The organism is Thermomicrobium sp. 4228-Ro, assembly GCF_026241205.1.
GTDB lineage: Bacteria > Chloroflexota > Chloroflexia > Thermomicrobiales > Thermomicrobiaceae > Thermomicrobium.
Genome location: NZ_JAPFQM010000001.1, coordinates 224,344 through 282,014 on the forward strand (window position 1 = coordinate 224,344; position 57,671 = coordinate 282,014).

General features: G+C 62.6%; 52 protein-coding genes, 4 tRNA genes and 1 other RNA gene (2 of these 57 only partly in view). 26 read left to right on the top strand and 31 right to left on the bottom strand.

Translation table 11 applies throughout. The features are described from left to right. The 6 genes from OO015_RS01245 to OO015_RS01270 all read right to left on the bottom strand — a co-directional run. A protein-coding gene (locus OO015_RS01245; RefSeq protein WP_265939010.1) for a peptide ABC transporter substrate-binding protein crosses the window boundary here: on the bottom strand, positions 1-1,194 show its 5' portion. Its footprint begins 471 nt before the window's first position; 1,194 of the gene's 1,665 nt are visible here — the first part of the coding sequence; it begins with the start codon at positions 1,192-1,194; its stop codon lies off the left edge, out of view. Between the two features lie 92 nt (positions 1,195-1,286). Further along, positions 1,287-1,508: a preprotein translocase subunit SecG gene (gene secG, locus OO015_RS01250; RefSeq protein ID WP_265939012.1), complete on the bottom strand. Its 222-nt coding sequence runs from the start codon at positions 1,506-1,508 to the stop codon at positions 1,287-1,289. Positions 1,509-1,514: 6 nt separating this feature from the next. After that, complete coding sequence (tpiA, locus tag OO015_RS01255) at positions 1,515-2,306, bottom strand: triose-phosphate isomerase (protein WP_265939014.1); 792 nt, start codon at positions 2,304-2,306, stop codon at positions 1,515-1,517. Next, on the bottom strand, positions 2,303-3,496 hold the full coding sequence (locus OO015_RS01260; protein WP_265939016.1) for a phosphoglycerate kinase: 1,194 nt from the start codon (positions 3,494-3,496) through the stop codon (positions 2,303-2,305). The genes tpiA and OO015_RS01260 overlap by 4 nt, the downstream gene beginning before the upstream one ends. Positions 3,497-3,538: 42 nt before the next feature. After that, a complete protein-coding gene (gene gap / locus OO015_RS01265; protein WP_265939018.1) occupies positions 3,539-4,561 on the bottom strand; it encodes a type I glyceraldehyde-3-phosphate dehydrogenase in 1,023 nt (340 codons plus the stop codon). Positions 4,562-4,630: 69 nt separating this feature from the next. Next, the gene (locus OO015_RS01270; RefSeq protein WP_265939020.1) at positions 4,631-5,989 is read right to left on the bottom strand and encodes a gluconeogenesis factor YvcK family protein; all 1,359 of its coding nucleotides are present in this window, start codon (positions 5,987-5,989) and stop codon (positions 4,631-4,633) included. 326 nt (positions 5,990-6,315) lie between these two features. On the opposite strand from OO015_RS01270, the gene nusA reads away from it, so the two are divergent. From nusA to tyrS, 8 genes are read left to right on the top strand one after another with little or no spacing between them, the layout of a single operon-like run. Beyond that, the gene (gene nusA / locus OO015_RS01275; protein ID WP_265939023.1) at positions 6,316-7,635 is read left to right on the top strand and encodes a transcription termination factor NusA; all 1,320 of its coding nucleotides are present in this window, start codon (positions 6,316-6,318) and stop codon (positions 7,633-7,635) included. 26 nt (positions 7,636-7,661) lie between these two features. After that, positions 7,662-8,021, top strand: coding sequence for an RNase P modulator RnpM (rnpM, locus tag OO015_RS01280; protein WP_265939025.1), 360 nt, complete (start codon positions 7,662-7,664; stop codon positions 8,019-8,021). Further along, a complete protein-coding gene (gene infB / locus OO015_RS01285) occupies positions 8,018-9,874 on the top strand; it encodes a translation initiation factor IF-2 (protein WP_265939027.1) in 1,857 nt (618 codons plus the stop codon). The genes rnpM and infB overlap by 4 nt, the downstream gene beginning before the upstream one ends. A 46-nt stretch (positions 9,875-9,920) precedes the next feature. After that, positions 9,921-10,310: a 30S ribosome-binding factor RbfA gene (gene rbfA, locus OO015_RS01290; protein ID WP_265939029.1), complete on the top strand. Its 390-nt coding sequence runs from the start codon at positions 9,921-9,923 to the stop codon at positions 10,308-10,310. Further along, the gene (locus OO015_RS01295; RefSeq protein ID WP_265939031.1) at positions 10,294-11,328 is read left to right on the top strand and encodes a DHH family phosphoesterase; all 1,035 of its coding nucleotides are present in this window, start codon (positions 10,294-10,296) and stop codon (positions 11,326-11,328) included. Before rbfA ends, OO015_RS01295 begins: the two co-directional genes overlap by 17 nt. Positions 11,329-11,335: 7 nt before the next feature. Beyond that, complete coding sequence (gene truB, locus OO015_RS01300; protein ID WP_265939033.1) at positions 11,336-12,229, top strand: tRNA pseudouridine(55) synthase TruB; 894 nt, start codon at positions 11,336-11,338, stop codon at positions 12,227-12,229. A gap of 20 nt (positions 12,230-12,249) precedes the next feature. Then, positions 12,250-13,260 (top strand): riboflavin biosynthesis protein RibF, encoded by a 1,011-nt coding sequence (ribF, locus tag OO015_RS01305; protein WP_265939035.1) that lies wholly within the window; start codon positions 12,250-12,252, stop codon positions 13,258-13,260. Beyond that, complete coding sequence (gene tyrS, locus OO015_RS01310; protein ID WP_265939037.1) at positions 13,238-14,455, top strand: tyrosine--tRNA ligase; 1,218 nt, start codon at positions 13,238-13,240, stop codon at positions 14,453-14,455. The genes ribF and tyrS overlap by 23 nt, the downstream gene beginning before the upstream one ends. Here the strand turns inward: tyrS and OO015_RS01315 are convergent, their stop codons facing one another. The 4 genes from OO015_RS01315 to OO015_RS01330 all read right to left on the bottom strand — a co-directional run bounded on the left by OO015_RS01315 (position 14,456) and on the right by OO015_RS01330 (position 17,361). After that, entirely contained in the window at positions 14,456-15,565 is a 1,110-nt protein-coding gene (locus OO015_RS01315) for a Zn-dependent alcohol dehydrogenase (RefSeq protein ID WP_265939040.1), read from the bottom strand. Between the two features lie 704 nt (positions 15,566-16,269). Then, positions 16,270-16,342, bottom strand: a tRNA-Gly gene (locus tag OO015_RS01320). Between the two features lie 10 nt (positions 16,343-16,352). After that, positions 16,353-16,425 (bottom strand) — tRNA-Pro (locus OO015_RS01325). A 72-nt stretch (positions 16,426-16,497) separates the two neighbouring features. Continuing rightward, complete coding sequence (locus tag OO015_RS01330) at positions 16,498-17,361, bottom strand: SDH family Clp fold serine proteinase (protein WP_265939042.1); 864 nt, start codon at positions 17,359-17,361, stop codon at positions 16,498-16,500. 109 nt (positions 17,362-17,470) lie between these two features. Here OO015_RS01330 and OO015_RS01335 point away from each other — a divergent pair, with 109 nt between their 5' ends. Together OO015_RS01335 and pspAA are read left to right on the top strand one after the other, a co-directional pair. Beyond that, positions 17,471-18,211, top strand: a complete 741-nt coding sequence (locus OO015_RS01335) for a PspA/IM30 family protein (RefSeq protein ID WP_265939043.1) — start codon at positions 17,471-17,473, stop codon at positions 18,209-18,211. Next, positions 18,208-18,486, top strand: coding sequence for a PspA-associated protein PspAA (gene pspAA, locus OO015_RS01340; protein WP_265939045.1), 279 nt, complete (start codon positions 18,208-18,210; stop codon positions 18,484-18,486). The genes OO015_RS01335 and pspAA overlap by 4 nt, the downstream gene beginning before the upstream one ends. A 1-nt stretch (position 18,487) precedes the next feature. Here pspAA and pspAB read toward each other — a convergent pair whose 3' ends face one another. Together pspAB and htpX are read right to left on the bottom strand one after the other, a co-directional pair. Beyond that, on the bottom strand, positions 18,488-19,063 hold the full coding sequence (pspAB, locus tag OO015_RS01345) for a PspA-associated protein PspAB (RefSeq protein WP_265939047.1): 576 nt from the start codon (positions 19,061-19,063) through the stop codon (positions 18,488-18,490). After that, complete coding sequence (gene htpX, locus OO015_RS01350; protein ID WP_265939050.1) at positions 19,060-19,956, bottom strand: zinc metalloprotease HtpX; 897 nt, start codon at positions 19,954-19,956, stop codon at positions 19,060-19,062. Before htpX ends, pspAB begins: the two co-directional genes overlap by 4 nt. Positions 19,957-20,072: 116 nt before the next feature. On the opposite strand from htpX, the gene OO015_RS01355 reads away from it, so the two are divergent. Next, positions 20,073-21,743: an ABC1 kinase family protein gene (locus OO015_RS01355; protein WP_265939052.1), complete on the top strand. Its 1,671-nt coding sequence runs from the start codon at positions 20,073-20,075 to the stop codon at positions 21,741-21,743. On the opposite strand, the gene OO015_RS01360 is transcribed toward OO015_RS01355, so the two are convergent. From OO015_RS01360 to purB, 13 genes are all read right to left on the bottom strand, one after another. Beyond that, a complete protein-coding gene (locus OO015_RS01360) occupies positions 21,740-22,198 on the bottom strand; it encodes an FmdB family zinc ribbon protein (RefSeq protein ID WP_265939054.1) in 459 nt (152 codons plus the stop codon). The genes OO015_RS01355 and OO015_RS01360 overlap by 4 nt on opposite strands. A 33-nt stretch (positions 22,199-22,231) precedes the next feature. Next, positions 22,232-23,338, bottom strand: coding sequence for an MraY family glycosyltransferase (locus tag OO015_RS01365; RefSeq protein WP_265939056.1), 1,107 nt, complete (start codon positions 23,336-23,338; stop codon positions 22,232-22,234). Between the two features lie 36 nt (positions 23,339-23,374). Continuing rightward, entirely contained in the window at positions 23,375-24,637 is a 1,263-nt protein-coding gene (glyA, locus tag OO015_RS01370; RefSeq protein WP_265939058.1) for a serine hydroxymethyltransferase, read from the bottom strand. Between the two features lie 34 nt (positions 24,638-24,671). Further along, a complete protein-coding gene (der, locus tag OO015_RS01375) occupies positions 24,672-26,042 on the bottom strand; it encodes a ribosome biogenesis GTPase Der (protein ID WP_265939060.1) in 1,371 nt (456 codons plus the stop codon). Between the two features lie 87 nt (positions 26,043-26,129). Continuing rightward, entirely contained in the window at positions 26,130-27,476 is a 1,347-nt protein-coding gene (gene gcvPA, locus OO015_RS01380; protein ID WP_265939062.1) for an aminomethyl-transferring glycine dehydrogenase subunit GcvPA, read from the bottom strand. Positions 27,477-27,493: 17 nt separating this feature from the next. Beyond that, entirely contained in the window at positions 27,494-27,892 is a 399-nt protein-coding gene (gcvH, locus tag OO015_RS01385; RefSeq protein WP_265939063.1) for a glycine cleavage system protein GcvH, read from the bottom strand. Between the two features lie 34 nt (positions 27,893-27,926). Beyond that, entirely contained in the window at positions 27,927-29,057 is a 1,131-nt protein-coding gene (gene gcvT, locus OO015_RS01390) for a glycine cleavage system aminomethyltransferase GcvT (RefSeq protein WP_265939065.1), read from the bottom strand. A gap of 94 nt (positions 29,058-29,151) precedes the next feature. After that, positions 29,152-30,573: an amidophosphoribosyltransferase gene (gene purF / locus OO015_RS01395; RefSeq protein WP_265939067.1), complete on the bottom strand. Its 1,422-nt coding sequence runs from the start codon at positions 30,571-30,573 to the stop codon at positions 29,152-29,154. A gap of 82 nt (positions 30,574-30,655) precedes the next feature. Further along, positions 30,656-32,851: a phosphoribosylformylglycinamidine synthase subunit PurL gene (purL, locus tag OO015_RS01400; protein ID WP_265941002.1), complete on the bottom strand. Its 2,196-nt coding sequence runs from the start codon at positions 32,849-32,851 to the stop codon at positions 30,656-30,658. A gap of 33 nt (positions 32,852-32,884) precedes the next feature. Continuing rightward, complete coding sequence (gene purQ, locus OO015_RS01405; RefSeq protein WP_265939070.1) at positions 32,885-33,598, bottom strand: phosphoribosylformylglycinamidine synthase subunit PurQ; 714 nt, start codon at positions 33,596-33,598, stop codon at positions 32,885-32,887. Positions 33,599-33,618: 20 nt separating this feature from the next. Then, positions 33,619-33,882, bottom strand: a complete 264-nt coding sequence (purS, locus tag OO015_RS01410) for a phosphoribosylformylglycinamidine synthase subunit PurS (RefSeq protein WP_265939072.1) — start codon at positions 33,880-33,882, stop codon at positions 33,619-33,621. Between the two features lie 11 nt (positions 33,883-33,893). Continuing rightward, entirely contained in the window at positions 33,894-34,793 is a 900-nt protein-coding gene (locus OO015_RS01415) for a phosphoribosylaminoimidazolesuccinocarboxamide synthase (protein WP_265939074.1), read from the bottom strand. After that, the gene (purB, locus tag OO015_RS01420) at positions 34,790-36,115 is read right to left on the bottom strand and encodes an adenylosuccinate lyase (protein WP_265939077.1); all 1,326 of its coding nucleotides are present in this window, start codon (positions 36,113-36,115) and stop codon (positions 34,790-34,792) included. The genes OO015_RS01415 and purB overlap by 4 nt, the downstream gene beginning before the upstream one ends. Before the next feature lie 522 nt (positions 36,116-36,637). On the opposite strand from purB, the gene glmS reads away from it, so the two are divergent. Genes glmS through OO015_RS01440 form a run of 4 tightly spaced genes read left to right on the top strand, consistent with a single transcriptional unit; the run spans position 36,638 to position 41,239 of the window. Continuing rightward, positions 36,638-38,455 carry a glutamine--fructose-6-phosphate transaminase (isomerizing) gene (glmS, locus tag OO015_RS01425; protein WP_265939079.1) on the top strand — a complete coding sequence of 606 codons (1,818 nt, stop codon included), beginning with the start codon at positions 36,638-36,640 and terminating at the stop codon, positions 38,453-38,455. A 3-nt stretch (positions 38,456-38,458) separates the two neighbouring features. Next, the gene (locus OO015_RS01430) at positions 38,459-39,298 is read left to right on the top strand and encodes a TatD family hydrolase (protein ID WP_265939081.1); all 840 of its coding nucleotides are present in this window, start codon (positions 38,459-38,461) and stop codon (positions 39,296-39,298) included. Further along, the gene (rdgB, locus tag OO015_RS01435; protein ID WP_265939084.1) at positions 39,295-39,957 is read left to right on the top strand and encodes an RdgB/HAM1 family non-canonical purine NTP pyrophosphatase; all 663 of its coding nucleotides are present in this window, start codon (positions 39,295-39,297) and stop codon (positions 39,955-39,957) included. The genes OO015_RS01430 and rdgB overlap by 4 nt, the downstream gene beginning before the upstream one ends. Further along, a complete protein-coding gene (locus tag OO015_RS01440) occupies positions 39,923-41,239 on the top strand; it encodes a Mur ligase family protein (protein ID WP_265939085.1) in 1,317 nt (438 codons plus the stop codon). The genes rdgB and OO015_RS01440 overlap by 35 nt, the downstream gene beginning before the upstream one ends. Before the next feature lie 8 nt (positions 41,240-41,247). Here the strand turns inward: OO015_RS01440 and OO015_RS01445 are convergent, their stop codons facing one another. Both OO015_RS01445 and OO015_RS01450 read right to left on the bottom strand, forming a co-directional pair. After that, positions 41,248-44,751: a DNA polymerase III subunit alpha gene (locus tag OO015_RS01445; protein WP_265939086.1), complete on the bottom strand. Its 3,504-nt coding sequence runs from the start codon at positions 44,749-44,751 to the stop codon at positions 41,248-41,250. Positions 44,752-44,837: 86 nt separating this feature from the next. Then, positions 44,838-45,308 (bottom strand): helix-turn-helix domain-containing protein, encoded by a 471-nt coding sequence (locus OO015_RS01450; RefSeq protein ID WP_265939088.1) that lies wholly within the window; start codon positions 45,306-45,308, stop codon positions 44,838-44,840. Positions 45,309-45,575: 267 nt separating this feature from the next. Here OO015_RS01450 and OO015_RS01455 point away from each other — a divergent pair, with 267 nt between their 5' ends. From OO015_RS01455 to OO015_RS01465, 3 genes are all read left to right on the top strand, one after another. Then, positions 45,576-46,145, top strand: coding sequence for a cyclodeaminase/cyclohydrolase family protein (locus tag OO015_RS01455; RefSeq protein WP_265939090.1), 570 nt, complete (start codon positions 45,576-45,578; stop codon positions 46,143-46,145). 78 nt (positions 46,146-46,223) lie between these two features. Next, on the top strand, positions 46,224-47,078 hold the full coding sequence (locus OO015_RS01460; protein WP_265939091.1) for a bifunctional 5,10-methylenetetrahydrofolate dehydrogenase/5,10-methenyltetrahydrofolate cyclohydrolase: 855 nt from the start codon (positions 46,224-46,226) through the stop codon (positions 47,076-47,078). 143 nt (positions 47,079-47,221) lie between these two features. Then, the gene (locus OO015_RS01465) at positions 47,222-47,560 is read left to right on the top strand and encodes a hypothetical protein (RefSeq protein ID WP_265939093.1); all 339 of its coding nucleotides are present in this window, start codon (positions 47,222-47,224) and stop codon (positions 47,558-47,560) included. Between the two features lie 10 nt (positions 47,561-47,570). Here the strand turns inward: OO015_RS01465 and OO015_RS01470 are convergent, their stop codons facing one another. From OO015_RS01470 to alaS, 4 genes are all read right to left on the bottom strand, one after another. Next, positions 47,571-47,858, bottom strand: a complete 288-nt coding sequence (locus OO015_RS01470) for a cyclic-di-AMP receptor (protein ID WP_265941003.1) — start codon at positions 47,856-47,858, stop codon at positions 47,571-47,573. A gap of 192 nt (positions 47,859-48,050) precedes the next feature. Beyond that, positions 48,051-48,506, bottom strand: coding sequence for a Holliday junction resolvase RuvX (gene ruvX / locus OO015_RS01475; protein WP_265939095.1), 456 nt, complete (start codon positions 48,504-48,506; stop codon positions 48,051-48,053). After that, on the bottom strand, positions 48,490-50,043 hold the full coding sequence (locus OO015_RS01480; protein ID WP_265941031.1) for a hypothetical protein: 1,554 nt from the start codon (positions 50,041-50,043) through the stop codon (positions 48,490-48,492). The genes ruvX and OO015_RS01480 overlap by 17 nt, the downstream gene beginning before the upstream one ends. Then, on the bottom strand, positions 49,952-52,591 hold the full coding sequence (gene alaS / locus OO015_RS01485) for an alanine--tRNA ligase (protein WP_265939097.1): 2,640 nt from the start codon (positions 52,589-52,591) through the stop codon (positions 49,952-49,954). The genes OO015_RS01480 and alaS overlap by 92 nt, the downstream gene beginning before the upstream one ends. A gap of 399 nt (positions 52,592-52,990) precedes the next feature. Here alaS and OO015_RS01490 point away from each other — a divergent pair, with 399 nt between their 5' ends. From OO015_RS01490 to queA, 8 genes are all read left to right on the top strand, one after another. Continuing rightward, the gene (locus OO015_RS01490; RefSeq protein WP_265939099.1) at positions 52,991-54,712 is read left to right on the top strand and encodes a cation:proton antiporter; all 1,722 of its coding nucleotides are present in this window, start codon (positions 52,991-52,993) and stop codon (positions 54,710-54,712) included. Positions 54,713-54,812: 100 nt separating this feature from the next. After that, a tRNA-Leu gene (locus OO015_RS01495) sits at positions 54,813-54,896 on the top strand. Between the two features lie 35 nt (positions 54,897-54,931). Beyond that, positions 54,932-55,290: RNase P RNA component class A (rnpB, locus tag OO015_RS01500), an RNA gene on the top strand. Between the two features lie 21 nt (positions 55,291-55,311). Then, positions 55,312-55,384, top strand: a tRNA-His gene (locus OO015_RS01505). A gap of 58 nt (positions 55,385-55,442) precedes the next feature. Continuing rightward, entirely contained in the window at positions 55,443-55,991 is a 549-nt protein-coding gene (locus tag OO015_RS01510) for a tetratricopeptide repeat protein (protein ID WP_265939101.1), read from the top strand. A gap of 39 nt (positions 55,992-56,030) precedes the next feature. After that, a complete protein-coding gene (locus tag OO015_RS01515; RefSeq protein WP_265939103.1) occupies positions 56,031-56,222 on the top strand; it encodes a Trm112 family protein in 192 nt (63 codons plus the stop codon). Between the two features lie 64 nt (positions 56,223-56,286). Next, entirely contained in the window at positions 56,287-57,345 is a 1,059-nt protein-coding gene (ruvB, locus tag OO015_RS01520; RefSeq protein WP_265939105.1) for a Holliday junction branch migration DNA helicase RuvB, read from the top strand. 2 nt (positions 57,346-57,347) lie between these two features. Further along, positions 57,348-57,671, top strand: partial view of a tRNA preQ1(34) S-adenosylmethionine ribosyltransferase-isomerase QueA gene (gene queA / locus OO015_RS01525; protein WP_265941004.1) — the 5' portion only. It continues 738 nt past the right edge of the window; only the first 324 of its 1,062 coding nucleotides appear in the window; its start codon is at positions 57,348-57,350; the stop codon falls past the right edge of the window.

The window sequence follows — 57,671 nt, forward strand, 5'->3', positions numbered from 1 at the left end:
GACATTCACCAGCAGCGTGAAGCGAAAATTGAGTCCACCTTGCTCGAGGATGCCGTCCCCGTTTCGGTCTTCCCACCCAGCATCGTGCAAGAGCTGTCGCGCCATCCCCGGATCGTATCGATACTCCTGTTCTTGGAAAGCCCAGGAAGTTGGCGGGATCGGACCGTTTCCTGGCTCGCCTTCCCCCCCGAGAACATCACGGACCAGTGCCACGCGGTCGATCGCCGCTGCGATCGCCTGACGTACCCGTACATCTGCGAAGAGCTGCGCCTGATTGTTCAGAAATAGCGCCGTGTATCCCGCCAATAAGGGTGCGTACACTCTTGCGCGATCCCCCACGAGCCGCGGATCCCGAACGGCGGGCCACGGTACGAGGTCCAGCGCGTCGATTTCACCGTGACGAAATGCAGCCAGTGCCTCCTCGGAATTTTCGTAAAGCTGGACGACGACTCGATCGAACATCGGCACCGGTCGGTCGAAGTGCGGCGACCGGACGAGCTCGATCGATCCCTTCTCGAGATCGATCGTGTCGACCATGAACGGACCAGTTCCGATCGGCCGGGTGGAGAAAGCGTTTTTCGACAGATCCGCAGCCAAGGTTCCCGCCAGTACGTGCTCCGGAAGGATCGGCAACGTTAGATGGGTCAGGAACGGTGCATAGGGCTCGATCAGACGAAAGCGCACGGTATAGGCGTCGACCACTTCTACCTCGACGCTGCGCCAGAACATCGCCAAAGACGCATCCCCAGGAAAACTGGGGTCTTGGATCAGGCGGACCGTGAACAGGACGTCACGAGCAGTGAACGGCTGGCCATCATGCCAGAGTACGTCACGCCGTAACTGGACCGTATAGGTATAACCATCGTCGCTGACCTGCCACTGCTCGGCCAGTTCGGGTTGTGGGAGACCGCTCCCATCGACCCACACCAACCCCTCGAACAGCAGCTGGTCAACCGTAGCCTCAGCCGTCGTTTGGGCGAGAAGCGGGTTGAGCGTCTCGACCCGCCCGACGATGCCGGCTCGAAAGGTGCCACCAGTGATCACAGCAGCAGACACAGTTGGCGACTGGTCCCCTGTCGCAGGCGCAGCAACAGTCGGGGTCACCGCACTCGCCTCCATTTCGGTCCCGGGTGTACTGAAGTGGACGAGGGCGAACAGCCCGCTCCCTGCAACAACGATCAACGACGTAATCAACCAGACCAGCCACCACGGCGAAAGAGGGCGCTGCCGGGTTCCGCGGGTGCTCACTGCCTTCGAGGACTGCCCGAAGCGGCGCACGTTTGCCTCTAGAGGAGCCACTGACCGAGGATAGACAGGATGACGAAGATCGCAGCGACACCGATCGTCAGCTGAAACAGTGTCCGTTCAAGCCCACGGCGTGTCCGGTATATCGCTGAGGTATCGCCACCGAAGGCCCCGCTGAAACCGGAAGCCTTGGCCTGGAGAAGGATCACCACCATAAGCAAGATCGAGAGCAGAATCATCGCGATATAGAAGGCAGTTTCCATGCTTCGCTACGCTCCCTTCTTCGCCCGAGCAACTACCCGTGCCGCTCCGACGATGCCACAGAACTGCGCGGCGTCCAAGCTCGCACCCCCGACTAGTGCCCCGTCGATATCTGGCTCGGAGAAGAATGTACCAGCATTGTCAGCCGTGACGCTGCCTCCGTAGAGCACACGCAGTGCACGACCGGCTCGTTCACCGTATCGCTCGGTCAGCCACCCGCGGATGAACCGCGCGACCTCTTGTGCATCGGCGGCAGTAGCCGGTCGTCCGGTACCGATCGCCCACACCGGTTCGTAAGCCACGACGAGTCGCCCGGCCTGCGACCGATCGATCGAGGCGGCGGCAGTCGCAAGCTGCCGCTCGACGACGGCCAGAGTCTGGCCAGCTTCCCGCTCCTCCAGACGCTCGCCAACGCAGAGAATGGGTGTCATGCCGTGCGCGAACACGCGCGCCAACTTGGCCGCGACGATCTCATCGGTTTCGCCGAAGAGATGCCGTCGCTCGCTATGCCCCACGATTACGTAGCGGCAGAACGGCGCAAGCATGAAGGCGGCAACTTCACCGGTATAGGCCCCGCGCTCGTACACGCTGCAGTTCTGCGCCCCGACGGACAGCATGCTACCCCGAACCAGCTCCGCGAGTGTCACGATCCACGGAAAAGGCGGAATGAGAACCACTTCGACATCTGATGCGTCGGAACAGGACGTAGCGACTTCCCTAGCCAGGTGCACAGCTTCTTCGTACGCCGTATGCATCTTCCAATTACCAGCGACGAGAGCGCGCCTCAGGTGGCTCGTCACGGCACCTCCTCCATTAAGACAGCGACACCTGGCAATTCACGACCCTCGAGATACTCCAGCGTTGCCCCACCGCCCGTCGAAAGATGCGCAACCCGGTCGGCTAGCCCGAGTTCGCGAAGAGCCGCGACGGAATCCCCACCGCCGACGAGGGTGAAGCCAGCGCACTGGGCGACTGCTTCCGCAACACCGCGGGTTCCTGCCCGAAACTCGGGCACCTCGTAGACTCCCATCGGGCCATTCCAAACGAGCATCTTCGCAGTCGCGATCACTTCGGCGAATCGACGAACCGTTTCTGGGCCGATGTCGAAAACAGCGTGATCGGCTGGTACCTCGCCGACTCGAACCACCTGGCGCGCATCTGGTCGATCGATCGACGGTGCGATGACAACGTCGACCGGGAGCTCGATGCGAACGCCACGTTGTTCCGCGACTGCCACTACGCGCCGTGCTTCGTCGACCTTGTCCCCTTCGACGAGCGAACGGCCGAGTTCATAGCCACGCGCCTTCAGAAACGTGTTGGCCATTCCGCCGCCCAGTAATAGAGCATCGACCCGCGGCAACAAGTTCTCGATCACACCAATCTTGTCCGAGACCTTCGCACCACCGAGTACCAGAACGAACGGGCGCTCGCTGCTGTGGAGCACACGATCGAGTGCAGTGACTTCTCGCTCCATCAGGAGACCCGCAGCACTCGGCAAAAGCTGCGCGACACCGACCACCGATGCGTGCGCTCGATGAGCTGCACCGAAGGCGTCGTTCACGTAACACTCAGCCAAATTCGCGAGTTCGCGGGCGAACACCGGGTCGTTCGCTTCTTCACGCGGATCGAAGCGAAGGTTCTCGAGAAGCCCCACCTCACCGGGTTGCAGTCGGTGCGCCATTTCCTGTGCTTCCGGGCCGACGATGTCACGCACGTAGTGAACAGACCTTCCCAAGAGCGTGCTCAGCGTGCGTGCAACTGGTGCCAAACGGAGGTCTTCGCGCACCTGGCCTTTCGGCCGACCGAGGTGCGAACAGAGAATGATGCGAGCACGTCGCTCGATCAGCCACTCGATCGTTCCCAGCGTTTCACGGATTCGGGTATCGTCGACCACATGCCCATGCTCGAGGGGCACGTTGTAATCCACCCGCACCAGAACCCGACGCTCACCGACGTCGAGATCCCGCACTGTTCTCAGCCGCTTGCCCATCGTCCTTGCCCTGCCTCTCGTTCGAGGCCGCTCAGCCGTGTGTTAGTCCTCCTGCAGGCAGCCGATCATCATGTAATACGCGAGGTCAGCAACCCGGCAGGAGTACCCCCACTCGTTGTCGTACCAAGCCACCACCTTCGCCAGCGTACCGTCCAACACCATCGTGCTCAAACCATCGACGATAGCCGATCGAGAGTCACCACGGAAATCGCTTGACACCAAAGGCTCGTCCGTGTAACCGAGGATACCGTTCAATTCGTCTTCCGCCGCCTCGCGGAAGGCTTTATTGATTTCGTCCGCCGTGGTAGCTCGCGAGAGTTCGACGACGAAGTCGATGACGGACACCGTTGGAACCGGAACGCGCATCGCGAACCCATCGAACTTCCCCTTGAGTTCGGGGAGAACGAGCGCCACCGCCCGGGCTGCGCCGGTCGTCGTGGGCACGATATTCGTCGCCGCCGCGCGGGCTCGCCGGAGGTCGCGGTGCGGAGCATCCAGCAATTGCTGGTCGTTCGTGTAGGCATGCACGGTGGTCATGAGGCCGCGCACGATGCCGAACCGCTCGTGCAAGACCTTCGCCACCGGTGCGAGACAGTTCGTCGTACAGGACGCGTTCGAAACGATATGGTGTCGAGCGGGGTCATACTGGTCCTCATTGACCCCGAGCACGATCGTGATGTCCTCACCCTTGGCTGGTGCGGTAATGATCACCTTCTTCGCGCCGGCCACCAGGTGTGCCCGCGCCTTCGCAGCGTCGGTGAACAAACCGGTCGACTCGATCACCAGCTCGACTTCCACATCGCGCCAAGGGATCTTGCCCGGCTCCCGCTCCGCGAAAACGCGAATTTCCCGCCCATCGATCGTGATCGAGTTTTCCGATGCCTCCACCTCACCGTCCCACGGGCCGTACGTGGAATCCCATTGGAATAGGTGTGCCAGCGTGGCTGGCGTCGTGAGGTCATTGACCGCGACGACCTCGAGTTCGTCGTCGTAGCCTTCCAAGATCGCCTTCAGCACCTGTCGACCGATACGACCGAATCCGTTGATACCGACACGCACCGCCACAGCTGTATCCTCCTTCGCCACAGCCCATCGCCACCACAACGCTCACTCTCTTGGACCGGCAGCGAGCAGCTACCGCATGACGCCCCTCGTCAGCGCTGCCTGCTCAAGGAGTACCCGCTGTACACCGACAGCATCGCTGCGTTTGCGTGCTCGCGCGATTTCGAGGAGCGCCTGTGCGAGCTTCGCGGGGTCATGACGCCATGGTTGTTCAGGATTGACGAGATCACGCAGGAACACCTCGACGCGATCGCCGATCCGCTCCAGCCCATCCAATGCGACTCCGTAGACACCGATCGCTTCCAGCGCTCGCGTCGGCTCCAGGTTCTCGTTCGCGAGAACGCAATCCACGAGGTCATCACCGGCATGGCACTCGATCGCCTCCAGATGCTCGACGACACCGAAGCCGTCCGTCTCCCCGCGCTGCGTCGTGACATTGCACACGTAGACCTTCAGCGCAGGAGACATCCGGATCGCCCGCGCGACACCGTCCACGAGAAGATTGGGTATGACCGAGGTGAAGAGACTACCCGGGCCGAGCACGATCACATCAGCCGAAAGGATCGCGAGCAGTGCGGGCTCGTACGCCTCGGGATGCTCCGGATCGAGAAAGATTCGCCGGATACGACCGCGCTCCTGTGCGATCAGCGACTCGCCACGGACGACCCGACCGTCCTCGAACTCCGCGCACACCGTGATGTTTTCGAGCGTCGACGGCATGACACGACCACGGACAGCAAGGACACGCGAGGATTCCGCCACCGCCCCCTCGAAACTGCCGGTGATCTGCGTCATGGCGACGATGAAGAGATTGCCGAAACTATGCCCATCCAGGGCCGAACCGACTGACGGAAACCGGTATTGGAAAAGCTCACTCATCAATGGCTCCGCGTCAGCCAGGGCGACCAGACAGTTGCGGATATCGCCTGGCGGCGGAATGTTGAAATCCTGGCGGAGCCGTCCCGAACTGCCACCATCGTCCCCCATCGTCACGATCGCCGTGATCGCGACATTGTGTGTCTTGAGACCACGCAGGAGGGTGGACAATCCCGTTCCCCCACCGATGGCGACGATATGAAGTTCCGGTGGCTCCGGGCCGAAGCGGTGTGCCTGCAGAATCTCGGTCAGACCACGCCGGTCGGCACGTTGGTCGAGGAACGGTGCGAGAAGCGAGCGCGAGAGCTGCCAGAAACCGACGATGGTCAGCACGCTTCCGACCGAGATCATCAACGCTTCACGATACGGGTGGGGAATGAACTGGAGCGTCACAGCCTGGACGAAGCCTGAGACTTCCTGGGGAAAGGCGTAATTCCGATAAATCCAGGCGAGGCCCATGGCGAGCCCGAGACTGGTCGTCACCACTCCGAGCGCCAACAACAGGATCCAGCGCTTGACGAACATTCCCGGGCGCAACCAAGTCCGGAGCTTCATGCGTCCCCCGTTTCACGGCCCGCAGCCCGGCCTCAGTATAACAGCCGCGCAGGACAGACGCCGGCTAGACGCGTACGGACGGCCTAGCGTCGTCCACACTGCAGGAGCGTACCCGTGCAGGGTACCCCGTCACCGCTAACTATTCGATCGCGCCGTGCTCCCGACCGCCGTGCTTAGCCGGTCTTGCACGCACCTGCCTGATGTGGTATATTGTGAACAGTAAACGAAGCGCCCCGGAAAAGTGGGCACAGCCCACTTTAATTTTTGCTCTGGCTGGTCGCCCACCAGCCGGCTACCGAGGCGCAGACGAAGGGGGGCGATCGACAATGAAGAGCGATCTTTACACTGCCATTGCACAGATCGCTGCTGAGCGTGGTATTCCGCGCGAGGCAGTCATGGAGTCGGTCCAGCAGGCACTGCGGACGGTTTACAAGAAGGCCACCGGCTCTGACGAGGACGTCGAGATCGACATCGACGTGAACACCGGTAAGATCCGGATCTTCGCACCGAAGCGCGTCGTGGAGACCGTCCAGGATCCGCTTCGGGAAATCTCGGTCGAGGAGGCGCGCACGATCGATCCGCGCGCCATCGTCGGTGACGTCGTGCGGATCGAGCGACACCCGACGAACTTCGGGCGCATCGCAGCCCAGACCGCCAAGCAGGTGATCCTGCAGCGGATCCGCGACTTCGAGCGCGAGACGATCTACAACGAGTTCATCGACCGGGTCGGTGAGGTGTTGACCGGTACCGTCCAGCGGGTCGATCCGCGCGCGGTGATCCTCAGTTTCGGCAAGGCTGAGGCGATTCTCCCTGCGCGCGAACAGATCCCAGGCGAGCGGTACCGCCCTGGTCAGCGGCTGAAGGTCTACTTGGTCGAGGTCACGAAGGATGCGAAGGGACCGCAGCTGCTGGTCTCTCGGACGCACCCGAACCTGATTAAGCGCCTGCTCGAACTCGAGGTTCCGGAGGTGGCGAGCGGTGCAGTCGAGGTCATGGCGATCGCGCGAGAACCGGGTCAGCGCTCGAAGGTCGCCGTCGCCGCTCGCCAGGACAAGGTCGATCCGGTCGGTGCCTGCGTCGGCGTTCGCGGTGTGCGGATCCAGAGTATCGTGACCGAACTCTCGGGTGAGAAGATCGACGTGATCGAGTGGTCGTCGGACATCCGCACGTTCATCGCCAACGCGCTGAGCCCGGCAAAGCCGATCACGGTCATCCTCAACGAGGATGAAAAGGTCGCTCGCGTTGTCGTACCGCCTGAGCAGATGTCGCAGGCGATCGGCAAGGACGGGCAGAACGCACGGCTCGCCTACAAGCTGACCGGCTGGCGGATCGACATCAAGGATCCAGCCTCGCTCGAGGGCGAGGAAGCCTTGCTGGTGCGGTCGGCGACGAGCTTGCCCGAGCTGCCGCCCGATCTCATGGCATTGGGCCGGCAGCCTCGGCTCGTCCGTGCCGACGGGACCTTCAGCATCCGCGAGCGAGAATTCGGTCCGCTGCCGAGCGACCTGATCATGAAGAGTGTCGATGTCGAAATCGTCAACGGTGTCGTGAACGTGTACTACGATCGCGAACTACGGGCCCGTTACGATTTCGAGACCGGCCGTGCGCTACCATTGACCGACGATGAAACGGCCGATGTCCGGTAAGACTTCGCCGGAAGGAGGTCGTGACGATGAGCGAGCGTCCCGACCGGACAAAGCGGCGTGGACCGCGCCTGAAGCATTTGCCCGTGCGCACGTGCGTTGCCTGTCGCGCGCGCGACCTCAAGCGTACGTTCGTTCGTATCGTGCGGACACCGGACGGGACGCTCGCCATCGATCCGACCGGCAAGCGGAGCGGTCGCGGCGCGTACCTCTGCCGGCGCTTCAGCTGCTGGGAGCGCGCAGCACTGTCCGATGTGTTGGAGCGCGCGCTCCGTGTTCCGGTTCCGCCGGAGTTTCGGGAAGAGCTCCTTCGCTGGGCTGATCTCCACATCCGCCGCGAAGAGCCGCCCGCTGACGAAACATCCCAGATCGAGGAGGATCAACGATGAGCACCAAGGCGAGGAAACATGCACACGATCGAACCGACCGTTCGCCTGCTGTAGCTAACCGAACAGCGACCGTGGTCGCACCACGGGGCCCGATCGAGATCGGGAGCGTGATCACCGTGGGGGAACTCGCTGATGCGATCGGCGTGAGTGCTGTCGAGCTCATCAAGGCACTCATGCGACGCCGGATCATGGCGAGCATCAATCAGCAGATCGACTTCGAAACCGCCGCAGCCGTCGCCGCAGACTTCGGCGTCGAACTCGTCGAGCACACCCCGGAAGCCGTCGCGCAGGAGAAGAGCCTGGCGGAAATCGTGCGTGCCAGCGCACGAGAACCGGGTGCGGTTCCGCGTCCCCCGGTGGTTACCATCATGGGGCATGTCGACCACGGTAAGACGAAGCTGCTCGACGCGATCCGTCACACCAATGTGGCGGAGGGCGAAGCTGGCGGCATCACCCAGCACATCGGCGCGTACCAGGTCGAGGTTCAGGGACGGAAGATCACCTTCCTCGATACTCCCGGGCATGAAGCCTTCACAGCCATGCGCGCCCGCGGCGCCCAGGTCACCGATATCGCGGTCCTCGTCGTGGCAGCGGACGACGGGGTTATGCCGCAGACCCGTGAGGCAGTCGCACATGCCCGGGCAGCGAACGTGCCGATCATCGTCGCGATCAACAAGATCGATTTGCCGACTGCCAATCCGGCTCGCGTCAAGCAGCAGCTGGCCGAAATCGGCGTGATTCCCGAAGAATATGGGGGTGATGTCCCGGTCGTGGAGGTCTCGGCGAAGCAGAAGCTCGGCATCGAGGATCTCCTCGAGATGATCCTGCTGGTCGCTGACCTGCACGAACTCAAGGCGAACCCGAACCGTCCCGCCATCGGTGTGATCATCGAGGCCAAGATCGACCAGAAGCGCGGACCGGTCGCGACCGTTCTCGTCCAGACCGGAACGCTGAAGGTGAACGACATCGTCGTCGCCGGAGCGACCTGGGGTCGTGTCCGTGCGATGTTCGACGACCGTGGGCGCAAGGTACGGCGAGCCGAACCCTCGATGCCGGTCGAGATTCTCGGCCTCGAGGAGGTGCCGGAAGCAGGCGATTACCTCCAGGTCGTCGCGGACGAGCGTACCGCCAAGGAAATCGCTGCCCAGCGTGCCGCCAAGCGGCGGGCCGAAGCATTCGCGGAAGCCCGCGTCGTTAAGCTCGACGAATTCCACAAGGGTGTCCAGTCGGGCGAGACACGCGAGTTGCGCTTGATTCTGAAGGCCGACGTCCAGGGAAGTCTCGAGGCGATCCAGAACGCGCTTGCCAAGCTCAACGACGAACTCGAAGGTGTCGGTATCAGCGTGCTGCACGCGGCGACCGGTGCGATCTCCGAGTCTGACGTCATGCTGGCGGCAACGACCGGCGCGATCGTCATCGGCTTCAATGTCCGTCCGGACGTGGCCGCCCGGCGCGCTGCCGAGTCGACCGGCGTCGATGTTCGCTACTACAACATCATCTACCAGCTTCTCGAAGATGTCCGTGCAGCTCTCACCGGCCTGCTGGCACCGGAGACGCGCGAGGTCATCGACGGCGTAGCCGAGGTGCGCGAAACGTTCCGACTGCCGAACCGTACGATTGCCGCAGGTCTTTACGTTGTAACGGGGAAGGCACTCCGCAATGCCCGTGTGCGGGTGATCCGCGACGGGAAGGTCATTTACGACGGAACAGTCGCCTCGCTTCGCCGTTTCAAGGAGGACGTCCGCGAGGTCGCCGCCGGTTACGAATGCGGCCTGACGATCGATGGATTCAACGATATCCGCGTCGGCGATCACATCGAGTTCTATCACCTCGAGCAAGTCCCGCGCGGGTAGGCCCGAGTCTACCCGCGCGGTGTGCCGCGCGGAAAGGAGGCCCACGGTGCCGAGTTATCGACAAGCCCGGCTCGCCGAGTTTCTCCGTGACGAAATCAGTACGATCATCCAGCGGGAACTGCGTGACCCGCGTGTCGGCTTCGTGAGCGTCACGCGCGTCGAGTTGAGCCCCGATCTCCGGCACGCCCGCGTCTACGTTTCGGTGTACGGCAGCCCCGAGGAGCAGGAGGAAGCGCTTCGGGCGCTCCAGGGAGCGGCTGGATTCATCCGGCGCCTCATCGCCCCACACCTCCATACGCGCCATATTCCGGAGCTGCACTTCAAGCTGGATCGCTCGCTCGAGCACGCTGAGCAAGTTGCTCGTCTGCTGTACCAGATTCAACGCGAACGGCAAGCCGGTTCGACTGGATCACACGGCGATGGTGATCAGACCTGACCGAAACGATTCCATCCTTGGGAGTCGTCAAGCTGCGTGGCAACTCGTCACTGCTGCACGGTCGCTGCTCATCACCACGCATGCCAACCCGGATGCTGACGCCGTCGCCTCGGTCCTGGCTCTTCGGCTCGCCGTCGTCGACTTCGTTCCCTGCGTCGCATGTTCGACTGGGGATTTTACCGCACCGCGAAATCTCGGTTTCTTGCCGGGCGCGAACACGTTACTCGATTCCCCTACCCAATTGCCGGACGAGGTCGAGACGATCGTGCTGCTTGACTGTGCAGACCCGACGCGTCTCGGTCCCCTCTATCACGCTCGGCAAGCATGGTTCGACGGATCCATCCCGCTCGTGAACGTCGACCACCATGTGACGAATAGCTTGTTCGGGCTCGTCAATCTCGTCGATGCCATGGCATCCTCGACGACCGAGGTCCTGGCTCGGTGGTTGCTCGATGTAGGTATCGACCTCACACCGGACATTGCAACCTGCCTCCTGACCGGGCTCTACGGCGATACCCTGAGTTTCCAAACATCCAGCACGACGCCGGTAGCGCATGAACTCGCGGCCCTGCTGCTCCGCAAAGGAGCCCGCCAGGAGGAGATCGTTACCAACCTCTTCCGTCGCAAACCAGTCTCGACCATTCTGCTCTGGGGCGCGGCGCTCAGTCGTATCCGCCTGGAGCCACCGGTCATTTGGACCGAAATTACCTCCATGATGCTTGAGATGACCGGTGCGACGGCCGCCGAAGGAGAAGGTATCGTCAACTTCCTGAGCGGGGCCGAAGGCACCGTGGTCGCGATCCTGTTTTACGAGCATCCGGAAGGCTGGCGCGTCTCTGTGCGTTCGGCCGATTCGCTGGTCGACGTCGCCGCCATCTGCCAACACTTCGGTGGTGGCGGTCATCCGCGTGCAGCCGGTTGCCGGCTTCCAGCGGGTGAATCGTCTCGACGAGCGTTCCTCGATTACGTCCGAGCCGCTGTCATCGAGCGAATGAGCAGTGAGCTACCGACCGGATAGTGGCCACATGCACGGAATCCTGCTGGTCGACAAACCACGAGGCTGGACTTCACACGACGTCGTTGCGTGGGTGCGGCGTCGCCTCCGAGTCCGCTCCGTCGGCCACGGTGGCACCCTCGATCCGGCAGCCGAAGGATTGCTTCTCGTGGTCGTGGGAGCGGCGACACGGCTGGCTCAGTATGCCATCGATGCGGACAAGAGCTACGTCGCCCATATCGTCCTCGGCGCTTCGACGACGACGGAGGACCTCGAAGGAGAGCTGCGAGAGCGACACCGGGTTCAGACTCCGCCTCCACGGGCAGTGATCGAGTCGACTTTGGAGCACTTTCTCGGCACGATCCAACAAGTTCCGCCCGCTTACTCGTCGATCAAGGTAGGCGGCATCGCTGCTCACCGTCAGGCCCGTCGTGGTGCGACGCTCGAATTACGAGCGCGCACCGTAACCGTTCGTCGCTTGGAACTCTTGACCTACGATTACCCCGACCTCGTTGTCGCCATCGACTGCGGGAAAGGATTCTACGTTCGGGCATTCGCGCGCGACCTGGGCGATCAGCTCGGTACCGGCGCCTATCTGCACGGACTCGTGCGGACGCGGATCGGCTCCTTCACGCTCGCCGAGGCTTGGAGCATCGAGGCCCTCCAGGAGGTCCTTGCTCCGGACACCTGGCCACTCGTTGCCTACCACCCTGACGCGCTGGTGAGCCAGTTACCGATCCTGCGGATTCCCGATCCGCAACTCACCGCATGGTATCATGGCGCTCCGGTGCGGTGCCGTGTCACCGCCTCTCATGGTTCGCTCGCGCGAGCCTACGCGCCGGACGGCACCTGGATCGGGCTCGCGCGGTACGACGCAGATCGCAGGTTTTGGCACCCCGAACTCGTCCACCGCGCGCGAGGCTGACGGAGGAGTTCGGACAAGCGATGCGCCTTTTCACCGAGTGGAGTAGACTACCTCCGGATCGACATGTGCTGACGATCGGGAATTTCGACGGCGTCCATCGCGGACACCGCTCGTTGCTCACGACCGTTCGTGACCGTGCTCGCGCACTCGGGGTTCGCAGTCTCGCGATCACGTTCGACCCTCTGCCGAGCGAAGTGCTTGTCCCCGAACGTGCACCTCAGCGACTGACTCTCACGGAGCATCGACTCCGTTTGTTGCTCGCCTGCGGGATCGATCGTATCCTGCTCGTTCGCTTCGACCGCTCCTTCGCCGCACTCTCACCCGAGGAGTTCGTCCGCCTGCTCGTGAACTCCGCGCACCCGGTGGAAATCGTGGTCGGAGACGACTTCCACTTTGGCCGTAATCGCAGTGGCAATCCGGACGTGCTGCGCGCGCTCGGCACACACTATGGTTTTGGCGTGACGATCATCGAGCGCGTTGCCGAGAAGACCGGAACGATTTCGTCGACGCGAATCCGTGAAGCGATCGCACGTGGCGATGTCCGCCTTGCCGCTGAACTCCTCGATCGCCCGCACCTCGTCGTCGGGGATGTCGTCAAGGGATCGGGGAGAGGTACCCTCCTCGGATTCCCGACCGCCAACATCGCGATACGAGACCGGTTACTACCGCCAGCAGACGGGATCTATGCGTCCATCGTCCACGCGCTCGAGCGCTGGTATCCAGCACTGGCCTATCTCGGGAACCGTCCCACGTTTCCCGGCGCTGGATACGCCGTCGAGGTCTATCTCCTCGCAGACGCAGTGCCGGCATTGCAGGGTACAGTGCTCGATGTGTACTTCATCGAGCGCTTGCGTCCGGATCGCGCATTCGCCGACCCGGACCAGCTGATTCGGCAGATGCAGGAAGACGAACGCCACGGGCGCGCACGGTTGGCGATGGAACTTCCGACGTGGCCGCCGCCGCTGGTCGCCGCTTTGTACAGTCCACTGGAAGGAGAACCGACGACCTATGGCCACCCCGAACGAGCGTGAAGCGCTGGTCGAGCGTCTCCTCACGCGTGGGACGGTCGACGTCGTCGTTCGCGAGCGTTTGCGCGAACGGCTGCTCGGCGATCGTCCGCTCCGGGTCAAGCTGGGTGTGGATCCGACCCGCCCGGACATCCACCTCGGCCATTACGTGTGTTTCCGCAAGTTGCGCGAATTCCAGACATTGGGACATCAGGTGGTCGTGATCATCGGAGACTGGACCGCACGGATCGGCGACCCCTCCGGGCGCTCGACCCAACGTCCGATGTTGACCGCAGAAGAGGTCGAGGCGAACGCGAGGACCTACCTCGATCAGTTCTTCAAGGTCGTCGATATCAGTCGTGCGGAAATCGTCTGGCAGAGTAGCTGGTTCGGCACCTTCACGCTCGAGGACGTGATCCGGCTGACCAGCAAGTACACGGTCGCGAAGCTCTTAACTCGCGACGATTTCGCCAAGCGCTACGAGGAGGGATCACCGATCAGCATCACCGAACTCCTCTATCCGCTCTTACAGGCTTACGACTCCGTCGCCATCCAAGCTGATGTTGAGATCGGTGGTACCGACCAACTCTTCAACCTTCTCGTCGGTCGCGATATCATGCGAGAATACGGCCTCGACCCGCAGGACATTCTGACCGTTCCCTTGCTCGTCGGTACCGACGGTACCTTGAAAATGAGCAAGAGCTACGGGAACTACATCGGTGTCAATGAGCCACCGGAAGAGATGTTCGGCAAAATCATGTCGGTTCCGGATCACGTCTTGGGGGATTACCTTCGGTTGCTGACCGACCTTCCGGACGAGGAAATCGACGCGCTGCTCGCTGGTATGGCCAACGGCTCGATCAACCCGCGGGACGTGAAAGAACGGCTCGCTGTCCTCGTCGTCAGCGACCTGCACTCGCCCGAGGCTGCCGAGCGGGCACGTGACTACTTCCACCGCGTTCACCGGTTGCGCGAGTTGCCCGAACAGATGCCGGAAATTCCGGTCCCACCGCGCGGCCGGGTGATCGACTTCATCGTCCGCGCTGGATTCGCTCGGACCAACAACGAAGCGCGCCGCCTCGTCGCGCAAGGCGGCGTACGGTTCGATGGGCGCCGCGTCGTAGATCCAGAGGCGATGATCGAAATTCAGGAACCGATAATCCTGCAAGTCGGCAAACGGCGGTTCGCGCGACTCGTCCCCTCGGCTGTCCACGACTGATCAGGAATCGAACACGACGATGCTGCGGGCGACACTCCCAGCCAGCATCGCCTCGAAGCCTTCGTTGATCTGCTCGAGGCGCAACCGCCGGGAAATCAGTTCGTCCAACTTCAAGCGGCCCAGGCGGTACAGCTCGAGCAGGCGTGGGATATCGCGGGGGAGGTTGGCCGTACCGTAGAGCGTCGCTTTGATCGTCTTCTCCGCTCGCAAGAGATCGAGCGGATCCAGCGGCAGCACCGATCCTTGCGGAGTCAAACCGACGATGACTGTGGTCCCACCCTTGCGCGTCGCCTCGTATGCCTGCTGAATCGTGTCGACCCGACCGATCACTTCGAAGGTGTAGTCTGCACCGCGTCCCTCGGTCAGCGAGCGTATCGCGTCCAGTGGATCGTGCTCGCGCGCATTGACGACGTGTGTCGCGCCGAGTTGTTTCGCCCACTCGAGCTTTTGCGGCACGACATCCACCGCGATGACCGGTCCAGCACCAGCCAGTGCCGCGCCCTGCACCACATTGAGCCCCACACCACCGCAACCGATCACCGCGACGCTGTCTCCCGGTTGGACACCGGCGGCGAATAGCACGGCACCAACCCCAGTGGTGACACCGCAGCCGACGAGCGCTGCCCGATCGAGCGGGATGTCGTCAGGAAGCTTCAGCAGACCCTGCTCCGGTACCACGGTGTACTCGGCGAAGCACGAGACACCGAGGATATGGTGGACATCCTGCCCGTCACGATGAAAACGCGTCGTTCCGTCGAACATCCGCCCGGTTCGTCGCAGCGGATTGCTGAAGTCGCAGAGGGCAGGTCGACCGTTGAGACAGTAGAAGCACCGGCCGCAGAAGGCACGGAAGACGAACAGCACATGGTCGCCTGGCTGAAACCGGGTCACGCCCGGCCCCACAGCTTCGACGATGCCAGCCCCCTCGTGCCCAGGTACCGCTGGCAAGACAGTAGTGAGGTCACCTTGAATGTAATGGAGGTCACTATGGCAGACGCCAGCAGCAGCGACACGAACGAGGACTTCGCCTTCTTTCGGCAGATCGACATCGAGATCCCAGATTTCGAGCGGCTTCTTCACTTCCGTCAACACCGCAGCACGCGCACGCATCCGAGCCTTTCCTTTCCCCTCGCTGCCGAGGACAGTATGGGAGAAACGGTGCCGTCGGTCAATGCGACGGCGGTCACTCGGGGTTCGGCGTCGCAGGAACTCATCCTTTTACCGTCCACCGGATGCAGAACGAACGGAGAGCAGGGCAACCGTTCAGAATGCCCAGAGTTCGAGCACTACCCAGTGGCCCAGAGTCCACTCTGGCGTACGCAGACACGATCGCAGTGCAGAAGTCCCGTCTGCGCCCCGCGCGCTCAGTTCTCTGTCTCCTGCGCACGCGCCAGGAAACTAGCCTGCCTGCTTCGAGTCAGCCCGTTTCTGGGGCTCTCGACACTCCGCTGGCCTCGGCAGCAATCGAATGATCGATCGCTCGATGGTGCCGACACCGTGGTGCTGCGACAGACGCGGACAATGTCCACAACGGACTACGCCAGGGTCGGCACGCTAGTCTCGCTGGACGAGGAACCACAGCAGTTGAAGCGAAACGAGTGAGCAACATGACGCAGTACAAAAGTAGCTCTCATGCGACCAAGTCTGCCTCTGCTTCCCTCTCAGATAAGAAAGCTCTGGTTGCTTCCTCAGTGGGGAAAGAGAACGGCTTTCGCTGGAATCGGACATCACAGCGACCATCGCGAGGGAAACGGATTCTGGTCATAAACTGACCCCCTGACCCCTTCTCATCCAGTCAGGGGGCCCTGGCTCGGAGCGGGAGACGGGACTCGAACCCGCGACAACCGGCTTGGAAGGCCGGCACTCTACCAACTGAGTTACTCCCGCACCATCACGGTCGGGGTGAGAGGACTCGAACCTCCGACCTCAGCGTCCCAAACGCCGCGCGCTACCAACTGCGCCACACCCCGATCCGTATCCACAACCATAGTATAGCAGCTTTCATGCATCCCGGGTAGGTGGAGAACGCACGAGCACACGCTCTACCCGACCTTCAACCCGCGCCGCTGGCTTCCGTCCCGCTGCCGTGGTATCTCGTACGGCACCGGTATGTACTGGACGGACGGCCGTCGTTGCATCGCCTGCGGATACAGCTCCATCAACTGGTACACTTCGTCCGGAATCCCCACCGTGACGGGTAGCCCGAGCTGCCGCGCCTCTTCGACGTCGATCGGGTAGTCGTGCGTCCACTGCCCACACGTTAAGGCCTCGGCAACAGCACGAGCCTTGTCCTCTTCCATACCGTTGGCCATCAGGATGTGGCGGACCGTTGCGCTGACCTGACGCATCGCCTTCTCACCGATATCGGCCAACACGAGGGTCTGGTCGTCCACTTCTGCGATCGGCTTCTCTCGGATCACGCGCAGCACCGATGCCGCAGGATACTGCCCGATCTGCGGGTCGACCGGGCCGAGTACCGCATTCTCGTCCATCACGATCTCATCGGCCGCCAGCGCGATGAGTGTCCCACCCGACATCGCATAGTGAGGCACAAACACCGTGACCTTGCCGCGGTGCCGCACGAGGGCCGAGGCGATCTGTTCGGCAGCCAGCACTAACCCGCCTGGTGTATGCACGATGAAATCGATCGGCATCTCGTCCGGCGTTAACCGAATCGCCCGCAAGACGGCTTCCGCATCGTCGATATCGATGTAGCGGGCTAAAGGAATACCCAAAAACGAGACCGCCTCCTGCCGGTGAATCAGTGTGATCACCCGCGATCCCCGGCGCTGTTCCAGCTGGTGGATCAGTCGTAGACGGTTCATCTCGAGTAGTCGACGCTGCAGGACCGGTGAAAGCATCGAGAAAACGAGAAAAAGCCAGAACAGCAAACCCGTGACCTCCATCGACCGACTCCTCCGCTCGCCTCCGATCGACCTTGCCGACCACCTACGCACGACCCGGCACGGTGCCTTATACTACGCTCTAGGTTACGCCGCCAGAGAGGAGACCACCATGGGCCTCATTTCACGCATGACGACCTTCGTCAAAGTGAAGCTCACGCATCTGCTCGATCGTGCCGAGGATCCGCGAGAGACGCTCGATTACGCATACGAGCGCCAGCTGCAACTGCTCCAGCAAGTTCGGCGCGGTATCGTCGACGTGACGACATCGAAGCGCCGGTTGGAGTTGCAACGAGCCAAGCTTCAGGAATCGCTCGACCGCTTGACCGAGCAAGCCCGGCAGGCTCTCAGTCTCGGTCGCGAGGATTTGGCCCGCCTGGCACTCGAACGCAAGGCGATCGCCCAGCAGCAAATCGATGACCTCGATACACAGATCCGCACGCTCGAGCAGGAACAAGCCAAGCTCGAGCAAGCTGAGATGCGGCTGCGTGCCAAGGTCGAGGCGTTCCGTACCCGCAAGGAAGTCATCAAGGCTCAGTACTCAGCAGCCGAAGCCCAGGTGCGCATCAACGAAGCGGTGACCGGCATCTCCGAGGAGATGGCCGACGTCGGCCTGGCGCTCGAACGCGCCGAGGAGAAGACACATCAGCTGCAAGCACGCGCCTCGGCGATCGATGAACTCCTCGCCTCGGGCGTCCTCGAAGATTTGACCGGCACTCGACAGGACAGCATCGAGCGTGAACTCGCGCGCGTCAGTGTCAGCGAGTCGGTCGAAACCGAACTCGCCGCACTCCGCCGCCAGCTCGGGCAAGGCGACACGCCGAAGCAGCTTCCGGAAGGAGGCTCCTCGTGATCGTCCGGATTCTGACCGAAGGTCAATACCGGGTCGACAGCGGCCTCTATGACGACCTGAACGCGCTCGACAATGCGATCGTCGAAGCGGTCGCCGCGGGCGATGAGGAGCGCTTCCGCGCGTTGCTTGACGAGCTTCTCGAAACGGTGCGCCGGCATGGGATACCCGTGTCGCCCGACGAGTTCGTCGAATCGGACATCATCCTACCCCCACCCGATACGACTCTCGAGGAAGCGCAACACCTCTTCGCTGGTGATGGGCTACTGCCTGGCTGAATTACAAGGGGAGCTCCCACAGCCCGTACCAGTGTTCCGGACGTCGTTCGACCGGTAACTCACGCTCGAGCAGGGCGACGAGACGGAGTTCTTCCGTCTCGTCCCGCCTTCGCCCTCCTCGAGGCGCGAATGGTGTGAAGCTTCCCAACTTGAACTGGTAGATCCAGTAGAATGGCAAGCCTCTTTGATCCGTAAAGCGGAAGACAGCCGCCAGGAGCTGGCTCCCGAAGCCATGCTCGATGACGGTTTGGCTCGCTGCCTGGAGCGTCGCAACCACGTCCTCGAAGTCGGGATCCTCGAGCAGGATCCAACGATATCCGTAGGTATCGGTCCAGAAACGATACCGGCTCCCCGTCTCGCGCACCGCTACACGGAGGAGTCCGTCCAGTTCCTCGCTCGCTCGCTCGAAAAAGACCGATTCCATCGGCTTGAACACGAGACCCGCGACCGGCTCGGGCTTGAGGCCGAGTTGCGCTTCCATCGTGATCGCAGCGGTACTGATGGCGATCAGTCCGTCATGGCGCGCCGGCACCGGGCGCGCTGCACGCCCGAGCAAAATGTCCAGAAATCGTTTCATGCCAGCCCCTCGAGCTGTCGCTGCAACGCCTCGAGCCGGCGTACGCGTTCTTCCACCGGTGGGTGCGTCGAAAAGAGCGAAGCCAAGCTCGCTCGCCGAATCGGCGGAAGAATGAAGAAGGCTGCCATTTCCTGCACTTCCCGCAAGTCACGGTCGGGAATGCGCTGGATACGGCCATCGATCTTCAGGAGGGCAGCGGCCAGGGCCATCGGTCTTCCAGTCAAGATTCCGGCCATCCGATCAGCCACGAACTCGCGGTAGCGTGAGAGCGCGAGCAACAGGAGCTGCCCGATCAGCCACACAGCGAGCGAAACCAGGAAGGCCAGTGCGAGACCACCGCGTCGGTCACGATCCGACCGTCCGCCACCTCCCCAGAGGAGGAAACGAAAAACGAGTTGCGCGACGATCACGAAAAATCCGGCGATCGTCATCACCAGCACGTCGCGGTTGCGAACGTGCGCGATCTCGTGGGCGATGACCGCCTCGAGCTCCTCGTCGTCCAAGAGTTCCAGGAGCCCTCGCGTGACGACGACGGTCGCCGACCGCATGCTCTTTCCCATCGCGAACGCGTTGGGCAAAGGAGTCTCGATGATTCCCACCCGCACCCGCGGAACGCCAGCGAGCGCAGCGACACGTTCCACCATTTCCTGCAGGTGCGGTAACTCGCCGGGCTTGAGGATGCGCGCCCCTACGCTGGCGAGCGCGAGCGGCTCGGAGAGGAAGACCTGGAACAGCGCGAGCAGAACCGCAATGACCAGCACGGAGACGGTATCGAGCCCGCTCCAAATCAGTGCACTCACGAAGATAACGTACAGAAAGGATAAGCCGACCAGAACGAGCAGCATACGAAAAGTAAGACCTGGATCCCGTGCCCAACGCTCGACACGACGCATCGAGTACACCACGGTCGCGCCTCCTGCCTCCCGATCCGCGTAGGCCATTATACTCGCCGGGAAACAGCGTACGGTCGATACGCGCGATTCGAACAGAACTGGGGAGTACGCGCTCGGTGATCGTGCCACGTTTCGCAGGCCCGCGTCGTATTCTCGCCCATCGCCGGCGACTCGCCGAAATCGCTGCCGTGTTGTCTCGACATGGTCTCGGTTTCATTCTCGACGCACTCAGTGTGCCCATCCAGCCGCATGCTCGGCGCAGTCCAGACACGGCACACATCCCTGCGCCAATGCGACTCCGCCTGGCACTCGAGGAGCTCGGCCCGACATTCGTGAAGCTCGGTCAGGTCCTCTCCACGCGCGACGATCTTCTTCCGTCACGTTACATCGAACAGCTCGCCCTGCTCCGCGATCGAGTCCCCCCGGCTCCCATTGAAGCGATCATCAGGGAAATCGAGCGGAGCTTCGGCCGACCGCTCGAGCAGCTGTTCGCGACCTTCGATCCCGTCCCGTTGGCATCCGCCTCGATCGGCCAGGTGCACGCCGCGACTCTTCCGACCGGAACCTCGGTCGTTGTGAAAGTCCGCAAACCTGGAATTGCCGAAACGATCGAGGAGGATCTCGCTATCCTTCGGGAAGTCGCCGAAATCGCCAGCCGCCGCAGCCCCCTCGCTGCTTCCTACGACCTGGTTGGACTCGTCGATGAGTTCGCGTGGACGATCCGAAGTGAGCTGGACTACCGACGGGAAGGTCGCAATGCCGATCGGTTTCGACAGCTCTTGCGTCACCACCAAGATATCGTGATTCCACGCGTCTTTTGGCACCGGACGACCGAGACGGTCCTCACAATGCGCCGGATCGACGGGATACCGATCGATCGCATCGACGAACTCGATCGAGCAAACATCGACCGTTCAGCGCTCGCCAACCGTGCCGGCCGGTTCGTCCTCGAATGCATTCTCGTGCACGGCTTTTTCCATGCCGATCCGCATCCCGGAAACTTCGCGGTCCTGCCGGACGGTCGACTCGTCGTCTATGATTTCGGTATGATCGGTCGGCTCGACCCGGTCCAACGTCGTGAACTCCTCGATGCCTTGCTCGCCGTGATCCGCGGCGATCTCGATGCCCTCATCGACAGTATGAGTCGTCTCGGTATCGTCCGGCACGAGTCCGATCGTCCGGCACTCCGCCGGGAACTGCAGCATCTTCTCGACCGCTATTACGGCATGAGCCTCGGCGAGTATCGCTTCGGCGCAATCGCTGACGATCTCTTCCGGCTGATGCGTCGTTGGCGTCTCACCCTGCCCCCGGAACTCAGTCTCCTGGCAAAGACGCTGTCCATGCACGAAGGAGTCGGACAGCGGCTCGATCCGAACTTCCGACCGTTCCAGCTCGCCGAGTCCTATGTCCGGCGACTCCTCATCGAGCGCTACCTTCCCCTCACCTGGCTCCCGCTCTTGGCTCGTTCGATCGAGGACGGAGTCCGTCAGGCGGCAGAGTTACCGCGCCGGATCGATCGCCTCCTGCGCCGACTCGAACAAGCCGAACTCGAAGTGACCATGCATCTCGCAGAACTCCCAGACGTCACCCACCGCTTGAGCGCCATGGTCAATCGTCTGGTGATCGCGATTCTCCTCGCTGCTGCGGCCATCAGCTTCAGTCTCCTCCTCAACGTCTGGCACCCGGACTGGCTCGTCCGCTGGGCAGGACCACTGCTCGCACTCGGCCTCGTCAGTATCGTGTTCGCCTCGCTGATTCTCGCCTGGCAGGTCTGGCGCAGTCGCTAGTCGAGCTGCTCGGATTCCCCATTCGAGACGTCAACGGCACTTTCAGCTGTCTCCTCTTCGAGCCGTTCGAGGACCCGATCGGGATCTTCCCCACGCTCGAGGTCAGCGAGCGCCCGCTCGAAGGCCGGATCGAGCGGCTCACCGACGTGTGCTGCCATCTCGCGTGCCCAGCGAGCGAACTCGCGCGGATCCTCGCTATCGGGCACATCCGGCAAGTCCGGCTCGTCGTCCCACTCCTCGGTTGCACCGGAAAGGCTCTCGTCCTCCTGCCAATCATCCACCAGCGCCTCGTCTCGCACCGACTGGCGGCGCACGATAACGCGCGATAGCACACGCTCGACCGCGACCGCACCGCAATACGGGCAGGAGTCAGGATCGGTCACGGAAGCAAACGAACGGAAGAACTTGGTGAAACGCCGTCTGCAGGCACGACAGCGGTACTCGTAGACGGGCATCGACGCACCTCACCATGCCGCTGCACGATGAACTCAGGCTGACGAAACATCCTCGCGCCGGACATCGCCAGGCTGCGAGATTGGGCGAAGGCGGGCTAACCACGAGAGCACGACCAGCCCGGCAACCCCCGCAACGATCAACACGATGAATTTGTACAGCGGTCCCGGCATGACCAACGCGAGCGCACCGAACCCAGCCGACACCGACACGAAAGCCGCCGCGATGCGGCGCTGCGACCAGCCGAGATCCAGCAGGCGGTGATGCAGGTGTCCACGATCCGCCTCGAGTGGAGAGCGACCGTTCCACAGCCGATAGATGATGAGCCAAGCGACATCCAGGATCGGCACCCAGAGAACCAGCAAAGCGGTAGCGATCTTGGCGCCCCCGATGATACTCAAGACCGCCAGACTGTATCCGAGGAACATCGCCCCCGAATCGCCCATCATGATCCGCGCGGGATGCCAGTTGAAAATGAGGAAACCGAGAACACTGCCCGCCAGGGTTGCCGCCAAGAGCGAGATCGTGAACTGCGGGTTGTCGGCAGGACGCAAGAATGTGTGGAGGAACATGACGAGCGCAGCGATCAACGTCACTGAACCAGCAAGACCGTCGAGCCCGTCCAGAAAGTTGACCGTATTCATCATGCCGACGATCCAGAGCAGCGTGAACGGCACCGCCAGAACGAGCGGAAGGACGACAACTCCACCGAGTGGGCTGTTGAACTGCTCGATGACCAAGCCGTGATCCGGTCCGCGGAGACGCGGAAGGATCACCACCGCCGCTCCCGCACACTGCCACGCCAGTTTGGTAACCGGTCCGAGACCAATCAGATCATCGTAGAGGTGCGCGGCGAGCACGAGCGTCGCTCCCAGCACGAGGAGCACGATACGTTCGACCTCGACCGGAAACCGATCGACTGGCAGCATGAACGTTAGGGCGAGACCGCTCAGGAACCCGATGAAGATCGCCAGACCACCGATGCGCGGGATCGGTCGAGTATGAACCCAGCGCGCCTCGGTGGGATAGGCCAGCAAGTCGAACCGATGAGCGACCTGAATCACGCGTGGGATAACGAAGGCACAGACGAGCGCTGCAACCGAAGCCGTCATGAGGGCAATACATGCTCGCTCGAGCATCATCGGGTCAGCCCGCCCCACGCAGTACGCGACCGACCATCATCCGCTCAGCACATCAATCGTAACCCCCGGTACCGGAAAGTGCGACACCAGTTCCGCTACCTGTGCCCGTACCCGGGCCTTGAGCGCTTCATCGTCCGGTGCTCGCAGGACCTGAGCGATCAGGCGACCGGTCAAGCGCATCTCCTCCGCACCGAAACCGCGGGTCGTCATCGCGGGCGTCCCGATGCGAATGCCGCTGGTGAGCGTCGGCGGTCGGGGATCGTTCGGGATAGCGTTCTTGTTGACCGTGATCCCGACCTCGTCCAGCACGCGCTGCGCCTTCTTTCCACTGATACCGACTGGCCGGAGATCGACGAGGAGCAAGTGATTGTCGGTTCCGCCCGCCACGAGACGAAAGCCTTCTGCCTGTAACGTCTCAGCTAAAACCTGAGCATTCTCGAGGACACGCTCGATGTACCGGCGGAAAGCGGGACGAAGCGCCTCACCGAACGCGACCGCTTTCCCCGCGATCACATGCATGAGCGGGCCACCTTGCGTTCCCGGGAACACGGCCTTGTCGATCGCTTCCGCGTACTCCGCATCGCACAAGATCATGCCGCCGCGTGGCCCGCGCAGTGTCTTGTGCGTCGTCGTCGTCACGATCTGTGCGGCTCCCACCGGTGTCGGGTGCAGCCCCACCGCCACCATGCCAGCGATGTGCGCGATATCGGCCATGAGCACCGCACCCACCCGATCGGCAATTTCACGGAAGCGGTGAAAGTCGATGACACGTGGATACGCGCTCGCCCCAGCGATGATCAACCGGGGCCGCACGGTCTCCGCAATCTCCAGAACCGCGTCGTAATCGATACGCTCCGTTTCCGGATCGACACTGTAGAAAAACGACTCGAACCACTGCCCGGACACGTTCACCTTCGCGCCATGTGACAGATGACCGCCGTGCTGCAAGCTCATACCGAGGATCCGATCGCCCGGACGCAGCACCGCGTACATCGCCGCCAGATTGGCTTGGGCTCCCGAATGCGGCTGGACGTTGACGTGCTCCGCGCCGAACAGTTTCTTCGCCCGCTCGATCGCGAGTGCCTCCACACGGTCGACGCACTCGCAGCCGCCGTAGTACCGTCGCCCCGGATACCCCTCTGCATACTTGTTCGTCAGGACCGAACCCACCGCAGCGAGAACCGCCGGACTCGTGAAGTTTTCCGAAGCGATCAGCTCGATCGTGCTGCTCTGTCGTCGCTCCTCACAGGCGATCGCGTCCGCGACCTCCGGATCCGACGCCCACAAGAGTTGGTCCATCGTCACCCTACCTCCCAAAACTGACCTCCTCTCGTCACTTGCGACTGCGCTCCCAAGCAGGAGCGGAGCGTGCCCGCTCGCGGAAAATGAGCTCGATCGGCGTTCCGAGGAAACCGTAGCGTTCGCGAATGCGATTTTCCAGGTAACGCCTGTAGGAGAAGTGGACGAGCTCAGGACGGTTGCAAAAGAACACGAACGTCGGGGGATTCACTTCCGCCTGCGTCACGTAATAGAACTTCACCCACTTGCCCGGTTTGGTCGGTGGCGGATGGTGCGCGACCGCCTCGCGCAGGAGATCGTTCAACTCCGCAGTCGGGATACGTCGTGAACGCTCCGCGACCACCACGAGCGCGAGATCGACCACCTGCTCGACGTTCTTCCCGGTCAGTGCCGAGATGAAGACCAACGGTGCCCACGGCATGAAGTGAAAGGTCTCCCGAGCATCCTCCTCGAACGCTTCTCGCGCTCCCTCCATATGCTCGAAGAGATCCCACTTGTTGATGGCGAGCACGACCCCCTTCTTCGCATCGATGACCTTGCCAGCGACTGCCTGATCCTGATGGGTGAACGGCTCGCTCGCATCGATGACCACGATCGCAACATCGGCACGCTCGATCGCACGCTCCGCCCGCAAGACGCTGTACCGCTCGATACCGCGCTCGATTCGACCCGGGCGACGGATGCCAGCCGTGTCGATGAGTACGATCGGCTGCCCCTTCCAGACGAGTTCGGTATCCACCGCATCGCGGGTCGTTCCGGGAATCGGCGAAACGATCTGTCGCGGTTGCCCCAAAATCGCATTCAGCAATGCTGATTTACCGACATTCGGGCGCCCCACGATGGCGATTTTCGGCTTCTCGAACTCGGCTTCCTCTACTTCTCGTTCACGGGCTGGCAACCGTTCCGCGATCGCTTCGAGCAGATCGACGATACCCTTACCGTGCAAGGCCGAAATCGGTATCGGATCCCCCAAACCGAGTTCGTAGAACTGCAGGGCAGCCAACTCGCGCTCGCGCGATTCCGCCTTGTTCGCGACGAGGACGATCGGTTTCTTCGTCTGTCGGAGGAAGTTCGCAACCTCCCAGTCGCCTGTCGTGGGGCCAGTCGAGGCATCGACCACGAAGACGATCACATCCGCTTCAGCGATGGCCAGCTCGGCCTGCGCCTTCGTCGCTTCGACGAGCTCGCGTTCCGTCGACCGTGCGATCTCTTCTTCGGTCAACAGGCCACCGGTATCGAACACGCCGAAACGGATACCATCCCATTCGACGACACCGTAGATCCGGTCGCGTGTCGTACCCGGTACTTCCTCGACGATGGCCCGCCGCTGACGGACGAGGCGATTGAAGAGCGTCGACTTGCCGACGTTCGGGCGCCCGACGATGGCGACCTGCGGTAACGCCATACCAGCAAGCTCCTGAACGCAAAAACCCGGATGCTGCTGACGAGCATCCGGGTTCCATTGTGCCCCAATCACGCTCGTATTGCCGACTTATGCCGCGAGCGAGGACAGTGCCTCGACGAGTTGATCGATCTGCTCGCGTGTCGTCAGTTCGGTCGCACAGAGCAACAGGAGATCCTCATGTGCTGGTTCGAAGGTTCCGAGCGGGAGACCGCCGATGATACCCCGCTCGAGCAGCCGGTCGTTGATCTCGCGCGGATCGCGCGGGCAACGAACGACGAACTCGTTGAAGAAGGGACCTTCGCCGACGAGTTCCCACCCAGGCAAGCTCGCGAGACGGTCGGCGAGATAGTGCGCCTTGTGATAACACAGTTCGGCGATCCGGCGGAGACCGCTCTTCCCGAGTGCCGAGAGATAGACTGTCGCAGCCAGTGCCATGAGCCCTTGGTTCGTACAGATATTGGACGTCGCTTTCTCGCGCCGGATATGCTGCTCCCGCGTCTGGAGCACCATCACGAACCCGCGCTTCCCCTCGCGGTCGACGGTCGCCCCGATGAGACGCCCGGGCAAATGCCGTACCAGTTCCAGACGTGCCGCGAGCAACCCCAGGGCTGGCCCACCGAACGACTGCGGAATACCCAGGCACTGTCCCTCGCCGGTCACGACGTCGGCGCCGAGCTCGCCTGGTGGACGGAGTAGCCCAAGCGCGATCGGATAGACTGAGACCACGAACCGTGCTCCGACCGCGTGCGCCCGCTCGGCCAGCGCCGCGAGATCCTCGATACGACCGAAGAAATTCGGATATTGGACCACGAGGCACGCCGTCGACTCGTCGAGCGCCTCCGCCACATCCGCGGTCGTCGTGCGTAGGCGTGAGGGAGTCGGCAGCTCCTGGACGACGACCGGTAGCCCCCGAGTATAGGTGCGCAACACGCTCCGATAGTGCGGATGAACCGTTCCGGAGACGACGATCTTCGTCCGTCCCCGCGGTGGCGAGACGCAGAGCAGGGCTCCCTCCGCCAGTGCCGTCGCACCGTCGTACATCGACGCGTTCGCCACCTCCATACCCGTCAGGAGACAGACCAGCGACTGGAACTCGTAGATCGACTGGAGTGTCCCCTGCGACACTTCGGGTTGATAGGGCGTGTACGCCGTGTAAAACTCACCCCGCCACAGGATCTGCTGGACGACCGCTGGCACATAGTGGTTGTAGGAACCGGCTCCGAGGAAAGTCGGAAGGTCGATCGCCGCACGATTACGCCCGGCACGCGAGTAGAGCTCGCGAAAGACGTCCGATTCCGAGAGAGCCGGTGGTAAACGGAGCTCCGGGAAGCGGTACCGTGCCGGGATGGTCTCGAACAAACGCTCGAGCGTCTCGACCCCGATCGTTTCGAGCATCCGCGCTCGGTCATCCGTCGTATGTGGCGAGAACACCATCCCGGCCCCTCCTCTACTCAAGCCATCGCGGCTGTTTCGGCGAGAAACTGCCGATACGCCTCGGCATCCATCAGACGCTCCAGCTCATCCGGCGCACTGAGCTTGATCTTGACGAGCCACGCCTCGTCGTACGGGCTCTTGTTCACCAGTTCGGGCGACTCGACGACCGTCTTATTGGCCTCGACGATCTCACCGGACACCGGAGCATAGATGTCCGACGCCGCCTTGACCGATTCGATCACGCCCATCGACTCGCCCTGCCTGACCGTCGTGCCGGGCTCCGGCAGCTCCAGATACGTAATGTCTCCGAGCTCGGACTGAGCGAAGTCTGTCACCCCAACCACCGCAACGTCTCCCTCGACGCGGACCCACTCGTGCGTCCGCGTGTAGCGCAAACCGTCGCGAACCTCCGCCATGCTCCCTCCTATGCTGCATGCCCTACTCGACCGACTACGTGACCGATCGAGGCGTAGCGCGACTGCGCCGGTAGAACGGTAACTTGACCTGCACTGCCTCGACCGGTCGGTTCCGGATGACGATCGCGAACGGTTTCCCGATCCCCGCGTACGCACGCGCGACGAGTGCCATCCCGATCGTCTTTCCCAGCGTCGGCGATACGGTCCCGCTGGTGACCGCCCCGATGACCTCGTTCCCAACTTGCACCGGGTACCCGTGGCGCGGGATACCACCACGTTCGACGAGCTCGAAGCCGACGAGCCTTCTGGGAGGGCCCTCGTCCCGTTGCCGTACCAGTGCCTCCCGCCCCACGAACGGCCCCTTTTCCCAGGCGATGACCCAACCGAGACCTGCCTCGAGCGGTGTGATCTCCGGCGAGAGCTCGTTTCCGTACAACGGAAGGCCAGCTTCGATACGCAGCGTGTCCCGAGCACCCAATCCCACGGGCACGAGACCATGCGGCTGGCCCGCCGCGAGAAGCGCATCCCAGAGATCAACGACGCGCTCGATCGAGCAATAGAACTCGAATCCATCTTCTCCTGTGTAGCCCGTTCGCGCGACGAGCGTCGGAATGCCAGCGACCTCGATCTGAGCGATTCCGAACGAGGGGAGCGTTCTGAGATGGAAAGTCGTGAGTCGCTGGAGGATCGGCTCGGCCAAAGGACCCTGCAGGGCTACCATACCTGTCCGATCCGAGATGTCCTCGATCTCGACTGCCCACTCGGGATGGTGTGACCGGTGCGCCCGCAACCACTCGAGATCCTTCTCAGTGTTGGCCGCGTTGACCACAACGAGATAGGCTGTACCATCCGGCAGGTCATACACGATGATGTCGTCGACGACGCCACCAGTCGGATACAGCAAGAGCGAATACTGTGCACGTCCAGGCTGCAGCCTCGCCACGTCATTTGCGGTCACGTACTGCAGGAACCGGAGCGCATCCTTCCCTCGTACGATGACCTGCCCCATGTGACCCAGGTCGAACAGACCCGCCCGCGTTCGCACCGCGACGTGCTCACTGACGATGCCCTCGTACTGAACCGGCATCGTCCAGCCAGCGAACTCGATGAAACGAGCCCCCAGCGACTTGTGGCGTTCGTAGAGCGGAGTCACCTTCGTCGACACGTGCACACCGCCTCGATCATCTGGCCTGTCGCGGCGAGTGTAGGACTTCTCGTCCGTAGGAGTCAAGAGGATTTCCTCTTTCCCCAGCGACAGGTCACGAGCGCGCCACGACCGGTTCGACTCGACGACCGAGGCGTCGCTGGAAATGCTCGGGTGGAATCGGAACGGGGTAACGCCCGGTCAGACAGGCCGCGCAGAAACGATCGGCAGGTAACCCGATAGCGCGAAACAACCCTTCCAAGGAGAGGTAACCGATCGAATCAGCGCCGATCGCCTGCCCGATCTCCTCGACGGAAAGGTGCGCGGCGATGAGCTCCTCGCGTGTCGCCATGTCCACACCCAGATGACATGGCCAGCGAATCGGTGGTGAGTGCACGCGCATGTGTACTTCGCGCGCACCGTTCTGCTTTAAAAGCTCGACGATCGGTCGGCTGGTCGTACCGCGCACGATCGTATCGTCTACCAGCACGACGCGCTTCCCCTCGAGCACCTCCGGAAGCGCATTGAACTTAAGTTTCACCCCCTGCTCGCGCAGACGCTGGTCCGGCTGAATAAAGGTGCGCCCGATGTAGCGATTCTTGATCAACGCTTCTGCGTAGGGAATCCCGGACGCGAGCGAATAGCCGATCGCCGCCGGCACTGCCGAATCGGGCAACGGCACGACGAGATCGGCGTCAGCCGGATGCTCGCGCCACAGCTCCGCCCCCATCCTCTGACGCACGACATGGAGCCGCTGACCCATGATCGCGCTGTCCGGGCGCGCGAAGTAAATGAACTCGAACACGCACATCGCCTGTTCGGGAGCAAGCTCAGGGGCCGGATAGGAAGCGACCCCGTGCTCGCCGATGACGATGATCTCGCCCGGATCGACCTCACGAACGAACTCGGCCCCGATCGTCGCCAGAGCGCATGTTTCGGACGCGACCACCCACCCGGTGTCCAACCGCCCGAGACAGAGCGGACGGATACCCAGCGGATCGCGCACAGCGATCAACGATTCTCTGGTCAGAATCGCCAAACTATAGGCACCGACGAGGCGCTCCATCGCTTGCCGGATTCGCTCCGGCCAGGTCCCGCCACGGGCCCGGAGAATCGTCCACGCCAGCGCTTCCGTATCGGTCGTGCTCTCCAGTCGGATACCGGCATCCAGCAGCTCGCGCCGCAAGTCCTCGCCGTTGACGAGGTTCCCGTTATGCGACACTGCGATCGCTTCACCAGCCTCAGCGACAACGAACGGCCCGGCGTTCACCGGGACACTGCTGCCGGTCGTGCTGTAACGCGTATGTCCGACGGCGATGTGCCCGCGGAGGTCACGCAAGTCCTCCTCAGTGAACGCGGAGCTCACCAGCCCCATGCGACGATGCAGAGAGATCCGCTCACCGTCGCTCGTCGCGATGCCGGCGCTCTCCTGTCCGCGATGCTGCAACGCGTACAGACCAAAAAAGGTGAGGCGTGCGACATCCTCACCCGGCGCAAAGACGCCGAAAACCCCACAGGCTTCGCGTGGACCCGTCATCGCTCCCACGCAGCACCTCGCCGACCGTCTCTCGTTCCTGTTTTCAGTCTACCACGTCGACTGTACGGACAGGTTCGCCCCGTCAGGAACTGATTCCAGCGCTCCACACCACGCGGAGCTCGTCCAGCTCGCACTCCACGATGCCCACGATGGAAAACTGCATACCGCCAGTGTGACCGAGTTCGGTCACTGGTACCCCATACTGATGGGCGAGCGCCAGGTAGGCACCCTCCGCTCCCGGCGCCACCTGAAGGACGACGCGCGAACCGCTCTCCCCGAACAACGTCGCATCCAAGCGCCCGTTGTGTGCGACCAGTGCATCGACCGTGAACGATCCTCCGACACCACCGACGACACAACTTTCGACGAGTGCGACCAGTAAGCCCCCCTCGCTACAATCGTGAGCCGCGAGCGCCAGGCCGCGCTGGATCGCCTCACGAACGAACGCTTGCACACGTCGTTCCAATTCGAGGTCGAGCGCGGGTGGTGCCCCAGCTACGACTCCATGACACCATGCCAAGTACTCGCTGGCCCCCAGACTGGCCGTCTCCGGCCCGACCAGGAATACCGTTCCGGTTCCCGCGAAGCCCAGTCCGACATGGCGGTGCACGTCTGGCAACCGACCCACGACACCGATCACCGGCGTCGGCGGGATCGAACGTCCTTCGGTCTCGTTGTAGAGACTCACGTTCCCGCTCACGACGGGAACACCGAGGATACGGCACGCTTCGGCGATCCCCTCGATCGCCTCGACCAGCTGGTAATACACCTCCGGGCGCTCCGGATTCCCGAAGTTGAGACAGTCAGTGATCGCCAGCGGCTCGGCACCGACACAACTCACGTTCCGGCTCGCCTCGGCAACCGCATGCTGAGCGCCGAGTCGCGGATCGAGCAAACAGTAGCGCGGGTTGCAGTCCGTTTTGATGGCGATACCGAACCGGTGTCCCTTGATACGCAAGACCGCGGCGTCCGCCACCCCCGGCGGCAGTACCGTGTTCGTCAGGATCGTATGATCATAGGTGCGATAGATCGGTCGCCGCGAGACGATGTTCGGCGAACGAAGCAACGTGAGGAGAGCAGGCAAGACATCGCTCGGACTCAGGTCTGGCAGGGTATGCGGGTCGTAGCCGCGACGCGCGGCGATCTCCGGCGATTCCCGAGCTTCCCGCACGTATGTCGGGCACGCCTCTGTCAGGAGCGAAACAGGGAGTTCAGCGACCGGTTCCCCGTTCTCGAGAACCCGCAGGAGGCCATCATCGGTCACCCGGCCGATAACCACCGCATGAAGTTCCCACCGGCGGAAGATCTCGAGCACTCGGTCGAGACCGTCCGGCTGCACCACCAGGAGCATCCGCTCCTGACTCTCCGAGAGCATCACCTCGTACGGGGTCATACCGCTCTCTCGCCGCGGGACCGCTGCCACATCGAGTTCGATTCCGGTTCCCCCGCGCGCGGCGATCTCGGCACTCGCACTCGTCAGTCCAGCCGCCCCCAGGTCTTGCATCGCGATAACCGCACCCGTGCTCAGCACCTCGAGGCACGCTTCCAGCAAGAGCTTTTCCAGGAATGGGTTCCCGACTTGGACGACGCCGCGATGCGAGCGCTCCGGATCCTCGACCGAAGCGAACGTTGCCCCGTGTATACCATCGCGCCCAGTATCCGCTCCCACTAAGACAACGAGATTGCCGACACCTGACGCACGAGCCCGCACCAGCGCCTCGCGCTCGGCAATGCCCACGCACATCGCGTTGACCAGAGGGTTCTGGCGATATTCCGGCATCACGAACACGTCGCCGGCGACCGTCGGGATACCCAGGCAGTTGCCGTACCAACCGATTCCACCGACGACACCATGGAACAGATACTGTTGACGCGGCTCGTCGAGCGGGCCGAATCGCAGGGAATCGGCTATCGCGATCGGCCGTGCCCCCATCGCGAAGATGTCCCGGACGATCCCACCGACGCCGGTCGCCGCTCCCTGGAACGGTTCGACGGCACTCGGGTGGTTGTGCGACTCGATCTTGAGCACCGCCACGAGGCCATCACCGAGATCGACCGCGCCGGCGTTCTCCCCTGGTCCCTGCACGACATGAGGGCCAGTGGTCGGAAGCTTCTTCAACAAGGGACGTGAGTGCTTGTAGCCACAGTGCTCGCTCCAGAGCGCGCCGATCATCCCCAGCTCGACGAGATTCGGCTCACGCCCCAGTAACTCGACGGCTCGCTGATACTCCTCTTCTGTCAAGGCTACTTCGCGCAGGATTTCCGGCGTGACTGGCATATGCTCCACCGACCTTCGTCGAAACGCGTGCCGCTACGAGCGATGTCCGCGCACGAGTTCCCATCCGACCGCCAGGACCGAGGCCAAGATCTGGAGTCCTTCGTCACCGCCGATCAAGCGGTCGTAGGCACGTTCCGGATGGGGCATCAGGCCCACGACATTGCCTCGCTCGTTGCACACTCCCGCGATGTTCGCGACCGAGCCGTTCGGATTCGCTTCTGGAGTGACACGCCCCTCGGCATCGACGTAGCGGAACACGACCTGCCCGTTCCGCTCGAGATCGCGCAGCGTCCGTTCGTCGACGAAGTACCGCCCGTCGCCGTGTGCGATCGGGAGGCGCAAGAGCTGACCCGGCACGAGACGACTCGTCCATGGTGTCCGGTGCTGTTCGACGCGCACGAACACCCAGTCGCACACGAACTCGAGCGATGCATTCCGCAGCAGCGCCCCGGGAAGGAGCTGTGCCTCCGTGAGGATTTGGAACCCGTTGCAGATGCCGAGAATCGGCTTGCCAGCTTGCGCCTCCCGAGCCACCGCTTCCATCACCGGCGCGAAGCGCGCGATCGCCCCGGGCCGCAGATAGTCACCGTAGGAGAACCCACCTGGAATGATGAGGCAATCGTAATCGGAGAGGTCCGTTTCTGTATGCCAGACCAACTCAGCTGGTTGCCCCAAGCCGAGACGGACGGCCATGAGTGCGTCGTGATCGCCATTGCTACCGGGAAACGTGACGATACCGAAGCGCATCGCCGGCCCCCTCGCTTCCTCTATGCTGGCTCGACAGTGAACCGGTATTGTTCGACGACCGGATTGGCCAGCAGTTGCTCGCACATCGCCGCGACACGACGTTCAGCCGTTTCGGCGTCGGGCGCGCTGAGCCATAGCTGCACGAAGCGGCCGACCCGGACGTCCTCGACTTCGTCGTAGCCGAGACGGCGTAAACCATCCCGCACTGCAAGTCCCTGTGGATCGTTCACCCCGGGCCGCAGGGAAACGTAGACCTCGGCACGCCAGCGTATCGTATCGCTCACCGCACCCTCCCTCATGTCTCGAGAAACGGCACCGGTCGTCCGGTCAGCCGGCGATACGCCTCCCGATACTTCTCAGCTGTCTTCTCCACGACATCTGGCGGGAGTTCCGGAGCCGGAGGTCGCTTCTCCCAACCGCTCGCCAGAAGCCAATCGCGCACGAACTGTTTGTCGAATGACGGCTGCGAGTGGCCAGGTGCGTAACGATCGGCATCCCAGAAGCGCGAGCTATCCGGCGTCAGGAGTTCGTCGATGACAGCGAGCTTCCCATCGATCCAACCGAATTCGAGCTTCGTGTCAGCGATGATGATGCCGCGTTCTCTCGCATAGCGCTCTGCCTTGCTGTAGATCTCCAGTGTCCGATCACGCAGCTCGTGGGCCAGGTCCTCACCGACCCGGTCGACGAGCTCGACGAACGAAATGTTCTCGTCGTGCCCTTCTTCGGCCTTGATCGCCGGCGTGAAAATGGGTTCCGGTAAGCGCTCACTCTCGCGAAGGCCAGCAGGGAGACGGAGGCCACTGACGGTGCCGGTCGCCTGATACTCGGCCCAGGCCGAGCCCGCCAGATAGCCTCGCGCAACGCACTCGATCGGAATCCGCGTTGCCTTCCGGACCACCATCGAACGGCCGTCGAGTACCGAACGGTAGGCGCTGACCTCGGGAGGCAATTCGGTCGTGAGGTAGTGCGAATGAATCGTAGGCCCGAACCACTCGAACCAGAATGCAGAAAGTTGCGTCAAGACGATCCCCTTGCCCGGAATGCCGTTGGGCAAAACGACATCGAATGCGGAAATGCGATCCGTGGCGACCAACAACAGGTGGTCGCCCAGATCGAACAGCTCGCGAACTTTGCCACGCCGATAGAGCGGAATACCGGGCAGATCGACGTGCAAAACGACGGGTACCTGTTTCACGATGGACCCACCTCAACCGGCTCTTCCAGAGGTAAGCCGACCCGCTGAAATGCAACATCGACAGAGCGGAGGAATGGCTCCAGATCGAAAATCCGCTCGATCTCCTCCTCGGAGAGATAGGCCCGTACTGTAGGCTCGTCGTGCAACAAATCACGCAGCGACGTCTCGCGTTCCCAAGCCTCGCGAGCCAGACGCTGGATCAGCCGGTACGCCTGCTGTCGATCCATTCCCGCCTGGACCAGCGCGAGCATCGCTCGTTGCGAGAAGATGGCACCGTGCGTGGCTTCCAGGTTCTTGCGCATCCGCTCGGGATAGACGACCCAGTTCCGAACGATATGCATCATCGAAGCCAGCATGAAGTCGAGCACGATACAGGCATCCGGCAGGATGACGCGCTCGACCGAACTGTGACTGATATCGCGCTCGTGCCACAGCACCACGTTCTCGAGTGCGGCGTGAACAGAACTCCGGAGCAAGCGAGCGAGTCCGGTCATCCGCTCGCTCTCGTGCGGATTTCGCTTGTGCGGCATCGCCGAGGAACCCATATTCGTGGGATCGAACGGCTCCTCGAGTTCGCGCACCTCGGTACGCTGGAGGTGGCGGATTTCCGTCGCGAAGCGGTCGAGCGTCGACCCGATCCCAGCCAATGTCATGAGGAAGGTCGCATGACGGTCACGCCCCACGACCTGGGTCGAGACGGGATCGACGCGCAAGCCGAGTCGCTCGAGAACCGCTTCTTCGACCTCGGGGGGCACATGCGCGTGTGTCCCGACCGCACCGGAAATCTTTCCGACGCGGATTTCTTCACGCGCACGCAGCAACCGTTCTCGCTGGCGCTGGAGCTCCGCGTACCAGCCGGCAAGTTTGAACCCGAACGTGATCGGTTCAGCATGCACCCCGTGCGTGCGGCCGATCATCACCGTCCGTCGATGCCGCACCGCCTGCTCGCCGACAACAGCCAAGAGCGCGTCCAGATCAGCCAGGAGAAGATCGCTCGCCTCGACGAGCTGGAGCGCGAGCGCCGTGTCGATGACATCCGAACTGGTCAGACCGAGGTGGAAGTACCGTCCAGCGTCCTCCCCGATCGACTCGACCGTCGCACGAATGAAGGCGATGACGTCGTGATCGACCTCCGCCTCGATCTCACGCATGCGTGCAAGATCACAGCGAGCGCGGCGAATCCGCTCCAGTGCTTCCGCCGGCACAACGCCACGTTCGGCCCAGGCCTCCGCCACGGCGATTTCCACCCGGAGCCAGAGTTCGATCTTGTGCTCCTCGCTCCAAATGCGCCCCATTTCCGGACGCGTGTAGCGGGGAATCATGCACTGTACCTCGCTTTACCCCGAAACAGAACTGCCAGCAACACGAGGTCGCTGAGCCTCCACCGGCCGTCTGCACGCTCGGCGACTCGCCGCCGCCCACCTGAGCAAGTATACCCCCGCACCGCGAGATTTCCCGGCGACTCGCCAGTCTCACCGCCAGTTTGCTGTCGTTCGGGATGCTATGGTACAGTCGCCCCGTTCGGGAGGCGGAATGAGCGGGGTGTCGGAGTCGAATGTCGAGCGCCTGGACTCGCGAAAGGCGAGTTGACGAGGTGGAGGCTGATCGAACCATTCGGCGGATGGCCTCCCGGCTGGCACGGTCGTGACGGTGAGAGCAAAACTGGTAGGTGACTGCCAGGACAAAGGCTCACCGATGTGCCCCCGCTCAGGTGACAATTTTGTGCGTTCCGCCGCCTCGCCGGGCAGTTTCGCACGCTACCGACTTTCGCGCGGACTTAGCCCGAGATCCGCGTCGGGTAGTCGTGCCTGGGGGGACACTGCTCGAGGGAGGTCACTGCGCCGATGTGTGGCATTTTCGGTTTTGTGGCTGCGAACCCGCTCCCAGCTGAACTCGTCGTCGACGCCTTGCGGACGCTGGAATACCGCGGATACGACTCATGGGGCATTGCGTACGCCTTCCAACGAGACCGTACGACCACGCTCGTCGTCGACAAGCGCGCTGGTCGTATTCCTGCCGCGTCCCCAGCCTACGGCTCGACGACGATCGCGCTCGGTCACACCCGCTGGGCAACGCATGGCGGCGTGACCGACGAGAACGCGCACCCGCACGTCGATTGCACCGGTACGCTGGCGATCGTCCACAACGGCATCATCGAAAACTACCGCGTTCTCCGCGAGATGCTCGAGCGGAAAGGGCATCGTTTCCGGAGCGGGACGGACAGCGAGGTCTTCGCTCACCTCTTGGAAGAGATCTTGACCACCTCCCGGTCGATCGAACCGAACGGCTTCGAACTCGAGTCGGGGCATCTCCTGGTCCAGGCCGTCCGCCAGGCCTTCGCACACGTCCGCGGTCTCAATGCCTTCATCGTGCTCCACCTCCCGTCCCAGCAACTCGTCGCCGTCAAATCGACGTCGCCGCTGGTCATCGGTATCGGACCACGCGGCGTGTTCGTCTCTTCCGACGCTGTGGCACTGGTCGGCCATGCCCAACGCGTCCACTACGTCAGTGACGAAGAAATCGTCCTGCTTCGCCAGGATGGCCCGCTCTTCTTCGACCGCTGTACGGGAACGCCGAGCCTACCACGCTGGGAACCCTTGACGCTGCGCCCGGCCGATACCTCGCTCGGCGGATACCCGCACTACCTGATCAAAGAAATTCACGAGCAACCGCGTGTCATCGAGCGGATTATTCGGAATCGGCTCGATGGTGCTCGTCAGCTCGCCGACCTGATCCGACAGTCATACGGCACGTTCCTTGTCGGCTGTGGTACTGCTGGCTACGCCGCACTCTGCGGGAGTTACCTCTTCTCCCGGATCGCACGCCGGCACGTGAACGCGGTCATCGCGTCCGAATTCAAGTACCAGGAACACTTTCTCACCGACCGGTCGCTGGTCATCGCGTTGACCCAGAGCGGTGAGACGGTCGACGTCATCGAAGCGGTGCAGGCAGCCAAGCGGCGCGGTGCGAGAGTCGCCGCCCTCGTCAACGTCACCGGCTCCACGGTCGATCGCCTCGCCGACTTCACGGTACCGTTGTCGGCTGGGCCGGAGCAGAGCGTTCTTTCGACCAAAGCGTACACGGCAAAGCTCGCCGTCCTCTTGCTGGCCGCGCACATCCTGAACGGTAGCGAGCATGTCGGCGTCGATGTCCTGTGGCGGGCGGTCGATGGCATGGAGCAAGCACTGGCACCGCAAACGCTCGATCGCATCCGAGCCGTCGCGGATCGACTCGTCGATGCCGAACACTGCTACGTGATCGGTCGCGGTTTGTCGTACCCGACGGCTCTCGAGGCTGCCTTGAAGATCAAAGAGGTGACCTACATCCATGCTGAAGGATTCGCTGGAGGAGAACTCAAGCACGGAGTGATCGCACTTATCGAAGAGGGGAGTCCGTGTATCGTGGTCTCACCGCTCGACGAAACCCGTGCTGACATCCTTTCCGGAGCGATGGAGGTTCGCAGTCGCGGCGCGTGGGTCGTTGGGATCTCACCAGAACCGGACGACGCTTTCCATGTCCACATCCCGATCGCCGATGTCGGCGACGCGTCACCGCTCGTGGCGATCGTGCCTGCCCAGCTTCTCGCCTACGAACTGGCGATCAGACGCGGGCTCGATCCCGACAAGCCACGAAATCTCGCGAAGAGTGTCACGGTGAAGTGAACCGTGTCCGTCACGCTCGTCGATACGCACTGCCATCTGGATCTGCCGGCGTTCGACGCCGACCGTGAGGCGGTACTGGAACGGGCGCGCCAGGCTGGTGTGGTCGCCTTCGTCCTGATCGGCTACTCGCCGGCCAGCTGGGATCGTGCACTGGCTCTCGCCGAACGAACACCCGGCTTGGTCGTCGCGCTCGGGGTTCACCCGAACGAAGCCGATGCGTTCGACTCAGCTGTCGAACACCGCCTGCGACAGCTTCTCCGTCATCCGTTGGTTCGAGCCGTCGGGGAGATCGGACTGGATTATCACTGGAAGACCGTCGATCCAGCGATTCAGCAGCGTGTCTTCCGTCGGCAACTGGAACTGGCGCAGGAATACGACCTGCCAATCGTACTCCATCAGCGTGAGGCACATGATGACCTGCTTACGATCCTGAACGCGTACCAGCGCTCGTTCCGTGGCGTGATGCACTGCTTCACCGGGGACCGCGAGCTGGCGTGCCGGTTCCTCGAGCTGGGTCTCCATCTCGGTATCGGAGGCGTGGTGACCTACCGCAACGCCGAACCGCTCCGTCACGCTGTGCAGGATATGCCGCTCGAGCTGATGCTCCTGGAGACCGATGCACCCTATCTCGCCCCCTCCCCACACCGTGGCAAGCGGAACGAGCCAGCTTTCCTTCCGTTCGTGCTCGCGACGATCGCCCATTTGCGGTCGGTCTCCGAAGCGGAGATCGCCGTTCAGACGACTCGAAACGCGCTGCAGCTCTTTCGACTGAGCGCTATCGGTGCTGGTGGTTCAATCGGATCAGGGAGCATCGAGACCTCTGTCGGAGAGCCGGACGAGTGACGAAGCCCAGAATCGTGCTCGCTACCGCGAATCCCGGGAAATTGCGCGAATTCCGATCGCTGCTTCCTTCGTGCATCGATGTCGTGTCGGCGGCCGAGTTAGGCATCGACTTGCCACCGGAGACCGGTCACACCTTCGCCGAGAACGCCTTGCTGAAGGCAAGAGCGGTCGCCCGCGCCAGTGGGCTCATCGCGATCGCGGATGACTCCGGCCTGGAGGTCGATGCACTCGGCGGTCGTCCAGGCGTACACTCCGCACGGTTCGCCGGGGAAGGTGCGACCGACGCCCAGAATGTCGCTTTCCTCCTCGAACAGTTGCGCGGTCTCCCACCCACGCGGCGGACGGCACGCTTCCGGGCGGTGATCGCTCTCGTCGCTCCGGACGGCCACGAAGCGCTTGCCGAAGGGACGGTCGAAGGTACCATCGTCGAAGCTCCACGGGGACAACGCGGGTTCGGGTACGACCCGATCTTCCGTCCACTCTCGGAAGAGCACACGTTCGCCGAAATGACATTGGAGGAGAAAAACCGGATCAGTCATCGCGCCCGCGCTCTGGAGCGCGCCACCGCTATCCTTCGCGAATGGCTCGGGTGTGTCGATGTGCAAGAACCACGGATCGGAGACGATGACCGCCGATCGAAACGACCTGACCACGGTTGAACGGACGTTCGCCCTGGACGTGACGCGTGCTGTCGACCCGTTGCCGCTCGTCGCTGTCACCGGTACGCGCGGGAAGTCGACCACCGCGTGGCTGCTCTACCGGATGCTCCGCGCCCGCTCGCTGGCGAGCGCCCTCTGGAGCAGCAGCGGCGTATACGTGAACGACCAGCGCTTACCAGGAGAACTCCAGCCATGGAGCATCGTCGTTCGCGCGCTTGCCGCAGGAGAACTCGATCTCGCCGTGCAGGAGTTGGAGGCCCCCGTCGTCGCATCTGTCGGGCTCCCTGAAGGCCGTTATGCCCTGGGGGCGATTACCACTCTCTGTGGCAACGACGAAGCCTGCCTTCTCACCCCCGAGAGCCGGCATGCCAGACGAGCTCATGAGATCGTCGCGCGGGCCGTTCACCGCGACGGCGTCCTCGTTCTCAACGCTGACGATCCGGCTGTCCTCGGTCTGGCCGACCGCTCCCGGAGCCACGTCGTCTTCGTCGCACTGCATCCAGACAACCCCGCCTTGCGGCGCTTCCGAGATCGAGGCCTCCCGGCACTCTGGTGTCAGGACGGACTCATCATCGCCAATCAAGCACTAGTTCGACTCGCCACAAGCATGCGTAGGCTTACCGTCGCGCTGCGAACACCCAACGAGCCGTCTCTGGGACTGGACGAAGCCGCTCGACGGCCAGCGGAATCGGAGGACGTCGTCATCACCGACGTCCGTGATGCTCCCTGTACGCTCGGTGGAGCACTGACGTTTCAAATCCAAAACATCATGTGTGCCAGCGCCCTGGCTTTGGCGCTGGGATTACCGATCACCACCATCGACGCAGTCGCGCGTACCTTCCTTCCGGATGCGCAGACGCTACCCGGTTCCTGCAATATCCTCTCGGTGCGGGGCCACGACGTGCTCATCGATGGAGCTCGTTACCCGTGGGCACTCCGCTCGCTTATCCGGGGGATCCGCCACCGTAGTCCGCGCCGTACGCTCGTGCTGACCCATGCTTTTCCGTGGCTACAGGATGGCGAAGTCCAGGAAGTCGGCCGACTGCTTGGTCGTCTCAATGGGTTGATCGTCCTCACCGAGCCGATCGACGACGAGCGCTATCGTCTCTTCCAGGACGGTGTCGTCCACAACCCTTACCCACCGATCCTCGTCACGCAACCCGACTTCGAACAGGCTCTTCACTACGTCTTCTCGCTCGCCCAAGCAGGTGATCTGTGCCTCGTTCTGACTGCCGAGCCGTTACGCACGATCGCGCTCCTGGAACGCCTCGCCTCGGACTGACCGTGTCTTCAGGCGGCATCGAGAAATGCCTCCGGCCCGTGCACCTCGACCCACACAGCCCCTCTGCCCCCGAGGAGGGAATTCACCACCCGTTCGAAGTCCTCGCACCAATCGACGTGCAGTCGGGCACGCAACGTGACCTCGCGGTCGCCGATCGGGAGGTGCAGGTAGAGTTCGTCGTCACCCGGGAACTGTGCGAACAGCTCACGCAAAGCATGCATCTGCTCGATATCGTCATCGACACTTTGCGAAACCGGCAAACGCACATGAACGATCCGGGACGACCGAGTCAACTCACTGAGCAACGCACGCGGATCCCAGATCGCTTGCGCGACCAGCTGAAGTTCCTCGTTCCGTTCTTCGACGCGCGCCTGGACAACCAACGTTGCCTCGTCGGCGATGAGTTCCCGCACGCTCTCGTACAGGTCCGGGAAAACCACGATCTCGCTGCTTCCCGAACGATCCTCGACTTGGAGGACAGCCATCACGCGTCCTGTCCGCGTGGTGAGTTTCCGGAAGCTGCTCACCAACACGAGCAGCTCCACTGTTTGGCCAAACGACTCCTCGTCGAGCTCCGCGATTTGGACGAAGCCGCGGCGCCGAACGAGCGGCATGTATTCGTCCAGCGGGTGAGCGCTCACGTACACACCGAGAAGCTCTCGCTCCCATGCCAAGAGCGTCCGCTGCGGGATATCTGGCGGCTCGATATCCGGTCGGGCGAACTGCAAGGGAGCCACTGGCTCCGAACCGACGCTCGAGAAGAGGTCCATCTGTCCACGCCTCAGCGCCTTCTGGCGCGCCTGCGCAGCTTGTATCGCGTAGTCGAGCTGAGCGAGCAAAATCTTCCGATCCCCGAGGCAATCCAACGCGCCGCACTTGATCAAGCTCTCGACTGCACGCCGATTCACCAGGCTCCAGTCGACTGCCTCGCAGAAGTGCTCGAAACTCTGGAATCGGCCGTCCGGCTGCTGCGCACGCGCGACGAGAATCGCCTCGATCGCCGCCTCACCGACATGCTTGACCATCGCCAGACCGAACCGGATCGCCCGACTGCCGTCCTCGAGCGTCTCGACCGTGAACGTCGCTTCGCTCCGATTGATATCGGGAGGGAGAACCACGATACCCAGTTTCTGACATTCAGCCAGCGCCGCAGCGATCCGCTTGACCGTTCCCGATGGATGACTGGGTGCATTGCGCAAAATAGCGGTCATGTACTCGACCGGATAGTTCGCTTTCAAATACGCGGTCTGGTACGAAATGACCGCATAACAGGTCGCGTGGGCTTTGTTGAAGGCATACCCGGCGAAGGGCTCGATCAAATTGAAAATACGTTCGGCATCGTCTTCGCTGTACCCTTTCGCCTTCGCGCCGGCGATGAACCGTTCACGCTCGGCCCGCATTTTCTCCGGAATCTTCTTCCCCATCGCTTTGCGCATGATATCCGCTTCACCGAGCGTGTACCCGGCAAACTTCCGAGCGATCAACAACACCTGGTCTTGATAGACGATGACCCCATAGGTTTCGTCGAGGATTTCCGCCAAGTCCGGATGCGGGTACCGGATCGGTTCGAGTCCATGCTTGGCCCGACAGTACGTTGGGATATGTTGCATCGGGCCGGGCCGATACAGCGCGATCATCGCCGCGAGCTCGGCGACCGATGCTGGACGCAACTCCCGAATGTACCGGCGCATGCCAGCACTCTCGAGCTGGAAGACGCCGAACGTCTGCCCTTCGCTTAGCAATGCGAACGTCTTCGGATCGTCCATCGGAATCTGCTTGAGGTCGAGTTCGATGCCGCGTGTCTCGCGGATCAGCTCGACAGCATTCGCCAAAATCGTCAAATTGGCCAACCCGAGGAAGTCCATCTTGAGGAGACCGATCTCCGCGACGGTCTCCATCGGGAACTGCGTCGTCGGCAACGCCCCTTCTTCCGCTCGCGCTGGCCGCTGCAGTGGCACATGCTCGACCAGGGGCGAGGCCGAAATGACCACCCCCGCCGCGTGCGTGCCCGCGTGGCGCGCGATGCCCTCGAGCTTGCGCGCGTTGTCGATCAGTTCGCGCGAACGCGGATCGTTTTCGTACAGCTGACGCAACTCCGGGCTCTCCTCGAGCGCCCGATCGAGCGTCATATTGACGCCGCTCGGGATCAGGCGAGCGATCCGGTCGACCTCGGCATGCGGCCACCCCATGGCTCGACCGACATCGCGAATCGCCGCCTTCGCTCCCATCGTCCCAAAAGTGATGATCTGCGCGACGTGTTCGGCACCGTACTTGCGCGCAACGTATTCGATAACCTCGTGACGCCGGTCGTCCGCGAAGTCCATGTCGATGTCCGGCATCTCTCGACGTTCGGGGTTCAGGAAACGCTCGAAGACCAGCCGGTTGGCCAGTGGATCGACATCCGTGATACCGAGCGCGTACAGGACGATGCTCGCCGCAGCGCTGCCCCGCACGCCGTACAGAATCCCACGCTGCTTCGCGAACTCGGCGAAGTCGCGGACGATCAGCATGTAACTCGAAAAGCCGGTTTCCCGTATGACCTCGAGCTCGTATTCGAGCCGTCGGCGAATTTCCTCTGTGATCACCGGATAGCGTCGCTGGATACCCTCCCAGCACAACTCCGCGAGATAGGCATCGGCCGTCATTCCCGGCGGAATGCCCGGGTCAGGTAAGTGCAACCGACCGAACTCGAGCTCCACGTGGCACCGCTCAGCGATGCGAACTGTGTTCAGGAGTGCCTCGGGCACCTCATCGCCGAACAGTTGCCACATCTCCTCCGCGCTCTTGAAGTAGAGCTGATCCGATTGGACACGCATCCGCTTCGGATCGTTCAGCGTCGAGTTCGTCTGAATACAGATCAACAAGTCCTGGATGCCGGCATCCTCCCGATCGAGGTAATGGACATCGTTCGTGACGACGAGGGGTAGATCGAGTTCACGCGCAAGACGCACGAGTTCTGCATTGACGCGCCGCTGCTCGGGCAACCCGTGATCCTGCAACTCGACGTAGAAACGCTCGGGACCGAAGATCTCACGCAGCCGTATTGCCCACCCCCGCGCGGTCTCCCGATCCCCTTCGAGCAGCGGCTGCGCGAGCGGACCTCCCAAGCACGCCGACGTCGCGATCAAACCCTCGGCATGCTCCGCCAGCATCGCCAGATCGATACGGGGCTTGTAGTAAAAGCCTTCGAGGCTCGCACGCGTCGCCAGCTTCAGGAGGTTCTTGTAGCCACGCTCGTTTTCCGCCAGGAGAAGGAGGTGGAAGATCGTCTTGTCCCGGTCTTGAACCGTGCGGGGAGCGAGATACGCTTCCATGCCGAGGATCGGATGCAGGCCCTCGGCCTTGGCCGCCTTGTACCAGTCGATGATGCCGTAGAGTACCCCGTGGTCAGAAATCCCGACATGCTCCATTCCCAGGGCACGGGCGCGTTCCATGTACGCAGGGATTCGCCCCAAACCATCGAGAAGCGAGAACTCCGTATGGAGGTGCAGATGCACGAATGGCCGACTCATGCTTCCCCCGGACACGCGCGCCAGGCTTTCGGCTCGTTCTCTCCCGTGAAGCCTACGCGACGCCACACCACTTGCCTAGAGCATCCCTACCAGGCACCCTGTGACGCCGGACGCCCAGGCCAGTTCGGGTCCCACCCAGACAGCTGATCGCTCTCCTCCAGATCGACGCCGACTCCGACCAACGCGCGCTTCACCTGCCGCACGACGAGTGCGAGCAGTTGGCGCAGGTCATCGCGGATCGCCTCCGGAACGTCGCGCCGCTGGAGGAGCTCGACGACCTCACTCAGGACGGGCTCATGGCCAAAGAGGTGTTCTGCTTGCTCAGGCAGGAACCCCGCGGCAGCGAGCAGACTGTCCCGGTCGGCCGGCCCCAGTTCGAGCGCCTCGGCTAATCGCAGGATCGCCTCCCGAGTCGGAGCACGGCGCCCGCTTTCCAGGCGCGACACGTAGCTATGGTCGAAACCAGCCCGCTGAGCCAAGCGGCTCTGCGAGAGTCGGGCAGCCTCGCGGTACCGCTTTAACAGTTGGCCGAAGAACGTCACCGGTTCGGTCACCATCGTACCCCTTCCCTTCCGCTCGCAGCGAATTCGCCTGCAGCGAATGCCCTCCTGACACACCCAGCATACCCCTTTAGTGCCAGCCCGTCAAGCCCTTTCCACCTTGTCCACACTGCGGTGCCTGGCTGACACAGCAGAGACCGGGAAGAGCCAGCTCGTCCCAATTCCGACACCGAAGCGACAGCAAGATGACAGGAGCGAGGTCGCTATACTGGCAGCGGAAAAGCGAGAAACTGTCAGGCTGCATGGCTGAAGGGAGGTGACTCAGTGACGTCGACTAGTGAGACGATCGCAGAGTGGCCTGTGCGCGAACTCGTCGATCGCATGCGCCGGCCGCGGTACCGGTGTGGCGGCGGGGTGGCTGCCTGCATCGCGCTTGCGCAAGCAGCTGCGCTGGCGGACCTCGTCCGCCGTGCCTCCCAGCGCGTGATGGATCGCGCGCTCTCCGAGCAACTCGCGGCCGCCTTCGCGGAAACGCTCCAGCAGGCACTCGCCCAGGCGGACCGAGATCGCCTGGCGCTTCACCAGCTTCTCGAGGCACTTCGCCACGACTCGGTTACCGAACAGCTGGCTTTCGTGGAACGCGCGACGACCGTTCCGCTCGCAACCGCGGACCTCGGGATCGAATTGCTCGGTCGGCTTGCCCACCTCGAACCGCACGTACCAGCGTTCGCAGCCTCCGACCTGGAGGCGGCGAAAGCCCTCGCACGCGCTGCCATTCAGGCAGCACTCGCAATGGCCCGCGCAAATATCCCGCTGCTTCCGGCCGAGCGAGCTGGCCAGCTGGCGGATGAGATCACCGCACGCCTCTCGAAGCTCAACACCGCGCTTCCGTAATCTTTATAGGTCGAGTACGAGTCGTCGCACCAGCGGTCTCGCCGGGGACTTGACTTTAGAACGAAAGGAGCCAACTCGATGCCAGCACGCCTTCTGACCGGCGCCCCAGTCGTGGAAGACCTCCATCGCGAGATCGAAACGCGACTGGCTACGCTCTCACCAGACGCTCCACGCCCGACTCTCGCACTCCTCGTTCCCGAGGATCCCTCAGCACGTGCCTACGCCAAGGCCATACGCAAGCAATTCACCAAGTTAAACTTGAATATTCGTGCTATATGGCTGGAAGAAACCGCGAGCGAGGCAGAATTCGTCCGCCTCGTCAAGCAACTCGGCGACGACGCATCGATCACCGGCATCCTCGCGCTCCAGCCACTGCCACGTAGCATTCCCCGGCTGCTCCTCGCGAACCTCATCCCCCCAGAAAAGGATGTCGATGGTGTGTCGTTCGCTCAGCAAGGACGGCTCGCGCTCGGTCAGCCCGACATAGCCCCCAGTACTCCGCTCGGCGGTCTCCTCCTGCTTCGTCATTACGGAATCGAAATCGCGGGCCACCATGCCGTCGTGATCGGCCGCAGCCCCGTTGTCGGCCGTCCCCTTGCTCTCTTGCTCCTCGCCGCTGATGCCACGGTAACCATCTGTCATAGTCGCACACCGAACCTCGCCGAGATGACGCGCCAGGCCGATATCCTCCTCACTGCGGCTGGGCATCCCCGACTCGTGACAGCGGACATGGTCAAGCCCGGTGCGGTGGTCGTGGACTTCGGCGTCTCGGTGATCGACGGACAACTGGTCGGTGATGTCGACCCCGCAGTCCGCGAGCGGGCCAGCGCCTTGACCCCAGTCCCCGGCGGCACCGGTCCGGTCACCACAGCAGTATTAGCGTGTAATTTGCTTCACTTGGCGGGACTCTGGCCCGACTGGCCTCCGCGCTGAAGACAGCCCGGACCCCCAGCGAGGCTCGAGGGAGTGTCTCCGCGGCTCCTCGAGCCTCGTTGCCTCCTCCGGGAGGCAAGCAGCCACGGTCGCGGCGAGGCAGAATTGCTCCTCGAGGACAACCCGGTCACGGGGATCGGCGCATGGAATGGACGCACAGCGAAGTGATTCGAGCGTTTCTCCTTTGGTTACCCGGCGGGACAGTTCTCCCGTTTGTCGTCAGTCGCTTGACCGGCGCGGATACCCGCCTGGCGATGATCGAGGCTGCGATCTTCGCCCTCGGTAGCCTGTTGGTCTATCCGACGCTCCTGGGGTTATTGTCCGCGCGATTCGTCCAGTGGCAAGCCGCGGGTGCGTGGGTGGAAACGCTGTTCCTCGGTGGGTTCGCTCTGGCGGCATTGACGATCGTCGTGATGCGCCGTGCCACGCGTCGATTGCAACGCGGCGCCAGCACGCGTCGGAGGGCCAATTTTCGCCCGTAGACGGGATAGATCAGAGACGCTGGCAGTCCTCGAGGGGGATGACGAAGATTGTCGCTGCAGCGCCCTGGACAGTCCCTTGCGGTGATTCTTGCCGAACCCGCGTCTTGGCACGTTCGCGGACGATTCCCAGTACGGTCTCGACCTCATCGTCCTCGACGCCGATGAGGAGCGTCGTGTTACCTCTCCGGAGAAATCCACCGGTACTCGCGAGGCGCGTCGCGCGGAACTGGCGCTCGAGCAGTGCCTCGACGATCGCATCGGCATCTTCGTTTTGGACGACAGCGATTACGAGCTTCATCGTCCCCACCGGCTTCCTCGCGCACCCGGCACAGCCGACCGCAGTATAACGAGGTTTCTCCTCTCCTGCAACGAAGGTCCCGCAAATCCGAGAACCCGCATCGGGAACCAGTCTTCGCTCCCGCTCGTTTGGCTCCCCTCACCCGACGCGGCACGCTGACCACGAGGAGATCGATACCGACTCGATCGATCGCTACTTCTGCTCACCTCGCCCCTGCCGCGAGCGCTGCGCATCGAGATAGCTCTGCAACAGGAGTGCTGCTGCCACCGCGTCGACCGTCTGGCGGCGACGGTTCCGTCGCATCCCGCTTTCCGTGAGCAACCGCTCAGCCGCTGTACTGGTCAGCCGCTCGTCCCAGAACACGATCGGACATCGGACATGCGGTCGCAGGAGTTCGACGAACCGTCGCGTCTCCGCTGCTTGTGCGCCCTCACGCCCACGCATCGTCACCGGAAGTCCGACGACGATGACAGATGGGGCATATCGTTCGATCAGTGACAACAACGCGTTCAGTCCCTCACGCTCGAGGTCGATCGTCGCGGCCGGACTCGCAATCAAGCCGAGCTCGTCACTCACCGCTACCCCGATCCGTCGTTCACCGACATCCAAACCGAGCGCTCGTCCGGGACGCTCACTCGCCTCGCTCACGCACCACCACCTCGATACGCGACACCCGGTCAGGCAGCCGATCCGGCCACCAGTGTGGCTGGATGTCGATCACGACACCGGCAACCCCGGCGACCTTCCGCGCCTCCGTGACCGCTCTCGCGACGCTTTCACCTGCTATCTTCTCGCGCAGCTCTTGCAGCTCTCTCTCAATAGGGACGACGCGCACCTGCGCGGAAACATCGACACGCCACCGGTATGGGGCCACCTGCTGTGGCTCTCCAAACGTCAACGTGTTACCGAGAATCACGACATCCATCTCCGTCGATTGAGCGAGGCGTCGCGCTGCTTCCTCCTGCGCCTGCCGGTGCATCGCTGCCGCATCGTACGCCACTGCCTCGACGACCATCCTGCCGTGTGCGGTGATACGATCCGTCTCCGTATTGATCTCGTGCGAAAAGTCCACGACTGGCGTGCTCGTGCGCACTGTTCCTTCGACGATCGTCTCGCTCTCAGCGAGGGTATCGGTGAGCACCGACGCGACACGCTCCTGGAGCGCGTGCTCGACCTCAGCTCGCAAGCGAGCGAGATCGTCACTCGTGACGAAGTGCACTGGCCGTGTCGTGCCACCACTGATCGGCTCGATGTTGCGGAAGAGTACGCCATCCGCAAGTTGCCCAGAGACGACTCCAGGTTCTGCGTTCCCTTCTGGTCCAACCATCGTCGCTTCGACTGGTGCATCGGCGACTCCGAACGACTGACTCCCGAAAGGATCGGCCGCTGGAACATAGACCGTCTCGGTAACCCGATAGACGATACCGTTATTGGCCCTGATCTCCCTTCCAGCGACGATCGAGAACGGGTCGAGCGTCGCATTGACGATGCGTATCCGTCCACGAGCGACACCGTCAGGCACTTGCTTCGTGCCAGTAGCCACACCCTCGACCGTTGCCTCGACGACTGCCCGCACCGTCCGCGTCGGCGCCACCCAGTCCACACCCTCGGTCGACAGTGGACTGTAGACCAGCGACAGCCGGCGCTCCTCGATCGCCGGCGTGATCGTCACGGTCGCTCGCGGTATCGCCAGGGCAGCACCGATCGCTCCCAGCATGATCGCGAGAAGAATCCCGATGCCGAAGGCAGACCAGCGCACAGCGTTCCAGCGCTGCCGGCTCACCGACGGTTTCGTTCGCGGAAGGAGTCCCTGCCGATCCCCACGCTCGCCTCGCGCCCGCACCCGGTACTCGGGTCTCCCAATCGGGGCAACGATGCGCCGAAGCAACCGACGCTGATCCGGCAGCGCCTGATTGCGAGGGAGGTAGGTAGCCAGATCAGCTGTTTCTTCAGCGAGTCGCCCCGCTGAGGATCGTCGAAATGCCACGGTCGGCTGATCTTGCTTCGCCTCTCCAGTCGGCCACCACACTGCAAGACCTCCCGTCTTCATCGCTGGATCGAGGCGCAGCGCGTGGCCGACTGGGGAACCCCGGTCAGCCCGCCGCTTCACCTCGGAGCTGCCGCTCAGCTTCGACGCGTGCTGCAGCCAGCGCTTCGTCCAGACGTCTCGGATCCGAGCCTCCACCCTGGGCGACCTCTGGTCGTCCTCCCCCCCGTCCACCGAGTACGGGAGCAGCCACCTGGACGATGCGGCCAGCATGAACACCGCGTTCAACCGCATCGCGCGTCGCCATGACCAGAATGGTCGGGCGACCTTCGATCGCCGTTCCCAGAATCACGACTCCAGATCCGATCCGATCGCGCAAGCGGTCACCGAGGCGCCGCAAGATATCGAGCGTGGGAACGTCGACTCGAGCACTCAGGATCCGGAAACCATCGACGCTTCCTGCTGACTGGACCAATGGTAGGACACGCTCGGCAGCCAGTTCCGTTGCGAGTCGCTCGATTTCCTTCGCCTGGTCCCGAACTGCTTCCTGTAATCGCTCGACCTGCTCCGGCAACTGCTCGAGCGACACGCGCAGTTGCCGCGCGACCCCACTCGCGACATCGATCGTCTTTCGGGCAGCGCGAACCGCTGCTAATCCGGTAACCGCCTCGATCCGCCGCACACCACTCGCGATGCTACTCTCGTCCGTGATCAGGAAATAGCCGATTTCTCCAGTATGAGCGACGTGCGTTCCACCACACAGCTCTTTGCTGAACGCGTCGATGGTGACGACTCGCACCGTTTGGCCGTATTTTTCGCCGAAAAGTGCGATCGCTCCCTCGGCGAGCGCGTCGCGATACGGGAGATACCGTACCTCGACCGGCCAGTCCTGAACAATCTGTTCGTTGACGAGTTCCTCGATCGCACGGAGCTGATCCTCGCTCAGCGCATCCGGGTGAGCAAAATCGAAGCGCAGGCGGTCCGGAGCTACCAGCGAGCCGGCCTGGAGAGCATGCTCACCGAGCACACGCCGCAGTGCAGCATGCAGGAGATGCGTCGCCGTGTGATTGCGCCGGATCGCTGCCCGCCGTTCGGCATCGACGATGGCGACCACCGTCTGCCCCACCTGCACGTACCCCTCGCGCACCCGGCCTCGATGCACGATCAGCTCCGGAGTCGGTCGCTGCGTATCTTCAACGACGACGATGCCGGTATCGGCACGAATTTCACCGGTATCGCCGACCTGTCCTCCTGCCTCACCGTAGAACGGTGTGCGATCGAGGATGATCTCGACCTCGTCCCCCGCCTCCGCCACCGTCCGAAGCTCGTTCACATCGAGGATCCCAACGATCGCCGCCTCGGCCTGGGTGGTCTCATAACCGAGGAACTCCGTCGGGCGCTCCGAGAAACGTGCGTACAGCTCCGCTCGCTGCCGCTGTGTATCGGCGAAGCGTCCGACACTCGCGCGACTGAGTTGCCGCTGCCGTTCGAGCGCCCGCTCGAAACCCGCCCGATCGACCGTCAGGCCGGCCTCACGCGCCAGTTCTTCCGTCAGCTCGTAGGGGAAACCGTACGTGTCGTACAGACGGAACGCTTCGTCGCCCGGAATGACCGTCTCCCCCGAACGCTGGAGTTGCTCGACCAATGCTTCGAAGCGGGCCAGTCCGGTCGCGAGCGTCCGCTGGAAATGCTCCTCCTCGTGCCGAATGACGCGATGGATCCGATCACGTTGTTCAGCGAGGTTCGGGTAGTAGTGCGCGAACATTTCGATGACAACGTCGGCGAGCCGTTCCAAGAATGGACGCTCGATGCCGAGCAGCCGGCCGTGCCGCACAGCTCGACGCAGCACACGCCGGAGCACATAGCCCCGCCCCTCGTTGCTGGGGAAGACCCCATCGCTGACGAGAAAGGTGACACCGCGAGCATGATCGGCGATGACGCGGAGCGAGCGGTCGATACGCCGATCGTCCTTGTAGCGCACGCCTGCGATCGTCGCCGCTTCACTCAGGATCGGGAAGAAGAGGTCGGTCTCGAAGACCGATCCCGCACCCTGCATGATGAGCGAAATCCGCTCCAGTCCCATGCCGGTATCGATGTTCTTGCGCGGCAGTGGACGCTGCGTCCCATCCGGTTCCTTGTAGAACTCCATGAAGACGAGGTTCCAGGTCTCGAGAAACCGCCCACAATCGCATCCCGGACCGCAGGTCGGCCGTCCACAACCGAATTCCGGCCCTCGGTCGTAGTGAATTTCGGAGTCCGGACCGTTCGGGCCAGTTTCCCCGACCGGGCCCCACCAGTTGTCCTCCAGCTTGAAGATCCGCTCGGGTGGTACGCCGATCACATCACGCCAATAGCGATAGGAAAAGTCGTCATCGGGATGCACTGTTGGGTACCACTTGTCTGCGGGCACCCCGAGCCATTCGGTGAGGAACTCCCAGGCCCAACTGATCGCTTCTGCTTTGAAATAGTCGCCGATCGAAAAGTTGCCCAACATCTCGAAGAAGGTGAGATGGCTCTCGTCACCAACCTCATCGATATCGACTGTTCGGAAACATTTCTGGATCGAGGTCAACCGTGTGTGCGGCGGACGTTCGAGCCCCAGGAAATATGGCACCATCTGCTGCATTCCCGCTGTCGTGAGGAGCACGGTCGGGTCGGACGGAATCAGCGACGAACTCGGTACCTGCACGTGCCCACGTTCCGCGAAGAACTCGATGAACGCACGGCGGATTTCGCTGCTCTTCATCGCCATCGATCTCCCTGCCCTGCAGCCGGTGACTGCCGTTCGCTTCGTTCTCGTGCGCGCACTCGCATCAACAACCCGATTCTACCGGAGAGCAGCGACCGCCTCCATGCAGCCGGTGTACGTACGCAGTATGGTACGTACACCGGTCAGCGTCAAGCTGCTCGCGCATCGAACCGTCCACTCGAGGGAAGCCTCACCTCAGGTGCTTCTCGCGGACGCTCGCGCAAAAGAGGTTCCAGCGTTCCCCCTGACTCGAGTTCACGACTGCGGGTGCCGCAGCGCCGAAACAGCAGCACGGCTCGTTGTCGCTCCCGCTCACCCACTCAGGTCTTCGTACGCAGGGGTACGGCTGCTATGCTGCAACCGGTCGGTGCGGTGCTGCGCAGATACGGAGGTTCGGTGGAACGCGAGGTCATTTTCCTTCTCTTCATCATCGTCGTCGGCACAGCCATCGTTTTCGGGCTGGTAGCAGCCCGACTGCGCCAGCCTGTCATCATGGGATACCTCTTGGCTGGACTGGTGATCAGTCGCGTTCTCGAGCGATTCGGCACGGTCGAACCAGAAGTCGTGCAAGCCTTCGCTGATTTCGGTGTCACTTTCCTGATGTTCTCTCTGGGTGTTCACTTCTCGTTTCGAGAACTTGCCGAACTCCGCAAGATGGTCGTTCGTGGTGGACTGCTCCAGATCGGCCTAACCCTCACTGTCGCTTGGGTGATCTACCGAACACTTGGCTTGACCACGACACAAGCGTTCCTCTTAGCGGAGCTGTCCGCGATCTCGAGCTCGGTCATCGGTTTTACCCTGATGGAACTCCGGGGCACATTGTCCCAGCCAGCAGCCCGACCGACGGCAGCCATCCTGCTCGCACAAGACATTGCAGTCATACCATTGGTAGCGATCATTCCGGCTCTTGCTGGTTCCAATCCGAACGAAGTCCTTTTCTCACTCGGACAATCGCTCGTGATCGCGGTGACTGCGTTGGTCGTCATCACCGTACTGGGTATTCGCGTCGTTCCGACGCTTCTCTTCCATATCGCCCGCATCGGCTCGCGTGAGCTGTTCTTGCTCAGCGTCGTGTTCTTCGCTATCGGTACAGCGATCGGCAGCGAATGGGCTGGCCTCTCCTTCGCGCTCGGTGCGTTCCTAGCTGGCATCGTTGTCTCGGAATCGGAGTTCTCCTACCAAGTTCTCGGCGGTGTCCTGCCGCTGCGCGATGTATTCGGCGTCATGTTTTTCGCAGGCTTAGGACTCCTGGCCGATCCTACCGGTCTCCTCGAGGCCTGGCCATTGGCATTGGCGATTCTGGTCACAGTCACGCTGGTCAAGGGCTTCCTAGCTGCACTCGTCGTGACACTGCTCGGCTATCCACCGGCCATCGCTTTGCGTTCGGGAGCGTTTCTCGCGCAGATCGGTGAGTTCTCCTTCGTTCTTGGACTCCTGGGACTACAAGCGGGTATCATCGATCGTTCGACCTACAATGCGATGCTCGGTGCCGCGATCAGCTCGCTGCTCCTCAACACCTTGCTCCTGGCAATCGTCGACCGAGCACGGTGGATCCTGGAGCTGCCGCTGCGTCTCGTGGCGCGCCCGCCTGCGTTGCACGAGAGCGAGCGTCCGCCCACCGCGACCTTACGCGGACACGTCGTCGTCGCTGGTTACGGACGGGCAGGGCGCGAGGTGGGTCGTGTGCTCCAGCGCCGCGGCTTTCGTTTCGTCGTCATCGACCGAGATCCGGTCCTGGTGCGAGAACTCCGCCGTACCGGCATCGAGGCGATTTATGGCGATGTCGCCAACGAGCAGGTGCTGCTCGCAGCGGGTATCCCGACGGCCCGCGTCTTCGTCGTTGCGATTCCCGATGCCTTCGCAGCCGAAACAGCCGTTCGCCTTGCACGCGCCATGAATCCCACGCTGGACATCATCGCGCGGGCCGATCGCCGTGCCGCCGTCGCCCGCTTGGTCGAAGCTGGCGCGACCGAGGTCGTTCATCCCAGCTTCGAGGCCGGATTGGAAATGATCCGGCATACGCTGCACCGCTTCGGCATGAGCATGCAAGAGGTCCAGGCCATCGTTGCAGCTCGACGCGTCGACTACTACGAGGAGGAGGCCACGATCAGGGAATGAGCGTCGTGTGCTCGAGACGGACGAGTGGCCGAGGGTCTCTTGCTCGCGTCTCGGCAGGCATGCTATACTATGCGCTGCGAGCGGCAGACTCGCTCGACGTGCCGAAGTGGCGGAACTGGCAGACGCGCTACGTTCAGGGCGTAGTGGGGGTAACCCCGTGGGAGTTCAAATCTCCCCTTCGGCACCGCCGGTCCGGTGGCCAGTGGGCCACCGTGAGCGATGTCGGGCAGGGCGGTCGCTGGCACCGCTGCGGTGCCAGAGGAAAGTCCGAGCTGCGCAGAGCAGGGTGCCTGGGGTGAACCCAGGGCAGCGGGGACCGGCGCCGCTGACAGTCCAGACGGGCACGTCGGGGATGGCCCGGCGTGAGAGCAACAGAGACAATAACCGGGCATTGCCCGGGGTGAAAAGGGCAATCCTCCCCGCAGCAATCTCCGATCGGGCCGCTATCAGGTTGCTCGCCGAGGCCCGAGGTTGAGAGCAGTCGCGGAGGTGACGAAGCGACCGTACGTGGTGCGGAAACCACGTGCGAGAGAGATGACCGCCACGAACAGAACTCGGCTTACTCGCTCGACATCGCTCGTTTCTTTTGTTGGAACGTGGTGCCTCTAGCTCAATTGGCAGAGCGCTGGACTGTGGATCCAGTGGTTACGGGTTCGAGCCCCGTGAGGCACCCCCGCCGCCCCGGCCGAGCCGGGGCTTTTCGTTCCTGCCGTGCACGATGGACTGACCGATGCTGCACCGTCGCTGGATCGCCCTTCTCGCTCTCCTGGCGAGTCTTGCTCTCCTCGCTATCATCACTCCACTCACAACCTGCCAGCAACATCCATCTGCGACCGACGATCGTGCGGTATCGATAACCGCCGTACCAGGCCAACTCGAAGCTGAGCTTCGGGCGAGGCTGACTGCGGAGCCCGAGGATGTGGTGACCCTCCTCACGTTAGCTGCACTGTATGCCCATACCGGTCGCCTGCGAGAAGCGATTCCGCTTTTCGAACGAGTGACCGCGCTCCGCCCTGACGATCTCGTAGTTCGCCTCAGCTACGCGCAAGCACTCCTCGCCAACGGCTACCTCGCCGACGCGGAAGCGCAACTACGCCTCGCGTTGCAGCTGGCCCCGGGAAACACGCAAGTCTTCTATCTCCTGGGCCAGCTCGCCGAACGACGTACCCCGCCAGACGTGGCAGCAGCTCGACACTGGTACGAGCAAGCGGCACGCGCGGGCAACGATCCCTACGCACGATCGGCTAGGCAACGCCTGCAAGATCTCGGGCAACCGTAGACTGGTATCATCGCTGACGAGACGAACGGAGGAAACCACATGAAGCACCAGGATGTAGCCCTCGATCCCGAGTTGCTCGAGATTCTCGCCTGTCCGGCTTGCCACGGTCGACTCGAACTCCAACAGCAGCGCCTCGTTTGTCTGACCTGTCGACGCCGGTATCCGATTGAGGACGGCATCCCGATTCTGCTCGTCGAGGAAGCAGAACTCCCGGACGAAGACACTCCTTGACCAGAACATCTGTTCGCCGTATGCTTTCGGAGAGTGACACGCCGAATGAATCGGGGAAAGTTGGATGACCGAGCCGCGTATCGTCGCAGCACAACCGGACGCCAGTGAGCGACATCTGGAAGAATCGCTCCGGCCACGTCGGCTCGCCGAGTACATCGGTCAGGATCGCGTCAAGGAGAGTCTCGCTATCGCGATTCGAGCAGCCCAGGATCGGGGTGAACCGCTCGATCACCTCTTGTTCTACGGTCCGCCCGGCCTCGGGAAAACGACGCTCGCCGGCATCATCGCTGCCGAAATGGGCGTCAATCTCCGGATCACCAGCGGCCCAGCGATCGAACGTCCAGGCGATCTCGTCTCGATCCTCACGAACTTGCGTCCCGGTGACGTGCTCTTCATCGACGAGATCCACCGGCTCAATCGTCTGGTCGAAGAGGTGCTCTATCCCGCTATGGAAGATTTCGCCGTCGACCTGGTCATCGGCAAGGGGCCGACTGCACGGAGCGTCCGCCTCTCGCTACCGCGTTTCACGCTCGTGGGTGCGACGACGCGACTCGCGTTACTCACCTCGCCGCTCCGCGACCGATTCGGTGCAACGTTCCGGCTCGATTTCTACGATCTCCCGGCCCTGCAAGCGATCGTCATCCGGGCGGCGCGTATCCTCCAGGTTCCGATCACACCGGAGGGAGCCGAAGAGATCGCCCGCCGCGGACGAGGAACGCCCCGAATCGCGATCCGACTCCTGAAGCGTGTCCGGGATTACGCCCAGGTACTCGCTGACGGAACGATCACGGCCGCCCTCGCTCGCGAGGCACTGGACCGTCTCGCCGTCGACGAGCTCGGACTCGACGATATCGATCGATTGATCCTGCGCACGATCGTCGAGAAATTCGACGGTGGTCCGGTCGGCATCCAAACGATCGCCGCAGCGACGAGCGAGGAAGCGGATACGATCGAAACGGTCTACGAACCCTATCTCATCCAGCTCGGTTTTCTCCAGCGGACACCGCGCGGCCGCGTCGCCACGCGCCGGGCTTACGAGCATCTCGGCCTTCGCTACCCTGAAGACCGCCTCGCCGTCCGGCAAATGACACTGGAACGGCTGATCGAACCGGATGCGACGTGACGATGAATGAGGAATTGACCTACCTGCTGGATGAGTACGACTACGAACTACCAGAAGAACTGATCGCTCAGGAACCGATCGAACCTCGTGACGCGGCTCGTCTCATGGTCGTCCGCCGCACGACCAGAACGATCGAACATCGTATCTTCCGTGAACTCCCGTCGCTGCTCGATCCCGGTGACCTCCTCGTCGTGAATGACTCGCGTGTCCTCCCTGCCCGGCTGTTCGGCATGCGGCACACTGGCGGCAAAGTGGAGATCCTCCTCGTCCAACCGCTGGAAGGCACGGTGACGTGGCTGGTCTTGGCACGACCAGCTCGCCGTTTA

Excerpts from the sequence above, each read along its gene's own strand:
- htpX (WP_265939050.1), bottom strand. The coding sequence starts at position 19,956 with ATGCGTCGTGTCGAGCGTTGGGCACGGGATCCAGGTCTTACTTTTCGT.
- ribF (WP_265939035.1), top strand. The coding sequence starts at position 12,250 with ATGCGCCTTTTCACCGAGTGGAGTAGACTACCTCCGGATCGACATGTG.
- OO015_RS01360 (WP_265939054.1), bottom strand. The coding sequence starts at position 22,198 with ATGCCCGTCTACGAGTACCGCTGTCGTGCCTGCAGACGGCGTTTCACC.
- infB (WP_265939027.1), top strand. The coding sequence starts at position 8,018 with ATGAGCACCAAGGCGAGGAAACATGCACACGATCGAACCGACCGTTCG.
- pspAB (WP_265939047.1), bottom strand. The coding sequence starts at position 19,063 with ATGAAACGATTTCTGGACATTTTGCTCGGGCGTGCAGCGCGCCCGGTG.
- gcvH (WP_265939063.1), bottom strand. The coding sequence starts at position 27,892 with ATGGCGGAGGTTCGCGACGGTTTGCGCTACACGCGGACGCACGAGTGG.
- purB (WP_265939077.1), bottom strand. The coding sequence starts at position 36,115 with ATGATTCCCCGCTACACGCGTCCGGAAATGGGGCGCATTTGGAGCGAG.
- rnpM (WP_265939025.1), top strand. The coding sequence starts at position 7,662 with ATGAGCGAGCGTCCCGACCGGACAAAGCGGCGTGGACCGCGCCTGAAG.
- OO015_RS01450 (WP_265939088.1), bottom strand. The coding sequence starts at position 45,308 with ATGGTGACCGAACCGGTGACGTTCTTCGGCCAACTGTTAAAGCGGTAC.
- purL (WP_265941002.1), bottom strand. The coding sequence starts at position 32,851 with ATGCCAGTCACGCCGGAAATCCTGCGCGAAGTAGCCTTGACAGAAGAG.
- OO015_RS01315 (WP_265939040.1), bottom strand. The coding sequence starts at position 15,565 with ATGCGTGCGCGTGCTGCGGTGTTGACGGAAGTGAAGAAGCCGCTCGAA.
- OO015_RS01270 (WP_265939020.1), bottom strand. The coding sequence starts at position 5,989 with ATGAAGCTCCGGACTTGGTTGCGCCCGGGAATGTTCGTCAAGCGCTGG.
- purF (WP_265939067.1), bottom strand. The coding sequence starts at position 30,573 with ATGACGGGTCCACGCGAAGCCTGTGGGGTTTTCGGCGTCTTTGCGCCG.
- OO015_RS01510 (WP_265939101.1), top strand. The coding sequence starts at position 55,443 with ATGCTGCACCGTCGCTGGATCGCCCTTCTCGCTCTCCTGGCGAGTCTT.
- gcvPA (WP_265939062.1), bottom strand. The coding sequence starts at position 27,476 with ATGGTGTTCTCGCCACATACGACGGATGACCGAGCGCGGATGCTCGAA.
- OO015_RS01330 (WP_265939042.1), bottom strand. The coding sequence starts at position 17,361 with ATGGAGGTCACGGGTTTGCTGTTCTGGCTTTTTCTCGTTTTCTCGATG.
- ruvB (WP_265939105.1), top strand. The coding sequence starts at position 56,287 with ATGACCGAGCCGCGTATCGTCGCAGCACAACCGGACGCCAGTGAGCGA.
- OO015_RS01335 (WP_265939043.1), top strand. The coding sequence starts at position 17,471 with ATGGGCCTCATTTCACGCATGACGACCTTCGTCAAAGTGAAGCTCACG.
- OO015_RS01295 (WP_265939031.1), top strand. The coding sequence starts at position 10,294 with ATGGTGATCAGACCTGACCGAAACGATTCCATCCTTGGGAGTCGTCAA.
- OO015_RS01515 (WP_265939103.1), top strand. The coding sequence starts at position 56,031 with ATGAAGCACCAGGATGTAGCCCTCGATCCCGAGTTGCTCGAGATTCTC.
- truB (WP_265939033.1), top strand. The coding sequence starts at position 11,336 with ATGCACGGAATCCTGCTGGTCGACAAACCACGAGGCTGGACTTCACAC.
- OO015_RS01260 (WP_265939016.1), bottom strand. The coding sequence starts at position 3,496 with ATGGGCAAGCGGCTGAGAACAGTGCGGGATCTCGACGTCGGTGAGCGT.
- glyA (WP_265939058.1), bottom strand. The coding sequence starts at position 24,637 with ATGGACCAACTCTTGTGGGCGTCGGATCCGGAGGTCGCGGACGCGATC.
- OO015_RS01440 (WP_265939085.1), top strand. The coding sequence starts at position 39,923 with ATGACCGCCGATCGAAACGACCTGACCACGGTTGAACGGACGTTCGCC.
- glmS (WP_265939079.1), top strand. The coding sequence starts at position 36,638 with ATGTGTGGCATTTTCGGTTTTGTGGCTGCGAACCCGCTCCCAGCTGAA.
- OO015_RS01470 (WP_265941003.1), bottom strand. The coding sequence starts at position 47,858 with ATGAAGCTCGTAATCGCTGTCGTCCAAAACGAAGATGCCGATGCGATC.
- purQ (WP_265939070.1), bottom strand. The coding sequence starts at position 33,598 with ATGCGCTTCGGTATCGTCACGTTTCCCGGTAGCAATGGCGATCACGAC.
- nusA (WP_265939023.1), top strand. The coding sequence starts at position 6,316 with ATGAAGAGCGATCTTTACACTGCCATTGCACAGATCGCTGCTGAGCGT.
- OO015_RS01460 (WP_265939091.1), top strand. The coding sequence starts at position 46,224 with ATGCCAGCACGCCTTCTGACCGGCGCCCCAGTCGTGGAAGACCTCCAT.
- OO015_RS01445 (WP_265939086.1), bottom strand. The coding sequence starts at position 44,751 with ATGAGTCGGCCATTCGTGCATCTGCACCTCCATACGGAGTTCTCGCTT.
- OO015_RS01365 (WP_265939056.1), bottom strand. The coding sequence starts at position 23,338 with ATGATGCTCGAGCGAGCATGTATTGCCCTCATGACGGCTTCGGTTGCA.
- OO015_RS01465 (WP_265939093.1), top strand. The coding sequence starts at position 47,222 with ATGGAATGGACGCACAGCGAAGTGATTCGAGCGTTTCTCCTTTGGTTA.
- secG (WP_265939012.1), bottom strand. The coding sequence starts at position 1,508 with ATGGAAACTGCCTTCTATATCGCGATGATTCTGCTCTCGATCTTGCTT.
- tyrS (WP_265939037.1), top strand. The coding sequence starts at position 13,238 with ATGGCCACCCCGAACGAGCGTGAAGCGCTGGTCGAGCGTCTCCTCACG.
- alaS (WP_265939097.1), bottom strand. The coding sequence starts at position 52,591 with ATGAAGAGCAGCGAAATCCGCCGTGCGTTCATCGAGTTCTTCGCGGAA.
- der (WP_265939060.1), bottom strand. The coding sequence starts at position 26,042 with ATGGCGTTACCGCAGGTCGCCATCGTCGGGCGCCCGAACGTCGGCAAG.